We start from the raw sequence: 55,000 nt of genomic DNA, 5'->3' as shown, positions 1-55,000 counted from the left end.
ATAAGCCATGGGGAGCCGCGAGCAGGCTTTGATCCGTGGATTTCCGAATGGGGCAACCCACCGCGCAAGCGGTATCCCGCACTGAATCCATAGGTGCGGGAGGCGAACCCGGCGAACTGAAACATCTAAGTAGCCGGAGGAAAGGACATCAACCGAGACTCCGCTAGTAGTGGCGAGCGAACGCGGACCAGGCCAGTGGTTGGACCGACATAACCGGAAGCGTCTGGAAAGGCGCACCAGAGCGGGTGATAGTCCCGTACGGGTAAACCAGGTTCAATCCTCGAGTAGGGCGGGGCACGTGAAACCCTGTCCGAACATGGGGGGACCACCCTCCAAGCCTAAGTACTCCTCAGTGACCGATAGTGCACCAGTACCGTGAGGGAAAGGTGAAAAGCACCCCGACGAGGGGAGTGAAACAGTTCCTGAAACCGGATGCCTACAAGCAGTCGGAGCTTCCTTGCGAAGTGACGGCGTACCTTTTGTATAATGGGTCAGCGACTTACAGTAAGCAGCGAGCTTAAGGCGATAGCCGGAGGCGCAGCGAAAGCGAGTCTGAACAGGGCGCTTGAGTTGCTTGCTGTAGACCCGAAACCCGGTGATCTAGCCATGGGCAGGTTGAAGGTGCGGTAACACGCACTGGAGGACCGAACTCACGCCTGTTGAAAAAGTCGGAGATGACCTGTGGCTAGGGGTGAAAGGCCAATCAAACCGGGAAATAGCTGGTTCTCCGCGAAAGCTATTTAGGTAGCGCGTCGGGCGATTGCCCACGGGGGTAGAGCACTGGATGGGCTAGGGGGCCTCGCGGCTTACCAAACCTAACCAAACTCCGAATACCGTGGAGCACAGCCCGGCAGACAGACGGTGGGTGCTAAGGTCCATCGTCGAGAGGGAAACAGCCCAGACCGCCAGCTAAGGTCCCCAAATCACGGCTAAGTGGGAAAGGATGTGGGAAGGCCATGACAACCAGGAGGTTGGCTTAGAAGCAGCCATCCTTTAAAGAAAGCGTAATAGCTCACTGGTCTAGTTAAGCCGGCCTGCGCCGAAAATGTATCGGGGCTCAAGCCGTGTACCGAAGCTGCGGATGTGATCTTTGATCACGTGGTAGCGGAGCGTTCCGTAAGCCTGCGAAGGGTGTCCGTGAGGCCGCCTGGAGGTATCGGAAGTGAGAATGCTGACATGAGTAGCGACAAACAGTGTGAGAAACACTGTCGCCGAAAGTCCAAGGGTTCCTGCGCAAGGTTAATCCACGCAGGGTGAGCCGGCCCCTAAGGCGAGGCCGAAAGGCGTAGTCGATGGGAACCACGTTAATATTCGTGGGCCAGCGGGTGTGTGACGAATGGGAAAGCGTGTCGGGCCTTATCGGATTGGCCCGGCTGGGGACCCGTTCCAGGAAACAGCCCCCGCATCAGACCGTACCCCAAACCGACACAGGTGGACTGGTAGAGTATACCCAGGCGCTTGAGAGAATGGTGTTGAAGGAACTCGGCAAATTGCCCTCGTAACTTCGGAAGAAGAGGGCCCCGTCGCGGCGCAAGCCGGGGCGGGGGGCACAGACCAGGGGGTGGCGACTGTTTACTAAAAACACAGGGCTCTGCGAAGCCGTACAAGGCGACGTATAGGGTCTGACGCCTGCCCGGTGCCGGAAGGTTAAGAGGAGGGGTTCACGCTCCGAATTGAAGCCCCGGTAAACGGCGGCCGTAACTATAACGGTCCTAAGGTAGCGAAATTCCTTGTCGGGTAAGTTCCGACCTGCACGAATGGCGTAACGACTTCCCCGCTGTCTCCAACACCAACTCAGCGAAATTGAACTCTCCGTGAAGATGCGGAGTACCCGCGGTCAGACGGAAAGACCCCGTGCACCTTTACTACAGCTTTGCAGTGGTGCTAGGGATCTCATGTGTAGGATAGGTGGGAGGCTAGGAAGCCCGGGCGCCAGCTCGGGTGGAGCCATCCTTGAAATACCACCCTTGAGGTCTCTGGCATCTAACCGCGCTCCGTTGATCCGGAGCCGGGACCCTGCATGGCGGGTAGTTTGACTGGGGCGGTCGCCTCCCAAAGTGTAACGGAGGCGCGCGATGGTGGGCTCAGAGCGGTCGGAAATCGCTCGACGAGTGCAATGGCATAAGCCCGCCTGACTGCAAGACAGACAAGTCGAGCAGAGACGAAAGTCGGCCATAGTGATCCGGTGGTCCCACGTGGACGGGCCATCGCTCAACGGATAAAAGGTACGCCGGGGATAACAGGCTGATGACTCCCAAGAGTCCATATCGACGGAGTCGTTTGGCACCTCGATGTCGGCTCATCACATCCTGGGGCTGGAGCAGGTCCCAAGGGTTCGGCTGTTCGCCGATTAAAGTGGTACGTGAGCTGGGTTTAGAACGTCGTGAGACAGTTCGGTCCCTATCTGCCGTGGGTGTCGGAGTTTTGCGAGGATCTGTCCCTAGTACGAGAGGACCGGGATGGACATACCTCTGGTGCACCGGTTGTCACGCCAGTGGCATGGCCGGGTAGCTAAGTATGGACGGGATAACCGCTGAAAGCATCTAAGCGGGAAACCCACCTCAAAACCAGAACTCCCTTGAGAGCCGTGACAGACCATCACGTCGATAGGAGGCATGTGGACGGGCGGCAACGCCTGAAGCTGAGCCTTACTAATCGCTCGAAAGGCTTGATCCTTCCCAGCAGGCGGCCCGCGCGCAGCGGCAAGCCCTGGGCGCACGAGCCAACACCGCAAAGAACAAGAGCAAACGTCCTCAAACTTAACGAAACCCGCCCGTCCGGTCCGGATGGTTCGCGTGTGCCTTGGTGACCTGGTGGTCATGGCGAGGCTCCCAACACCCGATCCCATTCCGAACTCGGCCGTGAAACGCCTCAGCGCCGATGGTACTGCGTCTTAAGACGTGGGAGAGTAGGTCGCCGCCAGGTCACCACGGCACACGCCAAGCCATCAAGGACTTGGATGGATGGGTTTCAAACACGCTTGACAATCGTCGTCGCACTGCCGGTTCCCAGCAGCCCAACACCCGCGGGGTGGAGCAGCCCGGTAGCTCGTCAGGCTCATAACCTGAAGGTCGCAGGTTCAAATCCTGCCCCCGCAACCACCGACAGTTGACAGCCTGCCTCCAACGAGGCGGGCTGTTGGCGTTTCGGGTCCGCTTCGGCGCACGCCTCCAGGATCGCCAACAGATCGCCATGAAGCTGCGCCTCCAGCCCGGCGCTGGAGGGGCAGGGGGACAGCACGACACGGTCGACCATGGACCGGATCATCTCCATCGCCGCCATCCCCTCGTCGCCGTCACCGAGCACGGACTCGAGCTCCGCGATCTTCCGCCGGTACAGCTCCGGCAGGTTGGCCGGCAGCAGCATCTCCGGCGCCTCGGTGCCCAGGGCGTCGATCTCGGCGGCGAGCGCGGCACGCTCGGCCTCCAGGGCGGACAGCCGCTCCTTCAGGGACGGGCTGTACATCCCGTTCTCCACCGCCTTCAGGATCGACGCGATCTTCCGGTCGATGCCGGCGAGGGCGCGCTCCTGGTCGCCGCGCCGGTTCCGGGCCTCGGCCTGATCACGCCGTTGCGCCACGACCATTTCCTCAATAAAGGCGGCGACCACGTCGGCGCCGAGCAGGCGCTCCTTCAGCCCGGCAAGGACACGGCCCTCGATCGTTTGCCGGCTGATGGTGCGGTCGTTCGGGCAGGTGCCGGAATTCCGGTGGCCGGCGCAACCGTAGCGGTCCTTGCCCATGGTGGAGGACGGTCATCGCAGGGCCTTCAGGGAGAACGCGATCAGGGCGGCGAAATGGACCACGGCAAGGCCGGCAGCAAACGTCATGAAGCCGGCCTGGGACGGCCGCCGGCGCATCTCATGGCGCGCCAGAATGCGGGCCAGTCCGAGCAGCTTCTCAAGCGGAACGGTCCGCTGCTCCTGCTGGGGCGGCTGGACAGCGGGCGCCGTCGTCGCGGCGGTGGAGTCGGTGGTGTGGGGCACGGGTGGAAAGTCCATGGTGGGAGCGGCCATGACGATATGGTCCGATGGCGGCGGGAGCGGAAACACAGCGGCAGATCGGCGTCGTCGACGCCAACCCGGTCATAGGTGGGATCAGGAATCGGGCGGTGCGGCCGTGGCCGGCAGCCCCAACGAGCCCTGCTTGCCGGGCTTCACCTTGCCACCGGCTTCACGATGGGCGGATGCCGCGAGCGTCGCCGCCAACGGTTCCAGAACCTCCAGCCGCCCCCGCAGGCGGGCGTTCTCGCGGCGCGTTTCGTCCAGCGCCTGTTCCACCTGATGCTTGGCGGTCAGTTCAGAACGCAGCTGGTCGAGCTCCAGCGAGGAGCGCAGGAGGGCAGACTTTTCTTCCGACAGAAGGCGGTTCACGGTCTCCACAGCGGCTTGCGCGTCCGCCGCCTGCCGCTGCCAATCCTTGATCTCTGCGGATACCCCCGCCAATTTCGGCGCGGATGCGGCGGTAGGACGGATAGACGTGGTCCTTCGACACGATCTTGCTGACCGCTTCCGAGACGGACTCGTGCGTGATCAGGGGATGGGTGGGCTGGGAGCAGGACATCCAGAACCTCTGCGGGGACTATGGTTTCGGCGGCCGTGCCATCGGCCGGCTGAGTATCTGGATGAGTTGCGATGCCAGGAAAGGGCTGCGGTGACAGAATCTTGACGGTTCCGGTCCAAGCCGGCCGATGGTGAGATGATACCGCGGTAGCGCTACCGGGTAGCGGCACCTGATACCGGCGTTACCGCCGCAGTCCGCGTCGATCCCACCCCGCTGCCTACGGGTTGCTCTGGTCCACCACGTTATCCAAACGGCGCAGAAAATTGCCCGGCGCCCGATGCGGCGGGGCTGAACCCTCCATACGCTTCCTTCCGAACCAGGCTGCCCGGGCGTCGGACCTCCGGCCCTCGCCACGGGCAGCCTCGAGCGACGAAGTGTGCAGTTAGGCGTTGCGGCGGGCCGCAACGCCTCCGGGGCCGGCCAGGGCCGGTTGCCGGATCGACGACGGCGGGGAGGTGCCGATGCCGTGGCGGACTTGGGATACTTTCGCATCGAACAGGGCATGCTCTCCCGTGGCGCCGGCGCGAAAACCGGAGCGTCGGCGGCTTATCAATCCGGTGGACGGTTCCGCACCGTCATCGCGGCGGCCGCCTACCAAGCCGGCGTGGGGCTGACCATCGGCGCCGACCTGCGGGAGGCGTGGGCGGAGAAGGGGCAGGATCCTGTGTCGGCGGTTGCGGACTTCACGGGCAAGTCGGGCGTTCACCACACCGACATCCGCACGCCCGCACCCGGCCGTGGTTGGAGCCGCCCCGCTCGACGGTCACCTCTTGGCCGCCGATGCGGAACGAGCCCTTGAACGAATGCTGGACCAGCGCCGGGTTCCGGAACAGGGAATCCGGGGCGCATTTGGCGCCGAGGAGGAACTGGACGAGCTCCACGAAGCTGCTCTTCCCGGCGCTGTTGCGCGTGCGGCGGTCCTGCGTGTCCTTCGCCTTCGAGGACAGCAGGACGTTGAGCCCGGGGTGGAAGTGGAGCGACTTGAACGTCGGCAGGCTGCTCTCGATGGAGACGATCATAGGCCCGGGTCCCCCGCCGCGATGACGCCGTCCGCCATGTGGACGGCCCTGACGGCGTGCAGAAAGGTCAGCGCCAGGACGAACCAGTCGAACGGGACGGGTTCGTCCTCCTCGCGGGCCGCGCGGGCGGCCCTGAACCGCTCCCAGAGTTCGGAGACTTCGCGCGGCTGCCCTAGTTGGGCGAGGATCTCGCCGCCGACGCCGATGAGCGACCTGCCCACGGGGAGATGCTTTCCAGGGAGGATCATCGCGCCGGCTCCACGGGCTTGTCCTCGAAGATATCGCAGGCGTCGAACAGGAACGCGAGCACGGCCTGCGCGACGACGACCCTGTCGTTCGTCACAGACCCGATCCCGACGATGTCGTCGTAGAGGTTGCCCATGATGGAGTCCGGGGCGAGTCCCTGCCGCTTCAGCGCGAGATAGCGGCCGTTGAAGATGGCGGCTACCCTCGCGCCACGCTCCGGGTCGACATGGCGCCGGAAGTAGTCCCTCACGTGGTGGATGTTCGGCATTGCCGCCACGACTGTGTGGCACCAGTGCTTGGGCAGCCCGTTGAAGGTCAGCTTCCCGAATGGGACTGGCTTGAGGGCGCCGCCGTCCAGCAGGGAAATCTCGACGGCCTCAATGACGGCATCGACCAGTTCCGCGACGATCTCCAGCTTCAGGTTGCGGGTGTCCTCGGCGGACACGGCCGGCCCGATCAGGCTGACGATGTCGGTCTCGTTGAGGCTGAAGACGCGCTGCTCGATGCCCTCTCGCCCGATCACGCCGAAGGAATGCGACGGGTTGGCCGCCTCCAGATCCCCGAGCTTGAGCACGGTCGCCTCGGTCGGTGTGCCGTCCAGCATGTTGTGGACGAAGTACCACCCCCGCAGGACGGCCTTCAGATGCCTGCACGCCTTCCCGTAGTCGTCGTCCATCTTCTCGACGAGCGCGGCCACGGACGGACACGCGTCGTCCAGCTTGCCGTAGCAGGCGAAGACCTGCCCGAGGGAGCGGAGGAATCCATCGCAGCCCTTGTCCCCCCGCCGCCCGTAAGGCCGGGTGCGGACGAAGTCGTCGCCATGGGCGCGCTCCATCACGTCGGAGAAGAAGTCTTGGAAAGCGACGCCGTTCACCCGCCGGAGCTTCAACTCCAACGCGGTCTGCCAGACCCACCGCCGCTCGCTTGTTATCCAGTCGGACATGGCCCAGTACCGCACTTTCCAACACTTCGGAGGCGCGGGGGCGCCTTCGAAGGCCGAACCCAGAGGTGTCAGCCTACATAGTTGTAGGAGGATAGTGGTCAGGACAACTCGAATGCGTCAAGGGGCGCGAGTCCGGGTCTATATCATCAACCTTCCTCCAGGGCGGTGGACGGGAAGGCTACGGAAAAGTTACGGGAGGGTTATGGGGCGGCGGCGGGAGGCAGAGCGCGTCCGGTCGGCAGGAGAAGCGTCCAGCCGGAGACCGAAGGGCCCCCGGGCGGTGCATCATCGGCATGGTAGCCCCTGCGGGATGCGGAGCCGAGGCGGGTTGACGAAGCGGCATGTCTACGGGAACCAACGGTGGTAAGCTGTCATCACTCTATGGGGCGCCATGCCCGGAATACCTGTGAGCCTTCAATCAAAAGCGACGGTCATTCCAACTGGTCAGCTCCGCCGCTCTTCCACCTGCCCATGATCGCCCCTCAGCCACCCGACACCCCCAACCAGCCGGCCGAGCCTATACCCGGGCGAGCCTCCCGCGGCGACGCCGTCCAGGAGTACGACCGGCGCGCCGTTGACCTTGCAGGGCTGTACGAGTCCGTTGCCTTCGAGCAGGTCCACGCCGATGTCCTTGACCTCCTGCCGCCGGAACCGTCAGCCATTCTCGACGTCGGCGCCGGGTCCGGACGCGACGCCGCGTGGTTCGCCGCGCGCGGGCACGAGGTCGTCGCCGTCGAGCCGTCCTGCGGGATGCGGGGGGAGGCGGCGCGACGGCACGGCTCCCCACGCATCCGCTGGATCGACGACCGACTGCCGGGCCTCGAACGGGGCCACCGGCTCGGCATGGCCATCGACCTCATTCTGCTCAGCGCCGTCTGGATGCATGTCGGGCTGGCGGACCGGCGGTGGGCGTTCCGCAAGCTTGTCACCCTTATCAAGCCCGGCGGCCGGATGGTGGTCAGCCTCCGGCATGGCCCGCCGGATCCGTCCCGTCTCATGCACCCTGTCAGCCGGGCCGAGATCGAGCGGCTGGCGGCCGAGCATGGCGCCGTTGTGACGCGCGCCACCTGGGCCCCCGACGCCGGGGGCCGGCCGGACATCCAGTGGGAAACCGTGGCCGTCCAGCTGGTCGACGACGGCACGGGCGCGCTCCCGCTCATCCGGCACATCGTCTTGAACGATGCCAAGGCCAAGCACCTACAAGCTGGCCCTCCTGCGCGTAGTGGCGCGCACCGCGGACGCCTCGCCCAATGTCGAGGACCCGGTAGCGCTGCCCCTCGGGCTCGTGGCGCTCTAATGGGTCCGCATCTTCCTCCCCTTGGTCGCTGCCGACCTGCCACAGACCCCCACGAGCCGGAACGGCGACAGCCTTGGATTCGTTCTGGACGCCTTCCGGCGGCTGGCGGAAACGGCGCCACCAACACTGAGGTCTGCCGCATCGCACTCGCCGCCGATGGGAAGATGTTAGCAGTTGTGCTGCGGCGCACAAGCTCGTTATCATCTGAAATGTCCCCGAATACATCAGGGTGTGCTGCTAGCACAGCGCGATAGTGCTTGAGGGTAGATTTCTCATACTTAGCAATACCGGATCAGGAGATGAAATGCGCAAGCCTCCTAAAGTGGACTCGTTGCTTCATCGAGTGTGCTGGCTGCTGAAGCGAGCATGGTGGCTAATTGATACTCCGTATGATCGGCTTGCTCATAAAATGGCTCATATGCGCCGGCGGGGGTATTTCCATAACATTCCGGAAGAATACTTCAGGCGCATGATACGCTATCTGCTGAATGCAGGAAATGGGCCTACTACGCAAAAGACGCTTTTTTCCTTTCTACTTGGAGTTCAGCGAGACCTTGCGCCTAAGCACAAGGATGAGCACTCCGTAGAAAAGCAAGGTTCCCATGATTTTGGGGAGCCAGTTCCCAAAGTCACCGAAGAGGTTATCGCGCAGCTGGCGCTTCTGAAGAGGCAGGTCGAGGTAATTGAGAGTCATGAAAAGATCACAAAATTAACATTTTTGTCCGTGGTTGTTGCTAAACACAAAATCAATGCACGAGTTTACGCATGTTTGGTAATGATGATTCTAGCTGTTACTGGTTACTTTGTGGCTATGGGTGGGGATTTGGCAGGCATTGTCTTTCTGTTTTCTGGGGAATTTATAACTCACTTCGAGATAGTAGTTCCTCTTGCGCTTGGTTTGGCTTTTCTTTTTGATGCAAGTATTGTTTATTTCAGAATGCGGCGTGGTTGCTACGGGTCAAACGCAATAGAAGCAAGGGAGATAATAGAATACGTTATGTCGCACTCTGGGTCTGGTATAAGTGGAGGAGGCGGGGGTGCGCTACAACCACTAGCGATAGAACCGGTTGCTGCGTCAGATTGGCATGGCGTTCCTGGCGCAGTGCGTGGGCCTGGGAGGTAAGCCATGTGGCAAGACATCAGCACGCTTCTTCTTAGGCAGTCCCTTCGGGTGCTGGGAGTCGATTATCCCAAGAGGCTCGCTATTGCGATTTTATCAACAATCGCCATTAGTAGAGCGGCGGAAGTGGCAACTCGTACGTTAGAGTCAAACAAATTTGTAAATTTCCTCAATGAACTGGGGTTCATTGGAGTTCTGCCCTTAGCCCTCATTTTGCTCTTCATGCCAAGTATCCGGTTTGGTCGTCATGCGCCTCCCGAATATGTTGACAACGCCATCAATGCTTTCGAGGCTGTGCTCAATAAGATGAACGCATCGCCCGCGCAGCGTAATATGATGTACAATGGACTTCTTAGTGTAATTGTGAAGAAAATTGACCTTGATAATATCAAGAGTTTTGGCCTGTCAGATAAGGACCTGCAAGATGCACTGGAGGCTTCGCGTCCTGACGATCAGCCCCAGGGTTGAGAACTGGCGCTCATGTAAATGATGCTCGCCAGCTTTCGGTGCGCAGGTTGACCATCTGCTCCAGCGGAGGCGCAAGGGTGAAGATTCTGGGGGCCTTCGCGAACAGGTGGACGCGGTAGATCCGCCAGTCGGTCTCTCCATTGCCACCTCGTGCTCGTTGCGAGTCAGGAAGAATGGTGTCCTCGCCGAGCCGTTGGTGGTCTTCACCTCGATCAGCCGCTCGCGGCCCTGGGAATCGAAGGACAGGATGTCGTACCCGGAGCCGTCGCCGTCCTCGGCGGCAACCCACCGGACCTTTCGGACGAGGTCCGGGCGGTCGGCGTCGGCCAGCCGGCGCCCCTCCAGGTCGAGGACGAAGGCTTCCCCGGCCTTCCCCAGGGCACGGTTCCGGTGGTCCCGCTCCACGGGATCGAACTTCCTGACCAGACGCTTCAGGCGCTCCGGCGTAGCCTCGCCGGCAGCGACCGGTGCCAGCGGCTCAACGAAGACGGGGGCTGGGTCGGTGACTGCCGGAGTCGTCGCGGGAAGGGAATCCAGGATGGCCGGCCGCGCCGTGAGGTAGCGGTCGATGGCGTCGAAGATTGCGTTCTGGTAGTTGCGCTTGGGCTTGTACCCGGGGATCCACGGCAGACGGCCCCTCTGAGCTGGTTCTTCGACGACCTCAGCTTGCCACCGTTTCAAGAAGGTGGAAGGGCCGTCCACCACATCAGCTCAGGGCGTTCTCCGGCCGCTTACCGTTCAGGTGCACGGCTGCTTCTGGCACGGGCACGGCTGCGCGCTGTTCCGCTGGCCCGCCACGAGGCAGGAATTCTGGCGCGAGAAGATTGCGGGTAACGTCCGGCGCGACCGGCGCAACGAGGCTGAGCTCATCGAACTGGGATGGCGCATCCTAACTGTCTGGGAGTGCGCCCTGAAGGGGCGCCTCCGCCTTTCTGAAGCAGACCTGCGCCAATATTTGGACCGGTTTCTGCGATCAAGCATAAATTTCTGAGAAATAAGCTTCCGCGCACAGTAGAACCGAATCTACCGCAGAAGATCACTCCCTTTCATAAACTTCAATCCGATAGCCGTCAGGATCAACGCAGTTGAATGTGCGGCGCCCGTGTATGACCCCTACGGGATCAAGACGCCCCTCACCAAACCTGCTCAACCTTCGGCGAAAATCATCAATATTATCCACCTCGAGAAAAATTGCCACACGTCCGTCTGGCCTGCCGTTCTCCTCAAAAGAATCAGAGGCCTTAAGAGCCAGATAATTATGAAATGTGACGATTTTTCCGGTGACTTTCGTTACCGGTAGACCAATCCCGACCTCATAGAACATCCTTGACATTGATAGATCAGAAACGAGCAGAGTAATCCCGAATCTTCCAATACCTGTGGGCTTGGTTTCCGCATCATTTCTGTAAAGCGGAAGCTCTCTCTCAACCCGCTTCACGAGCCTTTTGAAGAAAACGGTTTGACCATCCAACAATTCAACGCGGAATGCCTCGGGCATGAGAGTGCGAGACGAGGACCGAACTGCCCAAGAAGAAACTTCTTTTACTAGGCGACCATCAGGGAGTGTCTTTTCATCAACGCCATTTCTCTGAAAGCGTTCAAACAGCTCATCGATGTGTTTTTTGGACACACGTTCAACAGATGGCTCCGCTCGCTCCTCGCCCGAAAGCAAAGACCGGCCGAGCTCGCGAAGATATACTGCATCTTGCACCGTGGTGGAAAACGGTATCAGCCAATCCAGTTCGGCTATTGCCCCTAAAAGGCTGGCCGACATAGAAGCAATGGTATCGGTATCAGCGCCCACGGCATAAGCCGCTTGAAGCATTCCATTAATTGGCGTCGCCGCGTGGCGGGACCCGAGAAAAGCGGCGGCTGCGGCAGCTACCGTACCTGCGCCACTCATCTTAGAATCAAAACAGCCGATTTTTTCCAAAACCTGTTGGTCTACCGCCAAGGCCCCGCGCTGAATACCTTGACGACAGACCTCTAAAAGCTCAACCATCTCACCAACGGCTCTTCTCCAAGAATCCTGATAGCCACCAGAATAATGCCGCTGCGCCGCACTGTACCAGTCCGGCCAAACGTCTGTTATTACTGGAAGTTCAGCCCAATTATCAACATTCTGCAATGCAGAATCGACAAGCGCTCCATACGACAGCGTTCCAGTCGAGTCGAAAGCCGACCTAAGCACAAACGCAAATGCTAGTGCCCCGACCAATGCTCTCGGATGCCCATGAGTGCACACTCCATCAGAAACGATGGACTTAGCGGTAAAAGAAAAATCTTTATTAAGGTTTTTCACAACATGAGGCAAGACACGCATGGCGACACCATTGCCGCCAGCGTCGAAATATTTCTCTACATCGGTCAACTTCGCCTGCCAGGGAAGCTTCCCGGTTAGCAGGACATTAACCGCCCTCTTGGTCGCACCTCCCCCACCTCTCTCGTACGCAGACCAGAAAGGGAGTTCCACGTATGCAAGGTGCCGCCACCACTCTTTCCCGCGAAGCAAGCTGCGCCCGACGGCGAGGATTAACTGAGTGTCATCGCTATACTGACCCGGGCGGATTTCCTCCTCTAGTGGTTGGAAACGCCCCCCGGACCGCTTTACCCAGCCCTCGAAGGTTCCATTAGGCACATCTTTCCGTCGCCCGCCAACTCGGCGGGCCCGATCTTCATACGGCCAGCCAAGCGCATCCCCTACTGCCGCCCCTATGAAGGCCGCAACGACTTTTCCGTCGATCGTCTCTTGAGCGCGACTAACCTGTGCCTTCAATGCGGTCATTTCCCATCCCCGGGGGTCCATTCGTGCTCATCAGGTCTGCGCCCGGCCCGAATGCTACCGCTCAACGCATGAGACTCGAATAGCATCGGCGCAACAACAAACCGGATACGCGATGCATCGTATCCGCACTGCTTGAGCCTTGCAAACTCCAGCAGGGCTTGCTGCTCAGATGCGACAGCAACCCCTAATATGTCGCTTACCGAGATTCGATCAGGGATCAGAACCTCCGCTTGGTCGTCAGTGGGGCAACACGAAAGCTGCCCGGGCGACCGCGACCGGCCAGCCACGCGCCCCTCGTACAAACGAGAGAACCCTTCATACCCCTGCCGCAGATGACCACCGTAAGCCTTGGCCGCATTGAGTGGGCAAAAGAACACTCCATCCCGCCACAAGTAGTCTGGCTTTATGAATAAAACAACCCAGTCCTTGAAAAGCGGATCGCGTTCTCTGGCCTTCTTAAAATACCACCCATTCGGGTATTCTATAGAGCAGCAGATGCACTCCGGCTTTCCATCAAGACGGCTCAAATCCGTGGCGTTAAACAGGTCTCTTTCCGCCGCCGTGAGATTTCTCGTCGCAAGAATGCCCAACTCTCCCACCAGTATATGGGCAAGCTTGCGGGATGGAGTGAAGTGACAGAGACGGGTGATACCCAGTTCTTTAGCAGCCTCCTCGATCTTGAGCATCACACTTCCATCTTCTGGCAAATTCCATCCAACTTCGGCAGCAGCGGCGACAGTGGCCCAGAGTGCGTCATGATTAGAGTAGATCTTGCACGAGTCACTCCGACATAGAGCAGCCGGCCGTCTTGACTTGTGGCATCGGCCTCCCCAAGCTCCTCAATATCCTTTGGATCGGGCATATAATCATCCGACAAAAACGGTATGATCACAACATCAAACTCGAGCCCTTTTGCTGCATGGAATGTGCCATAATGCACTCCAGCGCCAGGATGCCATACCTGAAGATCTTTATCTAGCCGCGTGCTTTTCTTCGGCAAGAGTAGCTTGAACAAATCCTCATGCTCTCTCCGACGCAGTATGATACCCACAGACTGCGTCTTAGACAGTTGAGTAGCCTGCTCGGCAACAAACTTTATTTCAGCCTCTTTCGAAGAAACTTTGACAATGGCGGGAGGCGCTCCTGCCGCTTTAGGAGCCTCCGGCATGACGAGGTCATCCTCTCCCCGATAATAAGACATCGCAGATATAGCTTTCGCCACCTCAAATATCTGGGCCGTGTTTCTGTAGTTTTGCTCGAAGCGCCAGACATCATTAATGACCAAACCAGCCGAACGCCACGACATGCGTTTCCCAAAAATCTGCTGGGCAACATCACCAAAAAAAGTAACAGAACCGCCCTTTGGCACAGCCTTCACAAGAGAGCGAATCATCTGTGGAGAGAAGTCTTGTCCCTCGTCAATGACGATGTGCTTATAGTGTCTTTCTGTATTGTCGTTGTCGAATTCTGAACACACACTCGTGGCAATATCATCCCAGTCATAAAGGAATCCTGCATTAGCTCTAAGCGTCAGATACGCCTGATACAGCTTCCACATAGAAGCTCGGTAGCGCCTATCAATGCGCGCGTCCGATCGTCCAGTTCTTGTAACCGACTCATATGCTTGCTCAGAGGCAACACCATGCCTGGATATCCAGGCTATCTCTTCTGACAGTACCGCTGTCGACCGATCAAGAATGGGCGACGGATCTTCTGCCGCTACGCTCTGCTTCGCTTGTTCGATTAGCTCTTCGCGCCTTGTAGGATTAACAATCCCATTGAACCGAGGCATCTTGCCCCGTCTGTTTAGATAGCCTCGCGCAAACGTGTGGTAATTCTCAACTTTTACGTTATGACCTAGAACCTCATCTCCCAGGTGGCGAAAATATGCAACAAGAGCCTTATTGAACGTCACCAAAAGGGTGCGACCGCCATGGGGAAGGGAAGGGTTGCCCAGATATACGGCCCTGTGGATTGCGATAGTGGTCTTCCCGCTACCCGCTGTACCGAGGACGGCGACGTGCCCCTGCGCCGGGAGATAGAGCACTTCTCTCTGTCGATTAACAGGAACGGGGAGCGGCATAAAGGATCCCTCAACAACAGCTTTGTAGAGCGTGTATTCTTTAAATACTGTATCTTACGCGGTCATGTCTACCTATAAGTGCGTCGCCGGCCGAGTTCGAGGGTTCTGTTGCAAAGTTTGAGGGCGGGTGCGGAGAGTAAGAGTGCCTTGCTCTGTCGAAAGCCTCGCGGGCTGGCATCGTCAACAAGTTGGCGATGCCCCCGCACGTCACTACTCGCGGCGTCTGCTGACCCGGAACAAGACCCTATGGACAGGGTATGCGCTGGACACCCCGGCGCGGCGCATTCTCTTCAGCGGCGACAGCGGCTATGGCCCGCATTTCGCCGAGATCGGTCGCCGGTTTGGGTCATTCGATCTCGCCGTGCTGGATGGCGGGCAGTACGACCGGCGCTGGGCGCATATCCACATATTCCCCGAAGAAGCCGCGCAGGCCGCCGAGGATCTGCACGCCGTGGCTCTGCTTCCCGGCCGTGTCGGCCGATTCACCATCGCCAAGCACGCTTGGGACGAGCCGTTCAAGCGCATCACCGCCGCGAGTGAAGCTCGGCCATACAGGCTTCTCACGCCGCTCATTGGTGAGCCTGTGTTCCCGGGGGACAAGGATCAACACTTCTCCAGCTGGTGGGAAGGCATCGAGTAGAGCGCGACGGAGGCGGGGGCTACCCGACGTGAGGCCGCTGAGCCGGTTGCGTGTCCCCGCACAGGCAGTGAACGGTCAGATCCACACTGGCGGCAGAGTCAAATCTCGGTGGTTTCGCGCCCCCGCAACCAAATCACCTGTTCGCCAAGGCCGGTTCCCACTCGGGACCGGCCTTTCGCGTTTCCAGGCCCTGGGTCCGGGCAAGGCCCTTCCCGATCAGAGCCCTTCATCAAGCCGCTTCCCACGCTGCGCAGCCTGCGACGCGACAGGGGCTGGCTCCGGAACGCCTCACCGATCCGAAGCCGGTATTGTCGGCGGTGGACTTCAAGGTTTTTCTCCCGCTTCAAGGCGGATATGAAGGAGCGCACCTCCTTCGTGCTGGGTGGCTTGATCATGGCTGCCTCCATCGTGAAAGCCCCCGGCAGAGCCCGACCCGGGAGGAGAGGCGCCGGAGACGGCGAAGACCCGCCCTGGCCACCGTTGGCACATGGCCGGCGCAGGGCGAACCAAACCGTTGGACAAAAGAACAGAGCGCCCCGCACAGTGTCCCCCATCATGATTGGATTGCGTGCTTTTGCCGGGCACCTCGCTGCCGCTCTTTTGCTGGTCCCGTTTCTGCCGCCGGGTATCGCGGTGGGGCAGGACACGGATGCCGCCGTCACCGTGCTGACATCCTTTCCCGCGGCCTTTTACGAACCTGTGCGGGAAGCGTTCGAGGCGACCCACCCGGATTGGCGCCTGCGCATCGTCAACACGAAGACCACCGCGGCGATCAGCCAGTTGCAGGAGCGGAGCGACGGTGGCGTCGACGTCTTCTGGGCGTCCGCTCCCGACGCCTTCGAGGTGCTGAAAGCGGCCAAGCGTCTGGAGCCGGTCGCCCCGCCGCCAACGGGAGCACCCCCGACCATCGGGAACCAGCCCATCAACGATCCGGACGGGGCCTATCTCGGTTTTGCGCTGTCGGGCTACGGGCTGCTGTGGAACCCGCGTTATCTCGACCGGCACGGCCTGCCGACGCCGAAGCGGTGGGAGGATCTTCGCCACCCCATCTATGCCCGGCATCTCGGCATCACCGCCCCGTCGCGCTCCGGCACCATGCATCTGATGGTCGAAACCGTGCTGCAGATGCAGGGATGGGAACGCGGATGGGCGACTTGGCTGGAGATCGCCGGGAATCTCGCCACCGTGACGGCGCGCAGCTACGGCGTGGTGGACGGCATCGCCAAGGGGCGCTTCGGCGTCGGGCTGAGCATCGATTTCCTTGGACAGTCCGCTGGGTTGGAGGAGGACGATCTGCGCTTCGCCTATCCTGCCGACAGCCTGTTCCTTCCCGCCAGCGTGGCACTGCTGCGCGGCGCGCCGAACCCGGACGGAGCGCGCGCCTTCATCGACTTCCTGCTGTCCCCGGCCGGTCAGGCGCTGCTCGTCCGCCCGGACATCCAGCGGTTGCCGGTGCGGCCCGATGCCTACGCCGCAGCCCCGGCCGGCTATCCCGACCCCTACCGGACGGAGACGGGGGACGACCTGTTCCTGTTCGACCGCGCCCTGTCCGGCGCCCGATACGAGCTGGTCAACCTGCTGTTCGACGAGTTGGTGACGTTCCGGGTCAAAACGCTGAATCGGGTCTGGCAACTGATCCACGAGGGAGAGACGCGCCTGCACGCGCTCTACGGTTCCGCAAATCATGAGCCGGTCGCGGCGGACCTGCTGCGCGCCGCGCGGGCGGCGGCCACCGCGGTCCCGGTCTCCGCGGCGGAGGCCACCGACCTCGCCTTCTCCATGGCGTTGCGCCGCCCGGCGCGCGGCCTTCCCGTGTCCAGCCGGCAGGCGGAACAGGAAGCCGCATGGCGCACCTTCTCCCTGCAACGGCTGGACGAGGCGCTCGCCCTGGCGGAGCGCGCGCTGATCATCCTGCGCGTGGCCGGCGGCGAAGGGGTCTGGCCGTGAGCGCGGACGCCGTCGCCGGGCAGGCTCCCGGTCCCGTGCGGTTCGGCATCCGGGCGCGGCTGCTGCTGGCCTTCGTCGCGGTGGCGGCGCTGTCGGTGGTCGCCTGCGGGCTGGGCTGGCTGTCCTACGACCGGCTGGGCGGCACGCTGGACGAGTTCGCGGAGAGCCATCTGCCGGCTTTGGGACTCGCCGCGCGCCTGGCGGAGGAGGGCGGCAGCATCATCGCCACCGCGCCGATCCTCGCCAACGCCCGGACGGAGCAGGAGCTGGGCACCATCCGCGACGCTCTGGGCCGCCGGCTCGCCGCGCTGCGCCTGCTCGCGGCGGAGGGGGAGCGCGGCGTCCCCGGATTGCGCCCGATGGTCGACGCGCTCGGCCACAACCTGACCGACCTCGACGCGACTGTGCGGCACCGGCTGGCATTGGCCCGCCGCAACCAGGAAAGCATCGAGCGGTTGCGCTGGATGCACGCCGACTTCCTCGACGAGATCGAGCCGCTGGTCGCCGACGCCCGCTTCAACATCCAGAGCGCGCTGGGCACCGTGGAAACCGGCACCCGCTCCGCCGAAGCGGTCCGCGTGCTGCGCGAGGAAAGCCGGCGCAGCGAGGCGGTGCTTCAGATCGGCGCGAACGGCAACCTCGCGGTCGGGCTGATCGCGCGAGCCGCGACTCTCGCCACCACCGAGGCGCTGGACGACAACGTGGGATTCCTGGAGGAGACGGCCGACCGGTTGCAGCATGACCTTGCCACGCTGAAGGACTGGGCGGACGGCGTGTCGCTGGGGCAGGTGGTCACCCGCCTGCTGGAGCTGACCCGCGGCGAGGGCAGCATCCCGGACCTGCGCCGGGCGGAGCTGGCCGCGGCCGACCACGGGCAGGGACTGCTGGCCGAGAACCGGACGCTGGTGGCCCGGTTGAACGGCCTGATCGCCCAACAGGTGCAGTCGGTGGAAACCACCTCGCGCGCCGCCGCCGCCCGTTCGGCGGAGGCCATCGCCGAGGGGCGGTCGGCCCTTCTGGCCAGCGCGCTGGTCAGTCTGCTGGTGGCGGTGCTGGTGGCTTGGCTGTACGTCAACCGCAGCATCATCTCCCGCCTGACGCGGCTGGGCAGCGCGGCGCACGAGATTGCCGCGGGCAACCTGAAGGCGGACATCCCGCTGGGCGGCAACGACGAGCTGTCGCAGATGGCAGCGGCCCTGCTGGTCTTCCGAGACACCGCCATCGCTGTGGAGGAGGCCAACGCCCAGGCCATCATCGACAACGCCCAGGCCGGGCTGGCGACCACCGACGCCGACGGGGTGATCGAGTTCGTCAACCCGCTGGCCGCCGCCCTGATCGCCGCGCCGGAGGGCAGTGCGGACGGACGTCTGGCGGACCGGCTGGACCCCGCCGGCGCGCGACGCGTGGAGGACTTCTTCCGCGAGGCTCGCGAGGCGCCCGACGACGCGGCACCGTCCCTCTCCATCCTGACCGCCGGACGGCGGCCGAACGGTCGCCCGGTGCCGGTCCAAGTCGGTATCCGCCCTTTCCGGCGGCGCCAGCAGCAGCGCTTCATCGTCACCCTGACGGACATGACGGAGCGGGTGGAGGCGCAGCAGCTTCTGGAACGCACGGTGGCGGAGCGCACCGCCGATCTGCGCACCATCAACGCGCGGCTGGAGCGGTCCATCGCCGAGCACCAGCGCGCCGAGCGCGACCTGCGCGACACCCAGGCGGAGCTGGTGCAGGCCGGCAAGCTGGCGGCGCTGGGCCAGCTGGCCGCCGGGGTGGGGCACGAGCTGAATCAGCCGCTGTCGGCCATCCGCTCCTACGCCCACAACGGGCGCAAGCTGATCACGCTCGGGCGGGTCGCGGAGGCGGAGGGCAACCTCGGCAAGATCGCCGATCTGACCGCCCGCATGGCCAACATCACCAACCATTTGAAGCGCTTCGCCCGCCGTCCCGACACCCGGTTGGGTGCGGTGGAGCTGGCGCCGGTGGTGCAGGGCGCGCTCTCCCTGTTCGGCGACCGGCTGCGCGAGGAGTCCGTGGAGCTGGCTGTGGAACTGCCGGAGGGTGAGCCGCTGCGCGTCCGCGCTGAGGAGGTCCGGCTGGAGCAGGTGCTGGTCAACCTGCTGAGCAACGCGCTGGACGCCGTGGCCGACGCCCCGCAGCGCCGCGTCGCCATCGCCGCGGAGGCGGCGGAGGGGACCGTCCGCATCACGGTGCGCGACAGCGGCCCCGGCATCCCGGACGCGGTGGCCGGGCAGGTGTTCGACCCCTTCTTCACGACCAAGCCGGTGGGCACGGGGCTCGGCCTCGGCCTCTCGATCTCCTACAACATCGTGCGGGACTTTGGCGGTGCCCTGTCCGTGGCCGAGAGCGGCCCCGGCGGAACCACCTTCCTGCTGACCCTGACCCGTGCCTGAGCGACATCGCATGACCGTTCTTCTGATCGACGACGACGACGAGGTGCTGGATGCCAGCCGCCAGACGCTGGAGCTGGAAGGCTTCGCGGTGGAGGCGACGACCCGGCCCGAAAACGCCCTGGACCGGCTCGGCCCGTCCTGGCTGGGCGTGGTGGTGACCGACGTGCGCATGCCCGGACTGGACGGCTTCGCCCTGCTGGACCGGGTGCGCACCGCCGATCCGGAGGTGCCGGTGGTGCTGGTCACCGGCCACGGCGACATCGCCATGGCAATGCGCGCGGTGCGCGGGGGCGCCTACGACTTCATCGAGAAGCCGGCCGAGCCCGGCCATCTGGTCGAGGTGGTGCGCCGCGCGCTGGAGCACCGGCGGCTGGTGCTGGAGAACCGCAGCCTGCGGGCGCAGCTGGCTGGCGGCGGTTCGCTGGAAGCGCGCATCATCGGCCGCTCGTCCGCCATCGAACGGCTGCGCGCCGCCGTGGCCGGGCTGGCCGACGCGGAGGTGGACGTCCTGCTGTTTGGCGAAACCGGAACGGGCAAGGAATTGGTCGCCCGCAGCCTGCACGATGCCGGGCGGCGGCGGTCCGGCAACTTCGTCGCCCTGAACTGCGGCGCCCTGCCCGATACCATCATCGAGAGCGAGCTGTTCGGCCACGAGCCCGGCGCCTTCACCGGCGCGCAGGGGCGGCGCATCGGCAAGCTGGAACACGCCGACGGCGGCACGCTGTTCCTCGACGAGATCGAGAGCATGCCGATGCATCTCCAGGTCAAGCTGCTGCGCGTGCTGCAGGAGCGGGTGATCGAGCGGGTCGGCGGCAACCGGCCGATCCCGCTGGACCTGCGCGTGGTCGCCGCCACCAAGGTCGATCTGCTGCGGCTGGCCGGGGAGGGCAAGTTCCGCGAGGATCTCTACTACCGCCTGAACGTGGTGACCGTCCCGCTCCCGCCCCTGCGCGAGCGGCGGGAAGATGTGCCGCTGCTGCTGCGCCATTTCCTCGACGCCGCCTCGGCCCGCGCCCGCCGCCCGGCGCCGCCGGTGGACGCGGCGGCGTTGGCCCGTCTGGCCGCCCATGGCTGGCCGGGCAACGTCCGCGAGCTGCGCAACGTCGCCGAGCGCATGGCCCTGGGCCTGGGAGATGGTCTGGCGGGCGGAGCTGTGACCGGGGCGGGCGGCAGCGGGATCGAACCCCTGGCCGAGCAGATGGACCGCATCGAGAAGCAGTTCATCGAGGACGCGCTGGCCCGCTGCGGCGGGCGGGTCGGCGAGACGGCGGACAAGCTGGGCATCACCCGCAAGACCCTGTACCTGAAGATGCGCCACCACGGCCTCCAGCGCGGCGACTTCACCGAGGAATGAGGGTGGGCCAGGGCGGTCAGTTGGGCTTTGTCTTGCCGTCCGGTGTCTTCCCGTCCTGCCGTTGCGTTTTGAACTCCTCGTAGGACTGGTCGGCCATCCCGCGCAACGAGCGCCCGATCGCCGCGTACTCGTATTCGTTCAGATTGGCCAGCGAGACGCGGGCGGCCGGCTGCTGGGTGCCGAAGCCCTTGCCCGGCAACAGGACGATGCCGGTCTCCGCGGCGATGCGGAACAGCAGATCGTTCGGAACGAAGTTCGCTTTCACCCAGGCAGCGTAGTCCGGGCCGTAGAGCTTGAGCGCGATCTCCTCCAGATCGAGGAGGGTGTAGTAGTCCACCGCGTTCGGGTTGGGCTGCGTCGGCAGGCCCAACTCGCGGTACAGGGCGGCCTCACGCCGGCGGATGACCTTCTTCAGCTCGGTCTTGTAGCCGTCCTGCTCGTCCATCAGGGCGAACAGGGAGAACGGCACCATCTGCACCTGCTGCGGCGTGGACAGTCCGGCGGTGTGGTTCAGCGCCACGGTGCGGCTGTCGGCGACCAGCCGGTCGACGAAGCGCAGGCCACGCGCGTCCGGCACCAGCGAGCCGTACCGGCGATCAAGCGCCGCCTTCCGTTCCTCCGGCAGGCCGGCGATCCGCTGGTCGCAGACGTTCTGCTTGTGCGTGGCGATCACGCCCAGTCGCCATCCCGTCGCTCCGAAATATTTCGAGAAGGAATAGACCAGCATGGTGTTCTCGGGGCAGACGGCGAACAGCGACCGGAAATCGTCGGCGAAGGTCCCGTAGACATCGTCCGTCAAGATGATCAGGTCCTTGCGCTCGGTCTTCACGATGGCGGCGATGCGGTCGAGGCTGCGGTCGTCCATCTTGACCGAGGGCGGGTTGCTGGGGTTGACGCAGAAGAACACCTTGACCGCCGGGTTTTTCAGCTTGTCCAGCTCGGTGTCCGGATACTGCCAATGGCTGGCCGGGTCGGCGTTGATGGCGACCTCCGTCAACCCGTACTCGTCGAGTTCCGGGATTTCGATGTAGGGGGTGAAGACGGGCAGGCCGATGGCCACCTTGTCGCCCCGTTCGAGCAGCCCGTTCTGCTTCATCGTGTTGAAGATGTAGGTCATCGCCGCGGTGCCGCCCTCGACCGCGAACAGATCAATGTTGCCGGTCGGCAGGAAGCCGCCGACCATCTCCTTCACCAGATAGTGGCGGACGATGTCTTCGCTGAGCGACAGCATGCGCGGCGGCACCGGATAGTTCGCCCCCAGCACCCCTTCCACCATCTCGTGCAGGAAGCCGGAGCCCGACAGGCCGAGCTGGTCGCGCACGTAGCTCAGCGCGCGGCCGAGAAACACCACGCCCTCCTGGTCGCGGTGTTCCGAGACGTAGCGTTCGAACCGGCCCTCGATGCCCTCGATCCGCGGCAGGCCGCCGACGCCGTTCGGCATGTAGGAGAAGGACAGCTCGGCCTCGGCGACGGCGAACAGTCCCAGCCGGAAGAAGGCGCGGCGCGGCAGGGTCGCCAGGAAGTTCGGGTTGCCGCGCCCCGCGTTGAGCATCAGCCGGTTCTCGCGGCCGGAGGCGAGCTTGATCAGTTCATCCTTCAGTTCGAAGGGGCTGAGCTTCGCGTATCGGCTGTAATCGATCGAGTCCATCAGGGGAACTCCTCGTCTGGATCACACGAAGGCCACCACCAGCGGCCCCAGCAGGGTCAGGAAGACGTTCGCCAGCGCGTAGGTGATGGCGAAGGGAACGGTCGGGATGGAGTTGCCAGCCTTGTCGAGCACCTCGCCGAAGGCGGGGTTGGCGCTCCGCGATCCGGCGAGCGCGCCGGCGAAGATGGCCGCGTTGTCGTAGCGCAGCAGGTAGCGCCCGACGAACAGGGTGATGATCATCGGCACCAGCGTCACGACCACGCCGACCAGGAAGATGCTCAACCCGCTTTCGACCACGGTGCTGACCGCCTGCCGGCCCGATTGCAGGCCGACCACGGCGACGAAGCCGGCCAGACCCAGGTCGCGCAGCAGCGTGGAGGCCGGCGTCGGCATGTTGCCGATGGCGAGGTTGCGGGTGCGGTACCAGCCGAACAGCAGCCCGGCCAGCAGGGCGCCGCCGCCGCTGCCCAGCGTCAGCGGGATGTCGCCGATGCGGATGACGGCCAGACCGACGAGCAGGCCCAGCGCCAGCCCCAGCCCGTGGTAGATGAAGTCGGTCTTGTCGCTCGCGATGACCTCCGTCCCCACCGACGTGGCGACGCGCTGCACGTCCTCGGCGGTGCCGTAGAGCGTGACGACGTCGCCGGCCTCGATCACCGTGTCGGGGGCGAGCGGCAGCGGCCGGTCGCTCCGCTTGAGGCCGGTCACATAGACGCCGTGGTACAGGTTGGCGGAGGACAGCTTGCGGATTTCGGCGACGGTGCGGTGCACGAAGGCGGGGTTGGTGATGGCGACGTCGCGCACCAGCATGATGAGGTCCATGCCCTGCGAGGACTGAAGCTCCGGGCCGAGCGTGTCGGCAAGGCCGACCACCCCGGACCGCCTCCCGACCAGCAGCACGACGTCCCCGGCCTCCAGCCGCAGGTCCGGCTGCAACCCGATCAGCGCGTTCTTGCGTTTCACCCGTTCCACGCTGACCGGACCGTCGGCGGAGTCCGCCTCGATCTGCGCCACCGTCCGCCCGGCCGCCCGCTCGATGCGGTAGAGGCGCCCGACCAGGGGCGGCATGGCGTATTCCTCGCCCCGCGCCAGGAAATGGGCGCCGGCCAGCATCGCGGTTTCCGCCTTTATGGCGTCGTCGCGGATGCCGCGCTTCATGATCCAGGGCAACAGATTGACGCAGACCAGGATGGCGCCGAACGACCCGAAGATGTAGGTGACGGCATAGCCGACCGCGACGTTGCCCTGGAGGCGCTGCACCTCCTCCGCCGGCAGCCCGAGCTTGCCGATGGCCGAGCTGGCCGTGCCGATGATCGCCGACTGGGTCAGCCCACCGGACGCGATGCCCGCCGCCAGACCTTTGTCGAGGCCGGTCAGGCGGGCCATGATCACGACGGTGACCAGACCGCTGATTGCGAGAACCGCCGCCAGGACGATTTCGCGGATCGACTGCCGGCCCAGCGATTGAAAGAACTTCGGTCCGCTTTCAAAGCCGACCGCGTAAATGAACAAAGCAAACAGAACCGCTTTGACGCCGTTGTCGACCGATACGCCAATCTGGCTGATCACCACGGCGACCAGCAATGATCCGGCGACACCGCCAAGCTGAAATTTACCGAATTGAAATTTGCCGATCCAATAGCCGCCGGCCAGGGAGAGAAATAACGCGATTTCCGGGGATTGATTGACGATCGAATGGAGCCATGACATGGGGATTCCTTCAAAAGTTCATTTTGTGCGTGCATCGATTACAGGGAGGATCGTCAAGTGAAATAGCAATCTGGATCGGCGGTCAAGGTGCGCAAATCTGCTCCATAAATGACAATATTTCTGGGAATACGATTGTGTTTTAATTGGATGAGTGAGTTCTATTGTTTGTTATCAGCAGTTTGCGGGGGGCTGTTTCATTGGTTTTTGTTTTAAATATTTTGCTCGATCACCGATGCGCCGCACAAACCCATTCAAGGAGAGGCTGGATACTCTGGAAGGCGGTAACGCTTTTGGCCGCGGCGTCGCCTTCTTCGTTGCCGGGCTTTGCCGCCGTGCGGGGCTGATCTCCGATCCAAGGTGACGAGGCCCTGGGGCCGGGCCTCCCTGTTCCCGCCGTTACCCATCGCAACCACCCGATGTTACCGGCTTTACCCATCCTTCGAGCGCGATCCCAATGAATTCGCTTGCGAACGGTCTGGCACGCGGATTGCTGAAAGAACGCGCAGAAAAACACTGGGAGGAACCATACCTATGTCTCGCACGCTGCACGGCGTCGCGGCCGCCCTGGCCGTCCTGCTCGCTTCCAGCACCGCCGTCTTCGCCCAGGACCCGTCGGGCAAGCTGGTCGTCGTCACCTCCTTCCCGAAGGACCTGACCAGCGCCTTCCAGCAGGCCTTCCAGAAGGCCTATCCGAAGGTCACGCTCGAGGTTCTGAACCGCAACACCAACGCGGGCGTAAAGTATCTCCAGGAGACGGCGTCGAACAACGGCACCGACCTGTTCTGGGCCTCCGCCCCCGACGCCTTTGAGGTCCTGAAGGGCGCCAACCTGCTGCAAGCCTACAAGCCGAAGGTCGAGGGCATTCCGGAGAAGGTCGGCGCCTACCCGATCAACGATCCCGAGGGCATGTACGCCGGCTTCGCCGCCTCGGGCTACGGCATCATGTGGAACAGCCGCTACATGAAGGCCAACGAGCTGCCGGCCCCCAAGGAGTGGTCGGACCTCGCCAAGCCGGTCTATTACGACCACGTCGCCATCTCCGCCCCGTCGCGCTCCGGCACCACGCACCTGACCATCGAGACCATCCTCCAGGGCGAGGGCTGGGAGAAGGGCTGGCGGACCAACAAGGAGATCGCCGGCAACTACCGCACCATCACCGAGCGCAGCTTCGGCGTGCCGGACGGCGTGAACTCCGGCAGCTTCGGCATCGGCATCGTGATCGACTTCTTCGCGCTGTCGTCCCAGGCCTCTGGCTTCCCGGTGGAGTTCGTCTATCCGACGGTCACCACCATCGTGCCGGCCAACATCGGCATCGTGAAGAACGCCCCCAACAAGGCCGCCGCCGAGACCTTCGTCGACTTCATCCTGTCGCCGCAGGGCCAGGAGGTCCTGTTGCAGCCGGCCATCCGCCGCCTGCCGGTCAACCCGACGACCTACGCCAAGGCCCCGGCCGACTACCCGAACCCGTTCAAGGACACCTCGCTGGGCTCGCAGGTGAACTTCGACGTCGAGGTGTCGCAAGCCCGCTACAACGTGGTGGACGCGCTGTTCGACCAGCTCATCACCTTCCAGCTCGACGGGCTGAAGGCGGCGACCCGCGCCATCCATCAGGCCGACGCCGCGCTGGCCAAGAAGCCCAACGACAAGGCCAAGGCGCTGCTGGCCGAGGCGCGCGATCTCGTCGCCGCCATGCCGGTGACCGCCCAGGAGGCCGCCGACCCGCAGCTCGCCGGCGCCTTCACGGTGGAACGCAAGAGCGCCACCGACGCCGTGCCGGAGCGTCAGGCCCAGGTCGAGCAGAAGTGGGCCGCCTTCGCCAAGGACAACTACGCCGCCGCCCGCAAGAAGGCCGAAGAGGCCCTGGCGCTGGCCCGCTGACCCGAGCGTGATGGGAGGGGCGCCCCGCGCGGGCGCCCCGCCTCGCCTTCTCCCCCGATACCATTGGGCTGAACCATGACGTCTCTTGCGCTCACGCGCGAAAGCATCGCGCGCGTGCGGCCGGGGCCGGCGGTGGCGGCTGTGCTGATCGCGCTGTTCCTGCTGCTGTTCCTCGTCGTGCCGGTCGTCCAGGTCATCTTCGTCGCCTTCCAGGACAAGACGACCGGGTCCTTCACCCTGATCAACTTCGCCGACTTCTTCCGGAACGACCTGTTCATGCGGTCCTTCTGGAACTCCTTCTACGTCTCCGCCATGTCGGTGGTGGTGGCGAGCGCGCTGGCCCTGCCGCTGGCCTATCTGACGACGCGCTTCGAGTTCCGCGGCGCCGTGCTGATCCAGAGCCTGGGCATCATTCCGCTCATCATGCCGCCCTTCATCGGCGCCGTGGCGATGCAGCTCCTGTTCGGGCGCAACGGCACGGTCAACCTGCTGCTGCGCGACCATTTCGGCATCTCGATCCCGTTCATGGAGGGGCTGAACGGCGTCATCTTCGTGCAGAGCATCCACTATTTCCCGTTCATCCTCATCAACCTGTCGGCCAGTCTGAAGAACATCGACCGGGCGATGGAGGAGTCCGCGCAAAACCTCGGCTGCCACGGCTTCCGGCTGTTCCGCCGCATCGTCTTTCCGCTGGCCATGCCGGGCTACGTCGCCGGCGCGTCGCTGGTCTTCATCAAGGTGTTCGACGATCTCGGCACGCCGCTGCTGCTCAACGTCAACGACATGCTGGCGCCGCAGGCCTACCTGCGCATCTCCTCCATCGGCATCGCCGACCCGATGGGGTACGTGATCTCGGTGGTGCTGATCGTCTGCTCGCTGCTCGCCCTATGGGTGTCGGCGCTGGCGATGAAGGGCAAGGACTACGCGACCGTCCAGCGCGGCGGCGGCGGTCTGGCCCGTCGGCGCATGAAGCCGCTGGAGCTGGTGGCGGCCTACGCGGTCGTGCTGCTGATCCTGGTGCTGGTTCTGGCGCCGCACATCGGCCTGACCCTGCTGTCCTTCGCGACGATCTGGTCCTTCAGCCCGTTCCCCGACGCCTTCACGATGAAGCATTACGGGACGGTCTTCCTGGAGAGCGGCCAGTACATCACCAACACGCTGCTCTACGCCTCGCTGGCCGCACTGCTCGACGTGGTGATCGGCACGGCCATCGCCTATCTGGTCCTGCGCAGCAAGCTGCCGGGCCGGCAATGGCTGGACTACATCGCCATGGCGGCGCTGGCGGTGCCGGGCGTGGTGCTGGGCATCGGCTATCTGCGCAGCTTCTACGACGTGCCCATGCCCTTCACCGGGCAGCCGCTGTCCGGCTTCTGGCTGATCCTGGTCTTCGCGCTGGCGATCCGCCGCCTGCCCTACGCGCTGCGCGCCTGCACCGCGGCCCTGCAGCAGGTCAGCAACTCGCTGGAGGAGGCGGCCGAAAATCTGGGCGCCACCAAGCTGCGCACCATCAGCCGGGTGGTCGTGCCGCTGATGTCCGGCGGCATCCTGGCCGGCTTCGTCACCAGCTTCGCCACTGCGGCGGTCGAGCTGTCGGCGACGATCATGCTGGTCCATTCGCAGAGCGACGCGCCGCTGGCCTACGGCCTCTACGTCTACATGCAGTCGGCGGCCGGGCGCGGCCCGGGGGCGGCGCTGGGCGTGTTCGCCGTCGTCATCGTCGGGCTGGGCACCTACCTGTCGCACGTCATCATCGAGCGGGGCCGGCGCGAGCGCGGCCAGGACCATTGAGGGGAACCGCCACCATGAACCATCAATTCTCCCCCACCTCCCTGGCCGCCGGGATGGAGAGCGTCGGCGTCCGCATCAACGGCGTGGACCTGTCCTACGGCAGCCACCGCGTGCTGAAGGACATCCATCTCGACATCAAGCCGGGCGAGTTCTTCGCCTTCCTCGGCCCGTCGGGCTGCGGCAAGACCACGCTGCTGCGGCTGATCGCCGGCTTCAACACGGCGCAGCGCGGGGCGGTGACGATCGGCGGGCGCGACATCTCGTCCCTGCCGGCTCACAAGCGCGACGTCGGCATGGTGTTCCAGAGCTACGCGCTGTGGCCGCACATGACGGTGCGCCGCAACGTCGCCTTCGGGCTGGAGGAGCGGCGCGTGCCGCGCGCGGAGATCGAGCGGCGGGTGGACGCGGCGCTCGACCTCGTCGGGCTGAAGCATCTGGCCGACCGCCGCCCGTCGCAGCTTTCGGGGGGCCAGCAGCAGCGCGTCGCGCTTGCCCGCACCATCGTGATCGAGCCGAAGGTGCTGCTCCTGGACGAGCCGCTGTCGAACCTCGACGCCAAGCTGCGCGTGCAGATGCGCCAGGAGCTGCTGAGCCTTCAGCGCAAGCTGGGGCTGACCACCATCTTCGTCACCCACGACCAGGAGGAGGCCAACACCATCTGCGACCGCATCGCGGTGATGGAGGACGGCATCGTCCAGCAGGTCGGCACCCCGCAGGAGCTGTACGACCACCCGGCCAACCTGTTCGTCGCCGGCTTCCTCGGCACCGCCAACGTGCTGGAAGGGCAGGTGCGCGCCGTGGACGGTGGGACGGCCTTCGTCATGGGCGGCGGCGTGCCGATCCCGTTGCCGCACGGTGTGGAGCCAGGGGCCGAGGGCAAGCTGATGTTCCGCCCGCAGAACCTCTTCATCCGCCAGGACGGCGGGCCGCCGCGCGCGGGGCATGTCCGACTGATGGGCGTGGTGCGGCATCGCGAGTTCCTGGGCGCCTCGATCCGCTACGCGGTGGACATCGGGGGGCAGCAGGTGCAGGTTGACGCCCCGCACCAAGCCGGCGACGCGCTGCTGCCGACCGACACCCCGATCACCCTCGACCTCGCGGCCGACAAGGCCCGCTTCCTGCGCCGATAGGAGTCGCACTCCGGTGACCAGCCTTCCCAACCGCACGTCTTTGCGTGCTGTCGCCTTCGACCTTGACGGCACGCTGGTGGACAGCGCCGCCGACCTGATGCACGCCTCCAACGCCCTGCTGGCCGAGCTGGGCCGACCGCCGGTCGATCTGCCGGCGGTGCGCTCCTTCATCGGCGACGGGGTGGCCAAGCTGGTGGAGCGGGTCCTGACCGCCACCGGCGGCCTGCCCGGAGCGGAGGAGACGGCGGCCCACACCCGCCGTTTCCTCGCCATCTACGAGGCCGACCCCAGCGCCCACAGCGCGCTCTATCCCGGCGTGGCGGAGACGCTGACGGCGCTGTCCGCGGCCGGGCTGAAACTGGGGGTGTGCACCAACAAGCCGATGGCGGCGACCCGGCGGCTGCTCGCCGACCTGGGCATCGCGGACCGCTTCACGGCGGTGGTCGGCGGCGACAGCTTCCCCAACCGCAAGCCATCGCCGGAGCCGGTGCTCGGCCTGCTAGCCCTGATGAATGTCCGGCCCGAGGACACCGTCTTCGTCGGCGACAACGAGCATGACGTGGCCGCCGCCCGCGCCGCCGGGGTGGCGCGGGTTCTGGTGCTGCGCTACGGCTACGCGCGGGTGCCGCTCGACAGCCTTCCCCACGACGGCATCCTGGAGCGCTTCGGCGACCTGACGGGGGCGCTGTCCGAGGGTTCCCCGGCATGAGCCGTCCCACGCTGGATCGGGTCGTTTTCTGCCGGCATGGCGAGACGGAAAGCAACCTTGGCGGCTGGCTGGCCGGGTCGCGCGATGTGTCGCTGACCGACCGCGGGCGGGCGCAGGCCCACGCGGCGGCGGCGGCGCTGGCCGCCCAGGGGAGGCCGGTCGCGGCCATTCATTCCAGCCCGCAGCGGCGCGCGCTGGAAACCGCCGGAATCATCGGCGCGGCGCTGGGCCTTCCGGTGGCCATCGTCCCCGGTCTGGAGGAGCGGCGCTGGGGTGACCTGGAGGGGGGCGCCGTGCCGGGGGATCTCCTGCGCGAGGAGGTGCCGGGGGGTGAAAGCCTGTCCGCCTTCCAGGCCCGTGTCACCGCGGCGTTGAGCGGGTTGCCGATTCCGGCGGACGGGCAGCCCCCCTTGATCGTGGCGCACGCCGGGACGTGGCACGCCTTGTGCCGCTGGATGGGCGTCGACCCGGACACGCTCTGGCCGCCAAACGCGACTCCGGTCACGCTGACGCGCGGCCCCTGACCGGAGGCCGCGCGGAAAACCTCAGCTCGTCAGGCCAGACGGGTCAGCAGAAGGTCCAGCATGCGGTCGCAGGCCGCCAACTGCTCCTCCGCGATGAACTCGTCCGGCTTGTGGGCCTCGCCGATGCTGCCGGGGCCGCAGACGACGGTGGGAAGCGACAAGCGCTGCTGGAACAGGCCGCCTTCGGTGCCGAAGGAAATCTTGCCCAGGCTGTTGCCGCCGGTGAGCGCCTTGACGAAGGACACCACCTCCGAGTCCCCGTCGGTGTCGAGCGACGGATAGCTGGACAGTTCGGCGACCTCGACGGCGGCGGCGGGAAAGGCGCTTCGCGCGCGCGTTTCGATGGCCGCCGCCTCCGCCCGCACCGCGTCGAGCAGAGGCTCCACCGGGTCCTGCGGCAAGTGGCGGATTTCCATGTCGAGGCGGCAATGGTTGGGCACGATGTTCAGCGCGCTGCCGCCCTGGATGACACCGGCGTGGATGGTGGTCCAGGGCACGTCGTAATCGGCGTCGCGCGGGCCTTCGGTCTGCACCCGCTCCTGCAGACGGCGCAGTCCCGTAAGCATGTCGCAGGCCATATGGATGGCGTTCATCCCCTGCGGCGCCAGGCTGGAATGGCATTCGACCCCGCGGCAGTCGATGCGCAGCGCCGTCTTGCCCTTGTGGGCCGTGACCACCTGCATCAGGGTGGGTTCACCGACGATGCAGAAGCGCGGGCGGACCGGCAGGGCCGCCATCATGTCGATCAGGCGCCGCACGCCCAGGCAGCCGACCTCCTCGTCGTAGGACAGCGCGAGATGAAGGGGCTGGCTGAGCGTCCGCCCGGACGCCCGCTCGGCCAGGGCCATCGCGGCGGCGACGAAGCCCTTCATGTCGGCGGTTCCCCGCCCATAGAGATTCCCGGCCCGGCGGGTCAGGCGGAAGGGGTCGCTGGTCCAGGCCTGCCCATCCACCGGAACCACGTCGGTGTGTCCGGACAGCAGGACGCCCGGACGGTCGACCGGGCCGACGCTGGCGAAGAGATTGGCCTTGCGCCCGTCCTCGCTCGGCACCATCCGCGTGGTGGCGCCGGCCGCCTCCAGCCGCTCCTTCGCCCAGAGGATGAGGTCGAGGTTGCTGTCGCGGCTGACCGTGGGAAAGGCCACAAGCCGCTCCAGAATGTCCAGCGTCGCACCCATGGCGGGTATGGTCCTTCTTCCTTGGTCATTCAGCGCTGTCTTTCACAAGCCAGCGCTGCCGTCAGGACGGAGGCGGCCGTCGGCTGGCCTCCTCCGTTCCTCGTCAGGCCGCGCCGCTCACTTGGCGTCGAAGTAGCCGGCCTGGATGGTCTTGCCGATCAGGTTGCAGATGATGCGCCCGGCGGTGATGGCGGTGATGCCGTTCACGTCCTTCTTGGGCGTGATCTCCACGATGTCCATGCCGACCACGCGGCCCTTCTTCACCAGACCGTGGATCAGCGTGCGGATCTGGGGATAGGTCACGCCGCCCGGCGCCGGGCCGTTGACGGCCGGCATGATGGTCGGGTCCATGCCGTCGGCGTCGATGGTCAGGTAGTAGCGCCCGCCGTCGGGAATGCGGTCGAGCACCGCCTTCATGCCGACCTCCTGCAGTTCCACGTCGGGGATCAGCACGGCGCCGTAGGCCTGGGCCGCCTCGACTTCCTCTGGCCGGGCGCTTCCGGCGGAGCGCAGGCCGATCTGGAAGATCTGGCCGACATGGTCCATCTCCGCCGCGCGGCGGATCGGGCTGGAATAGCCGCCTCGGGCGCCGTTCACATGGTCGCGCCAGTCGAGGTGCGCGTCGATGTGCACGAGCGTGATCGGTTCCTGATCGTCGTAGGCGCGCAGCACCGGGATCGGGATGCCGTGGTCGCCGCCGATGATGATCGGCAGCATGCCCTTGGCGAGCATCGCCCGCACCACCGCCTCGGCGTTGCGGTAATGCAGGTCCAGGTCGCGCGGGTTCGCCTTCACGTCGCCGCAGTCCACGACCTTGATGTCCTTCCCGCCGAGCAGCGGACCGCCGATGTCGAAGTCCCAGCGCTCCAGATGGCGCAACGCCCGCTCGGTGTAGCGGCGGACCCAGGTCGGGGCGTTGGTCTGGTCGTTGGTCACCTCGTCGATCGAGTAGGGATCGCCGTAGGGGATGCCGAGGATGCCGATATGGCCGTCGAGCTGGTCGAGATCCGTGCAGATGGGGAAGTCGAGGAAGCTCTGCAGTTCGCGGCGCGGTGGGTTGGTCAGGGTGCTGCTCATGGCGGGCGTTCCAGATTTCTTCTGTGTGATGCGGGAAATCAGGCGGCGTCGGGGATCACGGCGATGGCGTCGACCTCCACCACCCACTCCGGCCGCGCCAGGGCGCTGACGACGATGCCGGTGGAGACGGGATGGACGCCCTTCAGCCACTTGCCGATGGTGCGGTAGACCGGCTCGCGGTAGCGCGGGTCGGTGATGTAGACGGTGATCTTGCAGATGTGCTCCATCTTCGCGCCGGCCTCGTCCAGCAGCATCTTGATGTTGCTCATGGCCTGCTCGGTCTGGCCGGCGGCATCGCCGATGGCCACGCTCTCGCTGGTGTCGAGGTTCTGGCCGATCTGGCCGCGCACGAAGACCATCGCACCGCGGGCCACGACCGTCTGGCAGAGGTCGTTGTCCAGCGCCTGCTCGGGATAGGTCTTCTTGGTGTTGAACTTGCGGATGCGGGTGTGGGTGGTCATGGGTCGGTTCTCTCTTGGGTGAACGGGTGCGCCGGGCATGGAGAGGGCGTGTCCGGGGAGCCGAAAGGGCTCCCGGCCGTCACGCCGCCCGGAAAGGGTTGGCTGCGGGTTAGGCGGTCAGTGCAGGGCCGCCAGCTCGGGGAAGACCGACGCCCGTTCCGCCAACTCGGCCAGCGGGATGTGGCAGGCGATGCGGTGGCCGTCTGCCGCCGTCTGCACCGGCGGCGCGCGCTCGTCGCAGATGGTGCCGAGCTTGCGCGGGCAGCGGCCGCGGAAGGCGCATCCCCCGCCGCCGGGCGGTGCGGTGGAGTCCTCCAGCAGGATGCGTTCCGGCTCCGTCCCGTCCTCCGCTCCGCTCAGCCGCGGAACCGCCGACAGCAGCGCCTCGGTGTAGGGGTGGTAGGGCGGGCGCAGGACCCGGCCGATCGGTCCCTCCTCGCAGATGGTGCCGCCATAGACGACCAGCACGCGGTCGGCGATGTGCGACACCACGGCGATGTCGTGGGTGATGAACAGGTAGGACAGCCCCAACTCGTCCCGCAGGTCGGCCAGCAGATTGAGGATGTTGGCCTGCACCGAGACGTCGAGCGCCGACACCGCCTCGTCGCAGACGACGAATTCCGGGTCGGTGGCCAGGGCGCGGGCGATGTTCACGCGTTGGCGCTCGCCGCCACTCAACTCGTGCGGGTAGCGGTCGGCGTAGGCGGCGGGCAGGCCGACGCGGGTCAGCAGAGCCGCGATCATCTCCCGGCGCTCCGCCTCGCCCTGGCGGCCGGCGAGGACGAGCGGGCGCTCCATGGCCGCCCCCACCGTCTTGCGCGGGTTGAGCGAGGCGGCGGAATTCTGGAAGACCAGCTGGGCGCGGCGGCGCAGGTCGCGGTCGCCCTCCTTGGCCTGCTTGACGAAGTCGGCGCCGTCGAACAGCACCGTGCCGGCGGTCGGCTCGATCAGCGCCAGCAGGGAGCGGCCGATCGTGCTCTTGCCGCTGCCGCTCTCGCCGACCACGCCCAGCACCTCGCCGCGCCGGATGGTGAAGGAGACGTCGTCGACCGCCACCGTGCCGTCGCGGCGGAGCCACGGCAGGATCGACCGGCGCTCGCCGAAGACCTTGCGCAGCGCATCGACCTGCACCAGCGGGGCGGAGCGGGCCGGCGGCGCCGCCGGCGGCCGGGATGCGGTCGACTCCTCCGGCCAGGGGGTGCCGGACAGGGCTTCGGCCTTCCAGCAGCGCACGCTGTTGCCGGCGGCGTCCCCGCGCAACGCCTGGGGCAGGCGGCGGCAGGTCTCCTCGGCGAACGGACAGCGCGGCGCGAAGACGCAGGAGTCAGGGGGACCCGACAGCTTGCTGACCGTGCCGGGGATCGAGGACAGGCGGTGCCGGCGGTCGGTGGTGATGCGCGGCAAAGCCGCCACCAGCCCCTTGGTGTAGGGATGGACCGGCCGGGCCAGCACGTCGCGGGTGCGCCCGGTCTCCACGACCTCGCTGCCGTAGAGAACGCAGACCGAGTTGCAGATGCGGTTGACGATGCCGAGGTTGTGGGAAACGAACAGGGCGCTCAGATGGTGGCTCTCGCACAGGCCGGCGAGCAGCTCGATGATCCGCGCCTCGACCGTGACGTCGAGCGCCGTCGTCGGCTCGTCGAGGATCAGCAGCTTGGGATCGCAGCCGAGCGCGGTGGCGATCAGCACGCGCTGCTGCATGCCGCCCGACAGCTGGTGCGGGTAGGATTGCGCGATGCGCCGCGGCTCGCGGATGCCGACCTCGGCCAGCAGCTCCTCCACCCGGGGTGCGGCCTGCCGGGGGGTGAAGCCCTTGTGCTGGACCAGCGGCTCGGCGATCTGCCGCCCGACGGTCAGCGCCGGGTTCAGCGAGGTGAAGGGGTCCTGGAACACCGCGGCGATGCGGTCGCCGCGCAAGCTCCGGCGGCGCGCGGCGGACAGGCGGCGCAGGTCGGTTCCCTCGAACAGGATCTCGCCGGCGTCGATGCGCCCGGCCTCGCCCAGCAGGTCGAGGATGGCCATGGCGACGGTGCTCTTGCCCGAGCCGGACTCGCCGACCAGCCCCATGACCTCGCCCGGCCGGATCGCGAAGCTGACGTCGCTGGCGGCGCGCAGCGTGCCGCGCGGGCTGGCGTAGTTGATGGTGAGGTTGCGCACCTCCAGCAGGGCGGACACGGCGGTCGCGGGGGCCGGGCTCGGATCGGGGGACGCGGCGGAAAGGGGCACGAGAGCGGTCATGGGGTCAGTGTCCTCCCGTGTTGCGGGGGTCCAGCACGGCGCGCAGTCCATCGCCCAGCAGGTTGATGCCGATCACGGTGATGCCCATGGCGAGGCCGGGGCACAGGGCGATCCAGGGCGCCTGCTCGACGAAGGGCCGGGCCTCGCTGATCATCAGGCCCCAGTCGGAGGAAGGCGGCTGGGCGCCCATGCCGATGAAGCTGAGGGCGGCGCCCAGCAGGATGGCGAAGACGACGCGCAGGCTGGACTCGACCGCCAGCGGCGGCCAGATGTTCGGCAGGATCTCGTGGAACAGGATGTAGGCGGTGCTCTCGCCGCGCAGCCGGGCGGCGGTGATGAACTCCTCCTGCATCAGCTCCAGGGTGATGGCGCGGGTCAGGCGGACCACCTGCGGCACATAGACGATGCCGATGGCGACGACCGCCTTCCACAGGGCCGGCGGCGTGACCGCCAGGACGAGGATGCCCAGCAGGATGGGCGGGAAGGACATCAGCACGTCCATGCAGCGCATGATGATCTCGTCGGTCCGGCCCCGGCCGTAGCCGGCGACCAGCCCCAGCGGCACGCCGACGAGCAGGCTGATGGCGGTGGCGGCGACGCCCATGACCAGAGAGTTGGTCGTGCCGACGAGGGTGCGGCTGAACACGTCGCGGCCGTACTCGTCGGTGCCGAACCAGAAGTCCGGCCCCGGCGGCTGCAGCCGGCTCATGATGTTCATCTCGTCGTAGGGGTAGGGGGCCAGCCAGGGGCCGGCCACGGCGACCACCAGCAGCGGCGCCAGCAGCGCGATCCCAAGGACGAGTGAGGTGGGCCAGCGCTTCGGCACGGAGCGGGGGCGCGCGGCGGGGGTTTGGCTCGCGGCGGTCATGTCAGGCGTTCCCCATGCCATGGCGGATCTTCGGGTTGACGAACGCGTAGAGCAGGTCGGCCGCCAGGTTCGCCAGGCAGTAGGCGGTCGAGATGATCAGGATGGTCGCCTGGATCAGCGGCAGGTCGTGGCGCTGGATGGCGAACAGCAGCAGCCGGCCCATGCCGGGGAAGGAGAACACCGTCTCGATGACCACGACGCCGCCGAGGATCAGGCCGAAGTCGATGGCCAGCACGGTGATGGTCGGCAGCAGCGCGTTGCGCAGCGCGTGGCGCACGATCACCACCTTCTCCGGCAGGCCCTTGGCGCGGGCGTATTTCACGTAGTTGGTCTGAAGGACGTCGATCATGCTGGAGCGGGTCAGCCGCGCGATGCGGGCGATCAGCATCAGCACCAGCGTGACGACCGGTAGGACCAGATGCGCCGCCCAGGGCACGAAGCCGTCCGCGAGCGGCGCGTAGCCGCCGGTTGGCAGCCATTTCAGGTAGCTGCCGAAGACCAGCACCAGGACGATGGCCCAGAAGAAGTCGGGAACGGCGATGCCGAGATAGGACACGCCCGAGACCATCTGGTCGGCCAGACGCCCGCGGCGCACCGCGGCCAGCACGCCGAGGCCGATGCCGATCACCGTCACCACCGCCAGGGCCACCACCGCCAGGACCAGGGAGCGGCTCAACGCCTCCATCAGGATCGGCGCGACCGGCTGCTCCAGAACCAGCGAGCGGCCGAGATCGCCCTGCAGGATGCCGGCGGCCCAGCGGCCGTACTGCACGATCAGGGGCTGGTCGAGACCGAGCTTGACCGTGATGGCGTCGATCACCTCTTTCGAGGCGAACTGCCCGGCGATCATCGACGCGACGTCGCCCGGCATGGCCTGCGTCACCAGGAAGACGAGGATCGACATGACGACCAGCACCATCGCCAGATAGGCCAGCCGGGTGAGTGTGTAGAGGAGCATGGAGAGAGCTTCCCTTGGCCCGGGGCCGTCGGGAGCGCGGCGGGCGCTCCCGACGCCGGCGACGGCTCTACTGGCCGACCGAAACGTTGCGCAGGTCGAGGAACATCATCGGGTGGGAGGTGAAGCCCTGCACCCGCGCGCTCACGCCGTTGACGTGGTTGATGACGTAGGGGATGACGCCGGGCGCGTCCTGGACGGCCAGCGCCTGCACCTCGCCATAGAGCTTCTTGGCCTCCTCCTCGCTGGACGCCTGACGGGCGCCGTCGAGCAGCTTGTCCATCGCCGGGTTGGCGTAGTTCCACAGCGCGGCGTTCCACGACCCGCGCGAGTGGTACCAGGGGTAGACCGAGGTATCGATCGTCGGGCGGCTGAAGAAGCCGTCGATGTAGAAGCCCGCCTTGCCCTCGATGTCCTTCAGGAAGACGTCGAAGGGCACGCGCTGCACGTTGACGGTGATGCCCGCCGGCTTCAGCAGCTCGCGGACCGCCAGCCCCAGGCGCTCGCGGGTGGCGCGGCCGGCCGGGGTGTAGAGCGTGACCTCGAAGCCGTTGGGATAGCCCGCTTCGGCCAGCATCTTCTTCGCGGCGGCCGGGTCGCCCTTGGCGATCGGCAGGTCCTTGTTGAAGTAGGGATGGCTCGGCGGGATCGGCGAATGGGTCGGCGTGCCGTAGCCGAACAGGGCGATCTGGGTGATCGCCTGCTTGTCCAGCGCCGTCGCCACGGCGCGGCGCACGCGCACGTCGTCGAACGGCTTGGTCGTGCCGTTCATGATCACGCCGTCCCAGGTGGAGGTCGGCACGGCTTCGGCCTTCAGGTTGGACGTCGCCTTGACCTTGTCCACCGCCTCCGGCGGCAGGTTCCAGGCGAGGTCCAGCTCACCCGTGGTCAGCGCCGCCACTTGGCTGGCCGTCTCGGGCAGGATGCGGATCACCACCTCGTCCAGCTTCGGCAGGCCGGCCTCGAAATAGGTCGGGTTGCGCTTCACCACCATGCGGTCGCCGGGCGCGAAGGAGACGAACTGGAAGGGGCCGGTGCCGACGGGGTTGGAGGCCAGCGTGTCGAGGCCGTCGCGCGGCACGATGCGGGCCTGACGCTCGCCGAACAGCTCGGCGAAGCCGGAGTAGGGGGACTTCAGCGTGAATTCCACCGTGTGGGAATCCACCGCTTTCATCGACTCCACGATCTCGAAGTTCACGCGGGCGGTGGAGCCGGTCGCCTTGTCCTGGATGCGGGTGATGGTGGCGAGCACGTCCTCGGCGTCCATCTCGCGGCCGCTGTGGAACTTCACGCCCTTCTTCAGGAAGAAGGTCCAGGTCTTGAGGTCGGCGCTGTGCTCCCAGCGCTCGGCGAGGTCCGGCTTCAGCGTCATGTCGGCGGCGATCGCCGTCAGGCCGTTGAAGAGGAGGTAGGCGGCCACATACTCCTGGCCGCCCTTCATCTTGGCGGGATCGAGGGTGTTCAGGTTCGAATCCACCGCCACCTTGAGCGTGCCGGCGGCGTGCGCGGACAGCGCGGTGCCGGAGAGGAGGAAAGCCGAGAGCACCGCCCGTGCCACCAACCGTTTCACCATGATGAAGCCTCTCTGCTTGCGGGGTCCGTTGTGGACCTTGGTTCCTGTTGCCTTGACGCTCTCACAGACCCGTCATGGGCGGAAAGGCCAAGGTCGTGCCGTTCGGTGGAGCAAGATACGCCCATAAATTAGGCAAATATGGTGTTGTGGACCATGTGCCTGATTTTCGATCACCGCTGAAGCCCGGAATTTGCTCGTAAAATTCCGTTCGTTGGACTGACAATCTTGCTCAAAAATTAGGCTGGATTATGGGCGCCTCGCCAGCACCATGAATGAATTTTGCAGGGACCATGAATGCAGGCGTATGCTGTCGCCCCGCATGTCAGCCGATCGAGCCGTCCAGAAGCCCGTCCAGCTGGGGCATCGCATCGATATCCAGCAATTTCCGATGGAGCCGCGCCGCTGCCTCCGGTCCCATGGCGCGTCCGGCACAGTCATGGAACTTCCCGGCATGCTCCTGCGCCGACAGGGGCCGGGCGACGGTGCCGCGCGCCGAGGCGCAGAAGCGACGGAACGCACGTCCGGTCACGGTTTCCACCGTCACAGCGGCGCCTTCCGGGGCCAGCCGTGCCCGCTCGGGATCGGCGTTCCAGCCGGGGTCGGGCCGCATGCTCACACGCTCCATGGCCGCGCACAGATGCGGGTCGGCCAGCGTCGCTGCGGTCAGGTGATCCAGAGTCAGGTCGCCGTGCAGCATCACGCAGGCCACCGCGAAGGGCAGGCTGAAGCGGGCTTCACCGGGAGTGGCCGGGCGGTCGTAGGTGAGGTTGGCGGCCACCACGGGCGGCACGACGCAGCGCACCGCCGCGATGTCCGACGGAGCCAGCCGGTGCTCCGTCATCAGGTCGCGCACTGCGTCGGCCGCCGCGTGCGAGGAGAGGCAGACAGGATAGGCCTTGGTGTCGATGCCGGGGTCGAGCAGGTGCCACCGCCGGCCCAAGGCCGCCACCGCTGTGGGATCGAAGCGGCCCTGCGCCACCAGCCGAGCAAAGCCCCGCGGGTCCTCGACCACGCCGTGCGGAACGGCTCCGCCACGCTTGGCCAGACGCGCCGCGCGCAGCCCGTTGGCGGCGGCCTGCGCGGCCAGCAGCGGCTTGGCGCCCGTGCCGAAGCAGGCCCGCATGCCGCCGGCTCCGCAGAGCGCAAAGGCAATGGCGTCGGCGGCCCGGTCGCCGTCCAACCGGAAGGCCTTGGCGGCCGCGGCCGCAGCGCCGACGCCGCCGAACAGCGCGGTGGTCCACCAGCCGGCCTCATACACTCCGTTGCCGAGGGCGATGGCCAGCGCGTATTCGGCCTCCGCACCGGCAACCACGGCGGTCAGCAGATCGGCTCCGGTGCCTCCGGCCGCCTCCACCGCGGCCAGGGCGGTCGGCACCACCACGGCCGACCCATGGACGAATCCGGCATAGGAGTTGTCGTCGAAATCCAGTGCGTGGGCGGCGGCGGTATTCGCGAAGGCGGCCCCTTCGGCGTTGAGGCGTCCGCCTCCCAGCAGGGTGGACGGGCCGGCGGCATGGATGTCCAGCGCTTCCTCCCGCGCCAGGCGGGCGGTGTCGGTGCCCACTCCGGCCAGAGCCACGCCCAGCGTGTCGATGATGCAGGCGCGGGCCGCCGCGGCGACGTCGTCGGGAATGCCGGCGCGCTCCAGACCGGCCAGCCAATGGCCGATGAGTCGGGCAGCGGGCTGGGTCGCGGGCTGGTCGGCGGTGATGGAGGGGAGGGGAGGGATGGTCATGATGGGAGGCTCGCAAGGGATGACGACCCCGCGAGGCTGCCCACGACCGTTCCGCCCCGTCACGTCAAGAAATGACTTTCATGGTGGGGATGAACTGCGTTCATAATGCGCCGCCACCCGGGTCTCCATCGGGACCTGCCCCACGACCGCCGGAAGACGAAGCCCGCTCGCCCCATGCGCCATCGCGACTTTGACCTCGACGCCCTCGAAGTGTTCGTGACCGTGGCGGAGCTTGGCAACATGACCCGAGCGGCGGGCCAACTGGGCTTGACCCAATCGGCCGTGTCGCATGTGGTGCGTCAACTGGAAGCAGCCTTCGCCACGCAGCTGTTCGACCGAAGCATCCGCCCGATGGCGCTGACCGCCGCCGGTCACCGGCTCTGGCATTGGAGCAAGCGCATTCTGAACGACGCCCGCCAACTGCCGGCGGTGATCGGCGGCAAGGATGCGCCCTTCGTGCCGGAGCTGCGGCTCGGTTGCATCGACACGCTGGCCGCCCCGTTCATGCCGCGGCTGCTTCAGCAACTGCGCGACGGCGTGCCCTCCTTCAGCATCGCGGCGGGGCTGAGCCGGCAACTGCGGGAGCAGTTCATGGCGCGGCGCCTGGACGTCATCTTCACCAACGAGTCCTTCGACGACATGGATCAGGTGGACAGCGCCCGGCTGGTCACCGAGCCCTTCGTGCTGTTGGTGCCACGCAACGCGCCGGAGGTCGCCGACGAGGCCGGGCTGCGCGCGCTTTCGCAGGCATTGCCGCTGATCCGCAACACGGCGGACAGCAGCCTCGGCCGGATGGTGGACCAGCATCTGCGCCGGCTGGGCATGGAGATCCCGCGCAGCTTCGCGTTCGACGCCGTCGACACCATGATGGCCATGGTGGCGGAGGAGATGGGGTGGAGCCTGCTTCCGCCGACCGCGCTGGTGAAAAGCCGCCAGCATCTGGGTCGCCTGCGGGTTCTGCCCTTTCCGGCCGCGAGCTTCCGCCGGTCCATCTTCGTGATCGCCCGCAAGGGGGAACTCGGCGCGCTTCCGGCCCGCATCCACAAGGTCGGCCGCGGCATTCTCACCCAAGGCTACTTCACCGAACTGTTCATCTCCTGGCCCTGGCTGAAGCCCATGATCGGGCGGTGAGAATGGCGTCCGCGGCAACGATGGAGTTGCGCGGACGCCGTTCTTCCTTCGAGCGGTGCCTCAGCCGACGGCGTTGAAGTCGTCCAGCAGGGCGGCGATGCGCCCGCTGTCGCTCTGGTCCATGATGACGCGGGCGCGGCGGGTGGCTTCCTGAAGGTCGAGCTTGCGGATGCGCCGCTTCACCAGGGGGATGGCCGGCGGGACCATCGACAGGTCGCGCACGCCAAGCCCCAACAACAAGGCCGTGTAGCGCGCGTCGCCGGCGATCTCGCCGCAGACCGACACCGGGATGCGGGCGCGCAACGCCGCCTCGATGGTGAACTGGATCAGGCGAAGAACCGCCGGATGCAGCGGGTCGTAGAGCGAGGCGACCTGCTCGTCGCCGCGGTCGATGGCCAGCGTGTACTGGGTCAGGTCGTTGGTGCCGATGGAGAAGAAGTCGGCGGCGTAGGCCAGCGCGTCCGCGGACAGGGCCGCGCCCGGAACCTCCACCATCACCCCCACCGGCGGCAGCGGATCGGCGATGGGGACGCCGCGGCGGCGCAGGCGGCGGGCCACCTGGCCCATCATCTCGCGCACGCGCTGCACCTCGGCGACCGAACAGATCATCGGCAGCAGGATGCGCAGCGGCCCGTGGACGCCGGCCCGCAGCATGGCGGCGAGCTGCGTCTCCAGCAGCTTCGGCTCGCGCAGGCCCAGCCGGACGGCGCGCAGACCGAGCGCCGGGTTCGCCGGCTCGCCGTAGCGGCCGGCCATCCAGCCGGCCAGCTTCTCCCCGCCGACATCCATGGTGCGGGCGGTGACGGTGCGCCCGCCCATGCCCTCCACGATGGAGCGCAGGACGGTGTACTGCTCGTCCTCGTCGGGCAACTGGTCGCGGTTCATGAACAGGAACTCGGTGCGCAGCAGCCCGATCCCCTGCGCCCCGTTCTCCAGCGCGTGGTCGAGGTCGCGCGGCAGCTCCAGATTGGCCTGGAGCGTCACCGCGGTGTTGTCGCGCGTGACCGCCGGCAGCTTGCGCAGGCCCTTCAGCTGCTCGCGCTCGCGCTCGCGCTCGGCGCGGCGCTGCCGGTAGTCCTCCAGCACCTCGGGGGTGGGGTCGATGATGACGCGCCCCTGCACCCCGTCCACGATGACCGTGATCCCATTCTTCAACCCAGCCAGCAGCCCACCGACGCCCAGCACCGCCGGAATGCCCAGCGAGCGCGCCATGATCGCCGTGTGCCCCTCGGCGCCGCCGAGCACGGTGGCGAATCCGGCGACGCGGCGCGGGTCGAGCAGGGCGGTGTCCGCCGGGGTCAGCTCCTCGGCCAGAATCACCGCGCCGGGGTTCAGCATGGAGAAGGCCTGATACTCGTGCCGCATCAGGTTGCGGATCAGGCGCCGACCCACCTCGCGCACGTCGGCGATTCGCCCGGCGAGGTAGCTGTCTTCCATGCTCGCGAAGGTCTGGGCGATGGTGGCGATCTCCGCCTGGACCGCGGCCTCGGCGTTGACCAGCTCCTGCTGGATGCGGCGCTCGACGCCGCGCGTCAGGCGCGAGTTGGTTACCATCGCCAGATGGGCGTCGAGAAGGAAGCCGATCTCCTCCGACGCGGAGCCGGGCAGCGTCAGCGCCTTGGCCTTCAGCTTGCGGATCTGGCGGCGCGCCTTGCCGCAGGCATCGGCGAATCGCGCGGCCTCGGCCTCCACCTGATCGGCGGCGAGCGTGTATTCGGGAACGCGGACGGCGCCGCTCTCCACCACGTGGGCCGGGCCGATGGCAATGCCGGGCGAAACGCCCAGCCCGCGCAACGACCGCCCCTGGCCGGCGGCCGGAACGTCAGTCTTCATCGAACTTGCGGGTGATCAGATCCACGAGAGCGGCCATGGCGTCCTCGGCCTCGCGGCCGTAGGCGTACAGCTCCACCGAGGTGCCGGGGCCGGCGGCCAGCATCATCAGGCCCATGATGGATTCGCCCGAAACCTGTGTCTCGCCGCGCCGCACCTCGATTTCGCAATCGAAGGTGGCGACCAGCTTCACGAACTTCGCAGCCGCGCGGGCGTGCAGGCCGCGCTGGTTGCAGATGGTGACGGTCTGGCAGATTTCGGGGTTTCTCTCCGGAGTCCGCCCGTCAACGCCGGAAGCGCCCTGGGCGGGCGTCTTGTCGTCTGGAACGCTCATCGAGTCACCCGTCCGACAGCAGCGAGGATGCGACGTTGATGTATTTCTGTCCGGCCTCCCGCGCGGCGGTCACGGCGTGGGTCAGCGTTTCCTGGCGGCGGACGCTGGCCAGCTTGATCAGCATCGGCAGGTTCACGCCGGCGATCACTTCGACCTTCGCCTTGTCCATGATGGAGATGGCGAGGTTGGATGGAGTCCCGCCGAACATGTCGGTCAGCACGACAACGCCGGACCCGTCGTCCACGTCGGCCACGGAGTTCAGAATGTCCTGACGGCGCTGCTCCATGTCGTCGTCTGGGCCGATGCACACGGCCCGCACCTGCTGCTGCTCACCCACCACATGCTCCAGCGCGGCGATGAACTCTGCCGCGAGGCGCCCGTGGGTTACCAGAACCATACCGATCATGGGACATCCTTCAATTCTGGAGCCTCCCCCGAAGCCACATTCTTATTGCGGCACTTATGAACGATCCCTTATCCGGATCAATCCGCCCCTTGGGTCAACCCCTCTGGCCAACCTTCGGCGGTCAGCCGGTGCGCGGGGCCTGCCGGTCCAACTCCCGATGGCTGATCCCGACCTTCAGCCCCAGCCCGCCCAGCCAAGCGGCCAGCCGTTCGGCGACGAACACCGACCGGTGCTTGCCGCCGGTGCAGCCGACCGCGATGGTCAGGTAACTCTTGCCCTCCTGGTTGTAGCGCGGCAGAAGCGGCTGCAACAGTTCCGTCAGATGACGGAAGAAGTCGGCGAAATCCGGATCGCCCTCCACGCGCGCCGCCACGCGGGGGTCCAGGCCGGTGAGCGGGCGCAGATCCGGATCATAATGGGGATTTGTCAGGAAGCGTACGTCGAACACGAGGTCCGCCTCGCGAGGCAACCCCATCCGGAACGAGAAGGAGGTGACGAAGACCTGGAGCGCCGCCTGTGCCCCGATCTGGAAGTTGCCGGCCAGGATGCGGCGCAGGTCGTGGATCGACAATTGCGTGGTGTCGATGGTCACGTCGGCCTGCTGCTTCAGCGGCAGCAGCATGGTGCGTTCCAGCTGGATGCCGTCCGGAACCGGGCGGTCGATGGCCAATGGATGGCGGCGGCGCGTCTCGGTGAAGCGGCGCTGCAGCGTCTCGTCCCCGCAGTCGAGGAAGACCAGCCGCACGTCCAACCCGGCATGGGCCTTCAGCGCCTCGACCTCCTCCAGCATGGCGTGGGCGGAGAAGTCGCGGGTGCGGCTGTCGATGACCAGGGCCAGCGGCCGCTTGCGCGGGTCCGCCTGCTCCAGAAGCGCCGGGACCAGTGAGAGGCGCAGGTTGTCCACCGCTTCGTAGCCCAAATCCTCCAGAGCCTTCAAGGCGACGGACATACCGGCTCCGGACATGCCGGTGACCAGCACGAGTTGACCGTCCGGGCCCATCGGCCGTTCCGTCAGCAGGTTTTCCGGGGAATGGCGGTCGGTCATGGCAGGTTCGGAACCTTTCCCAGCGAGCCGGCCCGCGCCGCGGCGGCGGCCAACTTGAGCTTGGCCGGAGTCGAGGCGTCGAAGGGGCAGAGGGCGAGGCGCGGGACGGCCCGGTCGAGAAGATCCGCGGCCTCTTCCATGGGAAGACGCTCCACGGCGTCGCGCGGCACCAGATCGACGACCAGCCCGACCTCCGCCTCCGCGGCAGCGGGCAGGGGCATGATGCCGACGCCCCGCACCTCCAGAAGACCGGCCAGAGCCGCCGGCGCCGTCGCCATCAGCCTGTCCTGGTCGACGCGCAGTTCCACCTGGTCATCGGCAACCAGCAGCGCCCCCGCGTCGATCATCCGCAAGGCCAGATCGGACTTGCCGCTGCCCGACGGCCCCCGCAGCAGCACGCCGACGGGCGTTTCGCTGCGGTCGCCGCCGCTCCATATGCCGCCGCTGCCGCCGTTTCCATGGCCGTCATTCCATGTGCCGACCAGGACGCAGGTGCCGTGAATCGTTACCATGATCCCGCGAAGGTGAGGCGTGCCGCTGGTTCTGTCAATGGGATGCCGAAAATGCATCCTTTTCCCGCCCGATACGCCTCGAATGCGCCGGCGCGACCGCCGTGCTCCGGCCATAACCCGGCTGAGCCACGGTGACAGCCGCGCGAGTTCCGACCTCAGGCCGGCCGGTCGCAACCCGCGGTCAAGCCGATGCGCAGGCCGGGCCGGACGGTACGGCGGATGTCCGCCAATTCGCTGGCCAGCGCGTCGCGCCGGCGGATCATCTCGTCCAGATCGTCCAACTCCGCTGCCTCCTGGCAGGCCGTGCGGAAATCCTTCTCACGGGCCAGCCGGGTCAGCAGATGGGTGTAGCTGTCGGCGATGGTCGCCAGATGCCGCTGGGCGCCCTGGAGCGCCTCCGCCAGCTGCGTCCGTTCGTTGGCCGATGCCCGCATCATCCGGGCCAGCTCGCCCTGCTGGACGCTGGCGTCGTTGATGAGGCGGGCCAGCCGATAGCGGCGGAAGTCGATCACCCTGGCCGAGGCTGGTGCGACCGGGGCCAAGGCGGCTTCGTCGGTCCGGCACGGTGCGAATGGCATGGGGTCGGGCTGGATGTCGGACATGGCCCTCTTCCGGTTGGTGACGTCCGGTTGTTGAAAGGCCAGCCGTCGCAGGCGCGGGAATGACCGTAATCGAGCATCCGCCGCACCCACGACTTTGTCCATACGTCTTTTCTCAAATTGCAACTATGCCGCATCCGCCATGTGGAAATCCCTCACGGGCGGGGCAGGCGCACGGTGAAGACGGCGCCGATCGTCTCCCCATCGCGGCCGAGACGGTTCGCGGCCCGGATGGTGCCGCCGTGGGCCTCGACGATCTGCTTGGAGATCGACAGGCCGAGGCCGGAATGGGTGCCGAACTTCTCGCCTGCCGGCCGCTCGGTGTAGAAGCGTTCGAAGATCGCCTCCTCCTTGCCCTCCGGAATGCCGGGGCCGTCGTCGCTGACCGTCACCTCGACCGCGCCGTCCGGGGTGCGTCGGGTGGCCAGCCGGACCTGCCCGCCGGGCGGCGAGAAGGACAAGCCGTTGGCGATCAGGTTCTGGAAGACCTGGGTCAGACGCCCCTCCAGCCCCTTCACGGTCAGCGACCCTCCCCGCGGCGGCTCGATGACGACGCTCGGCACGGCCTCCGCCCCGCCCTCGTCCTCCTCGTCCTCCGCGGTGGTGTGGTGGATGTCGGCGAGCGTGCGGAGCATCGCGCCGATGTCCACCGGTTCCAGAGCGGCGCGGGACAGCTCTGCGTCCAGGCGCGAGGCGTTGGAGATGTCGCTGATCAGCCGGTCCAGCCGCTGCACGTCGTCGGCGATGATCGCCATCAGCTTGTCGCGGCGGGCCGGGTCCTGGATACGGCTGACCGTCTCGACCGCGCTGCGCAGCGAGGTCAGCGGGTTCTTGATCTCGTGGGCGACGTCGGCGGCGAAGCGCTCGATGGCGTCCATGCGCGCCCACAGCGCCGCCGTCATGTCGCGCAGCACACCGGACAGCTCCCCGATTTCGTCGCCGCGGCGGGTGAAGTCGGGGATCTCGGTGTGGCGCCCGTGGCCGGTGCGCAGCCGGTCGGCGGCCTGCGCCAGCTTGCGGATGGGGCGGGCGATGGTGCCGGCCAGATAGAGCGACATCAGGACCGTGACCAGAAGCGCCACCGCGAAGACGCGCAGAATGTCGGTGCGCACCGACCGGATGGCCTCGTCGATCACCGTGCCGCTGCGCGACAGCAGCACCGCCCCCAGCACCTCCTTGTAGCGCTGTACCGGAACGGCGACCGTCAGCAGCAGGTTGGATCGGGCGACCGGCGAGGCCAGCCGCCACACCGTCGCGCTGTTCTCGCCGGCCAGCGCGCGTTCCACGTTGGGCGGCGGGGCCGCCGATTCGGCGGTGTGGCCCGGCGGCTCGCGGTAGAGCGGCAGGTTCTCCCGGCTCGGCACCACGTCGATGAAGCGGGCGTAGAACTCGTTGACCGCCCGTGACGCCGGATCCCCGGAGGGCGGCAGCGGCAGCTCCTGGATCTCGATCTTGCCGGGCGAGCCGGTCAGCACGCGGCTGTCCGACAGCAGCCGCCCATCCGGGCCGTAGAGCCGGGTGTGCGTCTCCGTCGCCAGAGCCAGCCGGCGGATCATCTGGCGCCCCAGCTCCGGCGACAGCTCGTAGCTCTCCTGGCCCAGCTCCGGCTCGTCGGCGGCCCGCTGCACGGCGCCCTCGCCGAGTGCGGAGGCGAAGATGCGGGCCTCCGTCTCCAGCGCGTCCAGCTCCGCCTGGACCAGTCGGTCCTGGTAGCGGCCGAGATAGAGCAGGGCGCCGACCAGCAGCAGCAGCGCCAGCACGTTGACGGCGAGAATCCGCAGGGTCAGCGGCGACGGCACGCCGCGCACCCGTCGCCTTGACGCGGCGCGCGGCGCGGTTCCGGGGGTGACGGGGGGGGAGGGGGCGTGGTCCGGCGCGCGGACCTCACTCCCTGTATCGGTAACCGACGCCATAGAGCGTTTCGATCTGCGCAAAGTCGGAATCAATGGCCTTGAACTTCTTGCGGAGCCGCTTGATGTGGCTGTCGATGGTGCGGTCGTCGACATAGACGTTCTCGCCGTAGGCGGCGTCCATGAGCTGGTCGCGGCTCTTCACATGGCCGGGGCGCTGGGCCAGCGCCTTCACCAGAAGGAATTCCGTCACCGTCAGGTCGATGGGCTGGCCCTTCCAGGTGCAGGAATGGCGGGCGCCGTCCATCACCAGCGGGCCGCGGGTCAGCAGAACGCCGGGTTCCGGCGCTGTCTTGTCACGGGTCGCCGCCTCGCGCCGCAGCAGGGTGCGGATACGCTCGACCAGCAGGCGCTGCGAGAAGGGCTTCTTGATGTAGTCGTCCGCGCCCATGCGCAGACCCATCAGCTCGTCGACCTCGTCGTCCTTGCTGGTCAGGAAGATGACCGGCAGATGGCTGGTCTGGCGCAGGCGCTGCAGCAGCTCCATCCCGTCCATGCGCGGCATCTTAATGTCCAGCACGGCAAGGTCCGGCGGGCGCTGGGTCAGGCCGCGCAGCGCTTCGGCGCCGTCGGTGTAGGTGCGCACCTCGAACCCCTCCGCTTCCAGCGCCATGGCAACGGAGGTCAGGATGTTCCGGTCGTCATCCACCAACGCTACGGTGTGAGACATGTCGTTCGCGTTCCCAATCACACACCCCGTTTTCGGCAACCGCCGGTGCCGGCGGCCAACTGAAGCGGATGGCCGGCCCGTTGATGTCGCTTACTACGGAAGAATGGTTTCGTCTTATTTCGAAATGCGGGCTTTCCCAATGCTCCACGACGACCTGCAGGCGGCGCAAAGGCATGAAAAGCCAACTTTTCGCTTTTCCCAACCTATTTGTCTGGGCCAATATGGCACCAATGCGGCGCCGGGGAAACGGTGCTGCGCGGGAGAACGCATTCGTTTCAGGGCATGAGTTCCGACGAGTCCCCCATCCGTCCGACCCCAACGGGGCCGGGCGCCGCGGCGTCATCGGACGTCGGCGGCCGAACGGGAGGCGCCGCAAGGCGCCTGATGCGTGGTGCCGGCTTGGCGGCGCTGTCCACCGCCCTGCGCGGGGATGGCGACCAGCAGGATGGTCAACAGAATGACAGGGGCGGCTGGCCCTATCCCTCGCTGGTCCAGGTGGCCTTCGACTTCGACGGCACGCCCCTTCTCCTTCTCTCCACCCTTGCAGACCACACGAAGAACATCGCGCGGGATTCGCGCGTCGGCCTGCTGTTCGACGGAACTGGAGGGCTGGCGGAGCCGCTGTCCGGGCCGAGGCTGTCGGTTCTCGGGCGGGCCGAGCGCTCGGAGGAGCCGCGCCACCGGGCCCGGTTCCTGGCGCGCCATCCCGGTGCGGGGCTCTACGCCGGCTTCGCCGATTTCAGCGTTTACGCCGTGTCAGTGGAGCGTGCCCATCTGGTGGCCGGATTCGGCCGGGTGCGGTGGCTCGACCGCGCCGAGTTGATGTTGCCCGCCGTTCCCATGGCGCTGGCCGAGGCCGAGAAGGCCATCCTGAGCCATATGAACGCCGACCACGCCGACGCCTTGCGGCTGTACGCCACGGTTCTGGCCGGGCGGTCCGCCGACGGCGCCGAGCCCTGGGTGATGACGGGCATCGACCCCGACGGCTGCGATCTGCGCCGCAGCGGCGAAATGGCGCGGGTTGATTTCGATCACAGCGTGGAAAACCCCGAAGACGCTAGGGTCACTCTCGCCGGCCTCGCCCGGCAGGCTCGCCGGAGCGCACCCGGCGCGGCCGACGGCTCAGTGGATTCGGACGATCGTGACGGCTAACCACGACGCCGCGGCAAGCGGCGCGCAAAAAGAGCGCAACCAGGAGAAAACGTCAGTGGACCATAACGGACCGACCCGTTGCCGTTTTGGGTTTGTGGCCCTCGGGCCACCCCTCTCTTGCCAATCAGGACATCGGGCGCGCCCGGGGGGCGCGTCGGGATGACCGCCGTCCGGCCCACGGGCCGGGCTGCGGTGGTTTGAGCCGGCGGAACGACACCGCCACCGAACGAGGACGGCTTCGATAAGGGCCGAAAAGGCCAGCCGTCCGGACCTCCGGGCACCGGACCCCGAATCCCAAGGGGGCGGCGAACCCGGAGACGAGTTGAGAGGCAAAGGATGACCGGAACAACGCGCACGCGGAACAAGAAGCTCCTGGCTTGGGTCGAGGAGATCGCGAACAAGTGCAAGCCCGAGCGGGTGCACTGGTGTGACGGATCGCAGGAGGAATACGACCGCCTGTGCGCCGAGATGGTGGAATCGGGCACCTTCATCAAGCTGAACGAGGCCAAGCGCCCGAACTCCTACCTCTGCCGCTCCGATCCGGGCGACGTCGCCCGCGTCGAGGACCGGACCTACATCTGCTCCGAGCGCAAGGAGGATGCCGGCCCGACCAACAACTGGGTCGCCCCGGCGGAGATGAAGGCGAAGCTGGACGGCCTGTTCGAAGGCTGCATGCGGGGCCGCACCATGTATGTGGTGCCCTTCAGCATGGGGCCGCTGGGCTCGGACATCGCCCACATCGGCGTGCAGATCTCCGACAGCCCCTATGTCGCGGTGAACATGCGCATGATGACCCGCATGGGTCAGAAGGTGCTGGACATCCTGGGCGACGGCGACTTCGTGCCCTGCCTGCACTCCATCGGCGCGCCGCTGGAGCCCGGCCAGCCGGACGTGGCGTGGCCGTGCAACGCCGATCACAAGTACATCGTCCACTTCCCGGCCGATCACTCGATCGTCTCCTTCGGCTCGGGCTACGGCGGCAACGCCCTGCTCGGCAAGAAGTGCTTCGCGCTGCGCATCGCCTCCTCGATGGGCCGTGAGCAGGGCTGGCTGGCCGAGCACATGCTGATCCTCGGCGTGGAAAGCCCGGAGGGCGAGAAGACCTACGTCGCCGCCGCCTTCCCGTCGGCCTGCGGCAAGACCAACTTCGCCATGCTGGTTCCCCCGGCCGAGTTCGAAGGCTGGAAGGTCCGCACCATCGGTGACGACATCGCCTGGGTGAAGCCGCAGCCGGACGGCACGCTGCGCGCCATCAACCCGGAGGCCGGCTTCTTCGGCGTCGCGCCGGGCACCAGCATCAAGTCGAACCCGAACGCGCTGAAGACCCTGAACGCCAACGTCATCTTCACCAACGTCGCGCTGACCGACGACGGCGATGTGTGGTGGGAGGGCCTGACCGACGAGACGCCGGCCCACCTGATCGACTGGCAGGGCAACGACTGGACCCCGGCGTCGGGCCGTCCGGCCGCCCACCCGAACTCGCGCTTCACCGCCCCGGCGGCGCAGTGCCCGTCGATCGATCCGGCCTGGGAGGACCCGGCGGGCGTTCCGATCTCCGCCTTCATCTTCGGCGGCCGCCTGTCCAAGACCTTCCCGCTGGTCTTCGAGGCCTACAACTGGCGCGAGGGCGTCTATTGGGCGGCGACCATGGGCTCGGAGGCGACCGCCGCCGCCGTGGGCCAGGCCGCCATCCGCCGTGACCCCTTCGCCATGCTGCCCTTCTGCGGCTACAACATGGCCGACTACTGGAACCATTGGCTGGCGATGGAAGGCCGGGTGGAGAACCTGCCGCGCATCTACCGCGTCAACTGGTTCCGCAAGGACGAGAACGGCAAGTTCGTCTGGCCGGGCTTCGGCGACAACATGCGCGTCCTGCGCTGGATCGTCGACCGCGTCCGCGGCCGTGCGGTGGATGCGGCGGAGAGCCCGTTCGGCTACATGCCGCGCTACCAGGACCTGAACTGGGCCGGTCTGGACTTCGCCGAGGACAAGTTCCGGAAGATCATGGACATCGACCGGAAGGAAGCCGAGGCCGAGGCCAAGGATCAGGAGGAACTGTTCAACCGCTTCGGCAGCCATCTGCCGGACGAGATCGAGCAGCAGCGCGTGGCGCTTCTCAAGCGGCTGGAGGAGGCTCCGGACACTTGGCGGATCGGCTGATCGGGCCGGCGCCGGGTCGTCCGAGCCTGTAAGGAGGGACCGCCCGCGGGCGGTCCCTTTTCTTTTGCGCATGTGGCTGCGGCGAGGGTGCTTTTCGGGTACTCCTTTCGTGACACAATCCGTTGTCACGGCTAGGATCGCGTCCGACGCCGGGAGATTTACAAAAACTCAAGGGATTGCTGCGTCACTGGGCCGGCGGAACGCAAGCACGCCCGCTTGGCCGGCTTTCCGCGGAGCGGAGCGGTCAAGACACGGAAAATGACGCTGGAGGACGGAAGACATGTTCGTGATGATCGGCTTCGGCGTCGTGGTGTTCAGCGTCTTCGGGGGCTACGTCCTGGGCGGCGGCCACCTGGGCGTGCTGTGGATGCCCTTCGAGTTCATGATCATCCTGGGCTCCGCCGCCGGCGCGTTCTTGATCGGCAATCCAAAAGCGGTGGTCACCCACACCGGCAAGGAACTCGGCCACCTTTTCAAAGGGCCAAAATACAAAAAGGATGATTTCCTCGAACTTCTCACCATGATGTATCAGGTCTTCAAGATCGCGAAGACCAAGGGGTTGCTTGCGCTCGAACAGCACATCGAGAAACCCGAGGACTCACCACTCTTCCAGCAATTTCCAAAATTCTACGGCGACCACCACGCCATATCCTTCCTCTGCACTTATCTGCGTCTGATGTCGCTCGGGGCCGACAACCCGCACGAGCTGGTCGACCTGATGGACGAGGACATCGAGACCATGCACCACGAGCACCAGCGGATCGCCGACGCCATCCAGGCGGTCGCCGACGCCGTTCCGGCGCTGGGCATTGTCGCGGCGGTGCTGGGCGTGATCCACACCATGGGATCGATCACCGAGCCGCCGGAGGTCCTCGGCAAGCTGATCGGCGGCGCGCTGGTCGGCACCTTCACCGGCATTCTCGTCGCCTACGGCTTCCTGGCGCCGATCGCCAGCGGCCTCAAGAACATCTACCACGCCGAAGGGAAATACTATCAGGCGATGAAGATCGGCCTGATCGCTCATTTGTCCGGCTACGCTCCGGCCATCTCCGTCGAATACTCGCGAAACGTGCTGGAGCCCGAATACCGGCCGAGCTTCGCCCAGTTGGAAGAGGCCACCTCGGCCCTGCCGCCCGCCTGACGCCGGATCATCCTTCATGCCAACCTCGTCCGAAGGCGCCGTCACCATCCTGTGGAACGAGGGAACGGTGGGGGAGTGGGCCTCGCTCTTCGCCCGCGTTCCCCGCTCCACCCTGCCGCAGTGCTTCGCCTATGCCGGCGCCATGGGGCGCACCCATGGCTTCGTGCCGCGGCTCGGCGTGATCCAGCGGGACGGCACGCCCATCGGGATGGTGCAGCTCCTGGAGCGGCGCATGCTTCGCCTGTTCCATCAGCGCCAGATCCACCGCGGCCCGCTGTGGCTCGACGGGGTCGAGCCGGATCTGGACACCCAGGAGGCAGTCTTCCGCCTGCTGCGCCGGGCCTGCCCCGACAACCCGCTGAACCGGGCCAGTCTGCTTCCCGAGCTGGCCACCGGCCCGGAGGCCGAGGCGATGCTGCGCCGTTGCGGCTTCCGCCGCTTCGGCCCCGGCTACCGCACGGTCTGGCTCGATCTGTCCCGCAGCGAGGAGGAGTTGCGCGCGGCGATGGCCCGCGACTGGCGCCAGCGGCTGAAGGGGGCGGAGAAGGCGGGTCTGGTCATCGACCTCGACTGGGAGGCCAAGAACCTTCCCTGGTTGATGAAGCAGGAGCATGAGCAGGCCCTGACCAAGCAGTTTCGCCCGATGACCGGCGCGCTGGCCGTGCGCATCCGCAACGCGCTGCTGAAGGGCGGAGGGAAGGGCGATGGGGTGTTGATGGTCGGCGCCCTGGAGGATCGTTCGAAGACTGCTGCTCCGGCGGCGAGCGCGCTCTTCTACGTCCATGGCGGCTCGGCCACCTACCAGATCGGCTGGTCGAGCGACTCGGGGCGCAAGAGCGGCGCGATGCGGCTGGTCCTGTGGCGGGCTGCGCTGGCGCTCAAGGGGCGCGGCGTGGGTTGGCTCGACCTCGGTGGCATCAACCCGGACAGCGCGCCAGGCGTGACGGAATTCAAGCTGGGGACTGGCGGCCAGGCGGTTGAAAGCGTCGGCCTGTTTCGCTGATGCGGACTTCGAATCAGCGAGGGCCGTTGCAACACGGCGCCGACTGTCTCATCCTGATTGCAAGCGGAGGGAGCACGCCATGGCCGACAACGATATGAAACCGGAAGAGGCGCAACTGGCCATCGCCAAGGCGGCCCAGATGAAGCCGCAGGTTCAGGCCATGCGCGACCGCCTCCGCAAGATGGCGGACGACGAGGAGAAGGGCGTCCAGATCCTCGCCAGCGCCATCCGCCGCCTTCTTCACCAGGAATAGAAAGCGGCAGGAACGCGCTGGAACGGTTTCAGCAGGTGGTGGCCTTGGTGCACCCCTTGTCCTCATGCGACCCCGGGGTGCGGGCGAGCTGAAGGCCGCTGCGCGCTTGCTCAAAGGTCTTTTCCAGCGACCGCACCGTCTGCTCGAAGGCTTGCATCTCACGGCCTTCCAGCTTGTCGCCGGTGGGCAGGTCGATGCTCTTCGGGTTGATCTGCTGGCCGCTCTTCAGCACCTCGTAATGCAGGTGCGGGCCGGTGGATCGTCCGGTGGTGCCGACGTAGCCGATGACGTCGCCCTGGTCGACGCGGGCGCCGCGGCGCGTGCTCTTGGCGATCCGGCTCAGATGGGCGTAGGCCGTGGCGATCTGGGTGTTGTGGCGGATGCGGATGTAATTGCCGTAGGCACCGTTCGGCCCGACCTCTTCGACCACGCCGCCGCCCGCTGCGTAGATCGGGGTGCCGGTCGGCGCGCCGAAATCCATGCCCTTGTGCATCTTGCTGAAGCCCAGGAT

Annotated in this window: 46 protein-coding genes, 1 tRNA gene and 2 rRNA genes (2 of these 49 running past the window's edge); 22 read left to right on the top strand and 27 right to left on the bottom strand. The window is 66.2% G+C overall.

Annotated features, from left to right (window positions below):
- The 4 genes from ACWPXE_RS04665 to ACWPXE_RS04650 all read left to right on the top strand — a co-directional run.
- A 23S ribosomal RNA gene (locus tag ACWPXE_RS04665) occupies window positions 1-2,676 on the top strand (it extends 71 nt beyond the left edge of the window).
- A gap of 133 nt (window positions 2,677-2,809) precedes the next feature.
- Window positions 2,810-2,925: ribosomal RNA gene (rrf, locus tag ACWPXE_RS04660) — 5S ribosomal RNA — on the top strand.
- Window positions 2,926-3,024: 99 nt separating this feature from the next.
- Window positions 3,025-3,101 (top strand) — tRNA-Met (locus ACWPXE_RS04655).
- Between the two features lie 37 nt (window positions 3,102-3,138).
- Entirely contained in the window at window positions 3,139-4,089 is a 951-nt protein-coding gene (locus tag ACWPXE_RS04650; protein WP_454016876.1) for a hypothetical protein, read from the top strand.
- A gap of 6 nt (window positions 4,090-4,095) precedes the next feature.
- Here ACWPXE_RS04650 and ACWPXE_RS04645 read toward each other — a convergent pair whose 3' ends face one another.
- From ACWPXE_RS04645 to ACWPXE_RS04630, 4 genes are all read right to left on the bottom strand, one after another.
- Window positions 4,096-4,371: a hypothetical protein gene (locus ACWPXE_RS04645; protein WP_454016875.1), complete on the bottom strand. Its 276-nt coding sequence runs from the start codon at window positions 4,369-4,371 to the stop codon at window positions 4,096-4,098.
- 873 nt (window positions 4,372-5,244) lie between these two features.
- Window positions 5,245-5,580: a hypothetical protein gene (locus ACWPXE_RS04640; protein ID WP_454016874.1), complete on the bottom strand. Its 336-nt coding sequence runs from the start codon at window positions 5,578-5,580 to the stop codon at window positions 5,245-5,247.
- Window positions 5,577-5,828, bottom strand: coding sequence for an ABC-three component system middle component 6 (locus tag ACWPXE_RS04635; protein ID WP_454016873.1), 252 nt, complete (start codon window positions 5,826-5,828; stop codon window positions 5,577-5,579). Before ACWPXE_RS04635 ends, ACWPXE_RS04640 begins: the two co-directional genes overlap by 4 nt.
- Window positions 5,825-6,769 (bottom strand): ABC-three component system protein, encoded by a 945-nt coding sequence (locus ACWPXE_RS04630; RefSeq protein ID WP_454016872.1) that lies wholly within the window; start codon window positions 6,767-6,769, stop codon window positions 5,825-5,827. The genes ACWPXE_RS04635 and ACWPXE_RS04630 overlap by 4 nt, the downstream gene beginning before the upstream one ends.
- 381 nt (window positions 6,770-7,150) lie before the next feature.
- Here ACWPXE_RS04630 and ACWPXE_RS04625 point away from each other — a divergent pair, with 381 nt between their 5' ends.
- From ACWPXE_RS04625 to ACWPXE_RS04615, 3 genes are read left to right on the top strand one after another with little or no spacing between them, the layout of a single operon-like run.
- Entirely contained in the window at window positions 7,151-8,320 is a 1,170-nt protein-coding gene (locus tag ACWPXE_RS04625) for a class I SAM-dependent methyltransferase (protein WP_454016871.1), read from the top strand.
- A 50-nt stretch (window positions 8,321-8,370) separates the two neighbouring features.
- Window positions 8,371-9,189, top strand: a complete 819-nt coding sequence (locus ACWPXE_RS04620) for a hypothetical protein (protein WP_454016870.1) — start codon at window positions 8,371-8,373, stop codon at window positions 9,187-9,189.
- A 3-nt stretch (window positions 9,190-9,192) separates the two neighbouring features.
- Window positions 9,193-9,654 carry a hypothetical protein gene (locus tag ACWPXE_RS04615; protein WP_454016869.1) on the top strand — a complete coding sequence of 154 codons (462 nt, stop codon included), beginning with the start codon at window positions 9,193-9,195 and terminating at the stop codon, window positions 9,652-9,654.
- Here the strand turns inward: ACWPXE_RS04615 and ACWPXE_RS04610 are convergent.
- The 4 genes from ACWPXE_RS04610 to ACWPXE_RS04595 all read right to left on the bottom strand — a co-directional run bounded on the left by ACWPXE_RS04610 (window position 9,592) and on the right by ACWPXE_RS04595 (window position 14,522).
- Window positions 9,592-10,356, bottom strand: a complete 765-nt coding sequence (locus ACWPXE_RS04610) for a DUF3883 domain-containing protein (RefSeq protein WP_454016868.1) — start codon at window positions 10,354-10,356, stop codon at window positions 9,592-9,594. The genes ACWPXE_RS04615 and ACWPXE_RS04610 overlap by 63 nt on opposite strands.
- Window positions 10,357-10,690: 334 nt before the next feature.
- Window positions 10,691-12,439, bottom strand: a complete 1,749-nt coding sequence (locus tag ACWPXE_RS04605) for an ADP-ribosylglycohydrolase family protein (RefSeq protein ID WP_454016867.1) — start codon at window positions 12,437-12,439, stop codon at window positions 10,691-10,693.
- Window positions 12,436-13,125, bottom strand: a complete 690-nt coding sequence (locus tag ACWPXE_RS04600) for a DarT ssDNA thymidine ADP-ribosyltransferase family protein (protein WP_454016866.1) — start codon at window positions 13,123-13,125, stop codon at window positions 12,436-12,438. The genes ACWPXE_RS04605 and ACWPXE_RS04600 overlap by 4 nt, the downstream gene beginning before the upstream one ends.
- Complete coding sequence (locus ACWPXE_RS04595; RefSeq protein WP_454016865.1) at window positions 13,125-14,522, bottom strand: 3'-5' exonuclease; 1,398 nt, start codon at window positions 14,520-14,522, stop codon at window positions 13,125-13,127. Before ACWPXE_RS04595 ends, ACWPXE_RS04600 begins: the two co-directional genes overlap by 1 nt.
- A 142-nt stretch (window positions 14,523-14,664) precedes the next feature.
- On the opposite strand from ACWPXE_RS04595, the gene ACWPXE_RS04590 reads away from it, so the two are divergent.
- The 4 genes from ACWPXE_RS04590 to ACWPXE_RS04575 all read left to right on the top strand — a co-directional run bounded on the left by ACWPXE_RS04590 (window position 14,665) and on the right by ACWPXE_RS04575 (window position 20,871).
- Window positions 14,665-15,162: an MBL fold metallo-hydrolase gene (locus ACWPXE_RS04590; RefSeq protein ID WP_454016864.1), complete on the top strand. Its 498-nt coding sequence runs from the start codon at window positions 14,665-14,667 to the stop codon at window positions 15,160-15,162.
- 633 nt (window positions 15,163-15,795) lie between these two features.
- Window positions 15,796-17,109, top strand: a complete 1,314-nt coding sequence (locus ACWPXE_RS04585) for an ABC transporter substrate-binding protein (protein ID WP_454016863.1) — start codon at window positions 15,796-15,798, stop codon at window positions 17,107-17,109.
- Window positions 17,106-19,517 carry an ATP-binding protein gene (locus ACWPXE_RS04580; RefSeq protein WP_454016862.1) on the top strand — a complete coding sequence of 804 codons (2,412 nt, stop codon included), beginning with the start codon at window positions 17,106-17,108 and terminating at the stop codon, window positions 19,515-19,517. The genes ACWPXE_RS04585 and ACWPXE_RS04580 overlap by 4 nt, the downstream gene beginning before the upstream one ends.
- Before the next feature lie 10 nt (window positions 19,518-19,527).
- Complete coding sequence (locus ACWPXE_RS04575; protein ID WP_454016861.1) at window positions 19,528-20,871, top strand: sigma-54-dependent transcriptional regulator; 1,344 nt, start codon at window positions 19,528-19,530, stop codon at window positions 20,869-20,871.
- 16 nt (window positions 20,872-20,887) lie between these two features.
- Here the strand turns inward: ACWPXE_RS04575 and ACWPXE_RS04570 are convergent, their stop codons facing one another.
- The gene (locus tag ACWPXE_RS04570) at window positions 20,888-22,519 is read right to left on the bottom strand and encodes a bifunctional aspartate transaminase/aspartate 4-decarboxylase (RefSeq protein ID WP_454016860.1); all 1,632 of its coding nucleotides are present in this window, start codon (window positions 22,517-22,519) and stop codon (window positions 20,888-20,890) included.
- A 21-nt stretch (window positions 22,520-22,540) separates the two neighbouring features.
- The gene (gene aspT / locus ACWPXE_RS04565) at window positions 22,541-24,229 is read right to left on the bottom strand and encodes an aspartate-alanine antiporter (protein ID WP_454016859.1); all 1,689 of its coding nucleotides are present in this window, start codon (window positions 24,227-24,229) and stop codon (window positions 22,541-22,543) included.
- A gap of 531 nt (window positions 24,230-24,760) precedes the next feature.
- Between aspT and ACWPXE_RS04560 the strand changes: the two genes are divergently transcribed.
- The 5 genes from ACWPXE_RS04560 to ACWPXE_RS04540 all read left to right on the top strand — a co-directional run bounded on the left by ACWPXE_RS04560 (window position 24,761) and on the right by ACWPXE_RS04540 (window position 30,258).
- A complete protein-coding gene (locus tag ACWPXE_RS04560; RefSeq protein ID WP_454016858.1) occupies window positions 24,761-26,107 on the top strand; it encodes an ABC transporter substrate-binding protein in 1,347 nt (448 codons plus the stop codon).
- 75 nt (window positions 26,108-26,182) lie between these two features.
- Window positions 26,183-27,895 carry an ABC transporter permease gene (locus tag ACWPXE_RS04555; RefSeq protein WP_035674852.1) on the top strand — a complete coding sequence of 571 codons (1,713 nt, stop codon included), beginning with the start codon at window positions 26,183-26,185 and terminating at the stop codon, window positions 27,893-27,895.
- A gap of 14 nt (window positions 27,896-27,909) precedes the next feature.
- Entirely contained in the window at window positions 27,910-29,025 is a 1,116-nt protein-coding gene (locus tag ACWPXE_RS04550) for an ABC transporter ATP-binding protein (RefSeq protein WP_454016857.1), read from the top strand.
- Window positions 29,026-29,038: 13 nt separating this feature from the next.
- Window positions 29,039-29,734, top strand: coding sequence for a phosphoglycolate phosphatase (gene gph, locus ACWPXE_RS04545; protein ID WP_454016856.1), 696 nt, complete (start codon window positions 29,039-29,041; stop codon window positions 29,732-29,734).
- Window positions 29,731-30,258 carry a histidine phosphatase family protein gene (locus tag ACWPXE_RS04540; RefSeq protein WP_454016855.1) on the top strand — a complete coding sequence of 176 codons (528 nt, stop codon included), beginning with the start codon at window positions 29,731-29,733 and terminating at the stop codon, window positions 30,256-30,258. Before gph ends, ACWPXE_RS04540 begins: the two co-directional genes overlap by 4 nt.
- A gap of 29 nt (window positions 30,259-30,287) precedes the next feature.
- On the opposite strand, the gene argE is transcribed toward ACWPXE_RS04540, so the two are convergent.
- The 8 genes from argE to ACWPXE_RS04500 form a co-directional block, all read right to left on the bottom strand.
- On the bottom strand, window positions 30,288-31,436 hold the full coding sequence (gene argE / locus ACWPXE_RS04535) for an acetylornithine deacetylase (protein WP_454016854.1): 1,149 nt from the start codon (window positions 31,434-31,436) through the stop codon (window positions 30,288-30,290).
- 117 nt (window positions 31,437-31,553) lie between these two features.
- Window positions 31,554-32,513 carry an agmatinase gene (locus ACWPXE_RS04530; protein ID WP_145629280.1) on the bottom strand — a complete coding sequence of 320 codons (960 nt, stop codon included), beginning with the start codon at window positions 32,511-32,513 and terminating at the stop codon, window positions 31,554-31,556.
- Between the two features lie 38 nt (window positions 32,514-32,551).
- Window positions 32,552-32,974, bottom strand: a complete 423-nt coding sequence (locus tag ACWPXE_RS04525) for a RidA family protein (protein ID WP_094303833.1) — start codon at window positions 32,972-32,974, stop codon at window positions 32,552-32,554.
- 117 nt (window positions 32,975-33,091) lie between these two features.
- Window positions 33,092-35,212 carry a dipeptide ABC transporter ATP-binding protein gene (locus tag ACWPXE_RS04520; RefSeq protein ID WP_454016853.1) on the bottom strand — a complete coding sequence of 707 codons (2,121 nt, stop codon included), beginning with the start codon at window positions 35,210-35,212 and terminating at the stop codon, window positions 33,092-33,094.
- 4 nt (window positions 35,213-35,216) lie between these two features.
- Window positions 35,217-36,080 carry an ABC transporter permease gene (locus ACWPXE_RS04515; protein WP_247894918.1) on the bottom strand — a complete coding sequence of 288 codons (864 nt, stop codon included), beginning with the start codon at window positions 36,078-36,080 and terminating at the stop codon, window positions 35,217-35,219.
- A 1-nt stretch (window position 36,081) separates the two neighbouring features.
- A complete protein-coding gene (locus ACWPXE_RS04510) occupies window positions 36,082-37,038 on the bottom strand; it encodes an ABC transporter permease (RefSeq protein ID WP_454016852.1) in 957 nt (318 codons plus the stop codon).
- Between the two features lie 67 nt (window positions 37,039-37,105).
- Entirely contained in the window at window positions 37,106-38,608 is a 1,503-nt protein-coding gene (locus tag ACWPXE_RS04505; protein WP_454016851.1) for an ABC transporter substrate-binding protein, read from the bottom strand.
- 322 nt (window positions 38,609-38,930) lie between these two features.
- Entirely contained in the window at window positions 38,931-40,343 is a 1,413-nt protein-coding gene (locus tag ACWPXE_RS04500; protein WP_454016850.1) for an MmgE/PrpD family protein, read from the bottom strand.
- Between the two features lie 174 nt (window positions 40,344-40,517).
- Here ACWPXE_RS04500 and ACWPXE_RS04495 point away from each other — a divergent pair, with 174 nt between their 5' ends.
- The gene (locus ACWPXE_RS04495) at window positions 40,518-41,474 is read left to right on the top strand and encodes a LysR family transcriptional regulator (RefSeq protein WP_454016849.1); all 957 of its coding nucleotides are present in this window, start codon (window positions 40,518-40,520) and stop codon (window positions 41,472-41,474) included.
- Between the two features lie 60 nt (window positions 41,475-41,534).
- Here ACWPXE_RS04495 and ptsP read toward each other — a convergent pair whose 3' ends face one another.
- From ptsP to ACWPXE_RS04455, 8 genes are all read right to left on the bottom strand, one after another.
- A complete protein-coding gene (ptsP, locus tag ACWPXE_RS04490; RefSeq protein WP_454016848.1) occupies window positions 41,535-43,307 on the bottom strand; it encodes a phosphoenolpyruvate--protein phosphotransferase in 1,773 nt (590 codons plus the stop codon).
- Complete coding sequence (locus tag ACWPXE_RS04485; protein ID WP_145629264.1) at window positions 43,297-43,638, bottom strand: HPr family phosphocarrier protein; 342 nt, start codon at window positions 43,636-43,638, stop codon at window positions 43,297-43,299. The genes ptsP and ACWPXE_RS04485 overlap by 11 nt, the downstream gene beginning before the upstream one ends.
- A 4-nt stretch (window positions 43,639-43,642) precedes the next feature.
- A complete protein-coding gene (locus tag ACWPXE_RS04480) occupies window positions 43,643-44,044 on the bottom strand; it encodes a PTS sugar transporter subunit IIA (protein WP_114860323.1) in 402 nt (133 codons plus the stop codon).
- Window positions 44,045-44,165: 121 nt separating this feature from the next.
- Entirely contained in the window at window positions 44,166-45,089 is a 924-nt protein-coding gene (gene rapZ, locus ACWPXE_RS04475) for an RNase adapter RapZ (protein WP_454016847.1), read from the bottom strand.
- Window positions 45,086-45,601 (bottom strand): HPr kinase/phosphorylase, encoded by a 516-nt coding sequence (locus ACWPXE_RS04470; RefSeq protein WP_454016846.1) that lies wholly within the window; start codon window positions 45,599-45,601, stop codon window positions 45,086-45,088. Before ACWPXE_RS04470 ends, rapZ begins: the two co-directional genes overlap by 4 nt.
- Before the next feature lie 155 nt (window positions 45,602-45,756).
- On the bottom strand, window positions 45,757-46,203 hold the full coding sequence (locus ACWPXE_RS04465; RefSeq protein ID WP_454016845.1) for a hypothetical protein: 447 nt from the start codon (window positions 46,201-46,203) through the stop codon (window positions 45,757-45,759).
- Between the two features lie 152 nt (window positions 46,204-46,355).
- Window positions 46,356-48,113, bottom strand: a complete 1,758-nt coding sequence (locus ACWPXE_RS04460) for a stimulus-sensing domain-containing protein (RefSeq protein WP_454016844.1) — start codon at window positions 48,111-48,113, stop codon at window positions 46,356-46,358.
- A complete protein-coding gene (locus tag ACWPXE_RS04455; RefSeq protein WP_149167534.1) occupies window positions 48,085-48,780 on the bottom strand; it encodes a response regulator transcription factor in 696 nt (231 codons plus the stop codon). Before ACWPXE_RS04455 ends, ACWPXE_RS04460 begins: the two co-directional genes overlap by 29 nt.
- A 384-nt stretch (window positions 48,781-49,164) precedes the next feature.
- Here ACWPXE_RS04455 and ACWPXE_RS04450 point away from each other — a divergent pair, with 384 nt between their 5' ends.
- The 5 genes from ACWPXE_RS04450 (at window position 49,165) to ACWPXE_RS04430 (ending at window position 54,489) form a co-directional block, all read left to right on the top strand.
- Window positions 49,165-49,932 (top strand): HugZ family pyridoxamine 5'-phosphate oxidase, encoded by a 768-nt coding sequence (locus tag ACWPXE_RS04450; protein ID WP_454016843.1) that lies wholly within the window; start codon window positions 49,165-49,167, stop codon window positions 49,930-49,932.
- A gap of 291 nt (window positions 49,933-50,223) precedes the next feature.
- A complete protein-coding gene (locus tag ACWPXE_RS04445) occupies window positions 50,224-52,092 on the top strand; it encodes a phosphoenolpyruvate carboxykinase (GTP) (protein ID WP_454017896.1) in 1,869 nt (622 codons plus the stop codon).
- Between the two features lie 280 nt (window positions 52,093-52,372).
- Window positions 52,373-53,233 carry a flagellar motor stator protein MotA gene (gene motA, locus ACWPXE_RS04440; protein ID WP_035682389.1) on the top strand — a complete coding sequence of 287 codons (861 nt, stop codon included), beginning with the start codon at window positions 52,373-52,375 and terminating at the stop codon, window positions 53,231-53,233.
- Between the two features lie 16 nt (window positions 53,234-53,249).
- Window positions 53,250-54,236 carry a GNAT family N-acetyltransferase gene (locus tag ACWPXE_RS04435; protein WP_454016842.1) on the top strand — a complete coding sequence of 329 codons (987 nt, stop codon included), beginning with the start codon at window positions 53,250-53,252 and terminating at the stop codon, window positions 54,234-54,236.
- A gap of 79 nt (window positions 54,237-54,315) precedes the next feature.
- On the top strand, window positions 54,316-54,489 hold the full coding sequence (locus ACWPXE_RS04430; protein ID WP_237907537.1) for a hypothetical protein: 174 nt from the start codon (window positions 54,316-54,318) through the stop codon (window positions 54,487-54,489).
- A 28-nt stretch (window positions 54,490-54,517) separates the two neighbouring features.
- Here ACWPXE_RS04430 and ACWPXE_RS04425 read toward each other — a convergent pair whose 3' ends face one another.
- A protein-coding gene (locus ACWPXE_RS04425; RefSeq protein ID WP_454016841.1) for a M23 family metallopeptidase crosses the window boundary here: on the bottom strand, window positions 54,518-55,000 show its 3' portion. The gene runs 864 nt beyond the window's last position; only the last 483 of its 1,347 coding nucleotides appear in the window; the start codon falls outside the window, past its right edge; the stop codon is at window positions 54,518-54,520.

This window comes from Azospirillum sp. Marseille-Q6669 (genome assembly GCF_965111635.1).
This window is presented reverse-complemented; position numbering and strand designations above follow the sequence as displayed.

Bases quoted from the DNA above. Each gene is read 5' to 3' on its own strand.
- ACWPXE_RS04430 (WP_237907537.1), top strand. From the start codon at position 54,316: ATGGCCGACAACGATATGAAACCGGAAGAGGCGCAACTGGCCATCGCC.
- ACWPXE_RS04640 (WP_454016874.1), bottom strand. From the start codon at position 5,580: ATGATCGTCTCCATCGAGAGCAGCCTGCCGACGTTCAAGTCGCTCCAC.
- ACWPXE_RS04455 (WP_149167534.1), bottom strand. From the start codon at position 48,780: ATGTCTCACACCGTAGCGTTGGTGGATGACGACCGGAACATCCTGACC.
- ptsP (WP_454016848.1), bottom strand. From the start codon at position 43,307: ATGAAGACTGACGTTCCGGCCGCCGGCCAGGGGCGGTCGTTGCGCGGG.
- ACWPXE_RS04595 (WP_454016865.1), bottom strand. From the start codon at position 14,522: ATGCCGCTCCCCGTTCCTGTTAATCGACAGAGAGAAGTGCTCTATCTC.
- argE (WP_454016854.1), bottom strand. From the start codon at position 31,436: ATGGGTGCGACGCTGGACATTCTGGAGCGGCTTGTGGCCTTTCCCACG.
- aspT (WP_454016859.1), bottom strand. From the start codon at position 24,229: ATGTCATGGCTCCATTCGATCGTCAATCAATCCCCGGAAATCGCGTTA.
- ACWPXE_RS04605 (WP_454016867.1), bottom strand. From the start codon at position 12,439: ATGACCGCATTGAAGGCACAGGTTAGTCGCGCTCAAGAGACGATCGAC.
- ACWPXE_RS04540 (WP_454016855.1), top strand. From the start codon at position 29,731: ATGAGCCGTCCCACGCTGGATCGGGTCGTTTTCTGCCGGCATGGCGAG.
- ACWPXE_RS04500 (WP_454016850.1), bottom strand. From the start codon at position 40,343: ATGACCATCCCTCCCCTCCCCTCCATCACCGCCGACCAGCCCGCGACC.
- ACWPXE_RS04555 (WP_035674852.1), top strand. From the start codon at position 26,183: ATGACGTCTCTTGCGCTCACGCGCGAAAGCATCGCGCGCGTGCGGCCG.
- ACWPXE_RS04450 (WP_454016843.1), top strand. From the start codon at position 49,165: ATGCGTGGTGCCGGCTTGGCGGCGCTGTCCACCGCCCTGCGCGGGGAT.
- ACWPXE_RS04600 (WP_454016866.1), bottom strand. From the start codon at position 13,125: ATGCTCAAGATCGAGGAGGCTGCTAAAGAACTGGGTATCACCCGTCTC.
- ACWPXE_RS04630 (WP_454016872.1), bottom strand. From the start codon at position 6,769: ATGTCCGACTGGATAACAAGCGAGCGGCGGTGGGTCTGGCAGACCGCG.
- ACWPXE_RS04505 (WP_454016851.1), bottom strand. From the start codon at position 38,608: ATGGTGAAACGGTTGGTGGCACGGGCGGTGCTCTCGGCTTTCCTCCTC.
- ACWPXE_RS04625 (WP_454016871.1), top strand. From the start codon at position 7,151: ATGGGGCGCCATGCCCGGAATACCTGTGAGCCTTCAATCAAAAGCGAC.
- rapZ (WP_454016847.1), bottom strand. From the start codon at position 45,089: ATGACCGACCGCCATTCCCCGGAAAACCTGCTGACGGAACGGCCGATG.
- ACWPXE_RS04480 (WP_114860323.1), bottom strand. From the start codon at position 44,044: ATGATCGGTATGGTTCTGGTAACCCACGGGCGCCTCGCGGCAGAGTTC.
- ACWPXE_RS04530 (WP_145629280.1), bottom strand. From the start codon at position 32,513: ATGAGCAGCACCCTGACCAACCCACCGCGCCGCGAACTGCAGAGCTTC.
- ACWPXE_RS04570 (WP_454016860.1), bottom strand. From the start codon at position 22,519: ATGGACTCGATCGATTACAGCCGATACGCGAAGCTCAGCCCCTTCGAA.
- ACWPXE_RS04515 (WP_247894918.1), bottom strand. From the start codon at position 36,080: ATGACCGCCGCGAGCCAAACCCCCGCCGCGCGCCCCCGCTCCGTGCCG.
- ACWPXE_RS04520 (WP_454016853.1), bottom strand. From the start codon at position 35,212: ATGACCGCTCTCGTGCCCCTTTCCGCCGCGTCCCCCGATCCGAGCCCG.
- ACWPXE_RS04460 (WP_454016844.1), bottom strand. From the start codon at position 48,113: ATGGCGTCGGTTACCGATACAGGGAGTGAGGTCCGCGCGCCGGACCAC.
- ACWPXE_RS04635 (WP_454016873.1), bottom strand. From the start codon at position 5,828: ATGATCCTCCCTGGAAAGCATCTCCCCGTGGGCAGGTCGCTCATCGGC.
- ACWPXE_RS04495 (WP_454016849.1), top strand. From the start codon at position 40,518: ATGCGCCATCGCGACTTTGACCTCGACGCCCTCGAAGTGTTCGTGACC.
- ACWPXE_RS04485 (WP_145629264.1), bottom strand. From the start codon at position 43,638: ATGAGCGTTCCAGACGACAAGACGCCCGCCCAGGGCGCTTCCGGCGTT.
- motA (WP_035682389.1), top strand. From the start codon at position 52,373: ATGTTCGTGATGATCGGCTTCGGCGTCGTGGTGTTCAGCGTCTTCGGG.
- ACWPXE_RS04550 (WP_454016857.1), top strand. From the start codon at position 27,910: ATGAACCATCAATTCTCCCCCACCTCCCTGGCCGCCGGGATGGAGAGC.
- ACWPXE_RS04560 (WP_454016858.1), top strand. From the start codon at position 24,761: ATGTCTCGCACGCTGCACGGCGTCGCGGCCGCCCTGGCCGTCCTGCTC.
- ACWPXE_RS04465 (WP_454016845.1), bottom strand. From the start codon at position 46,203: ATGTCCGACATCCAGCCCGACCCCATGCCATTCGCACCGTGCCGGACC.
- ACWPXE_RS04575 (WP_454016861.1), top strand. From the start codon at position 19,528: ATGACCGTTCTTCTGATCGACGACGACGACGAGGTGCTGGATGCCAGC.
- ACWPXE_RS04620 (WP_454016870.1), top strand. From the start codon at position 8,371: ATGCGCAAGCCTCCTAAAGTGGACTCGTTGCTTCATCGAGTGTGCTGG.
- ACWPXE_RS04470 (WP_454016846.1), bottom strand. From the start codon at position 45,601: ATGGTAACGATTCACGGCACCTGCGTCCTGGTCGGCACATGGAATGAC.
- ACWPXE_RS04615 (WP_454016869.1), top strand. From the start codon at position 9,193: ATGTGGCAAGACATCAGCACGCTTCTTCTTAGGCAGTCCCTTCGGGTG.
- ACWPXE_RS04510 (WP_454016852.1), bottom strand. From the start codon at position 37,038: ATGCTCCTCTACACACTCACCCGGCTGGCCTATCTGGCGATGGTGCTG.
- ACWPXE_RS04525 (WP_094303833.1), bottom strand. From the start codon at position 32,974: ATGACCACCCACACCCGCATCCGCAAGTTCAACACCAAGAAGACCTAT.
- ACWPXE_RS04435 (WP_454016842.1), top strand. From the start codon at position 53,250: ATGCCAACCTCGTCCGAAGGCGCCGTCACCATCCTGTGGAACGAGGGA.